The following is a 57,671-nucleotide window of genomic DNA, read 5'->3' on the forward strand; positions in this document are numbered from 1 at the left end:
CAATGTGAATTATTAGCTAGAAGTGCAGCATAAAAAAGTTTGACTTTTTGTGTCCAAAATATTGACATAAGACCAGTATTAGAAACTAAAAATAATGGTAATGCAACTGGAAATGTATACTTTTGTCCAAATAAATCTTGTAAAAAGATAAAGCCTTTAAAGGCTAATATATTACATGATTCATTCTTTAAATTATTAGCTATTGATATTACTGGATTAATTAATTCTAATAAAAATAAATATAATGAGTTATTTGATAATTATGTTAATCTTTTTAATGCCAAAAATAAATCTATAAAAACAGAAATTGATATAATAAATAACTCTCTTAATGAAAAAAATTTATTATATAACCAAGGTATTGAAAAATTAAACTATTTTAATGCTCAAAATCTCCAAATCAAAACAAAAAATGCTTTTTTAATTACAGCTATTAACAATAGACTTGTGTCTCTTAAATCTGATATAGAAATCCTAAAAGCTGAATTAGACGTAAAGCAAAAAAATGCTGATAGTGTACTTATTGATAAAACTTCTTTTGCTAATAAACTTTTATCATTTAATAATTTAATATTAGACCTTGATGATAGTCTACAATCTAGAAGATTATTCAGAATATTACTTCTAGATACATTTGATTCTCTTTACATTAATGAGAATTTAGAAATAACAATAGTTTTAAAATAATTTGCTATTTTTTGCTTCCCTACTGCATATACTTTATTGATAGTATTTGTATTCTGGGGGGAAACATGGCAAATCAATATCCAAAAGTAAATCTTTTTATCGAAAACACAGATAACTATGATGAAGATATTTTATCGAAATTTCTTACTTTATCTGTTGCTAATCAAATAATAACAACACTTCCTAATGATAAAGAATTACTAAATTATTTTATTGAGGAGGTGAAGAAAGAGTTATAACTGTGGGGGGGATACTCTTGTGAGTAAGGCTGCAATTTATGCTAGAAAATCTAAAGCTACTGAAAAAGGGGCTTCAGTTGAAAACCAAATTAATAAATGTAAAGCCCATCTAAATAACCTCGATATAACTGATGTTTTAATTTATAAAGATGATGGCTTTTCTGGTAAAGATACTGATAGACCTGCATTTATTCAAATGATGAAAGATGCCAAAAATAAAAAATTTACAACATTAATTTGTTATAAATTTGACCGTGTAAGTAGAAATGTATCAGATTTCTCAAATCTAGTTGATGAACTTACTGAGCTCGGTATTTCATTTATTTCATTAAGTGAGCAATTTGATACCTCTACTCCAATAGGTAAAGCTATGATGAACATTTGCAGCGTATTTAGTCAGCTCGAACGAGAAACTACTTGCTTAAGAGTTACTGATAATATGTATGCATTAGCTGAAAGTGGATATTGGCTAGGAGGTGAATGCCCAACTGGATATAAAAGCAAGAGAGTCTTCTATACAGATTCATCAGGAAAACAAAAAAGTTATTCAGTACTTGAACCAATATCTGAGGAAGTTAAATTAGTTAAATTAATTTTTGAAAAGTATTTATTCTTTGGAAGCTTAAGCAAACTTGAAAAACATATGTTATCAAATAATATTAAGACCAAAAGGAATAAAGATTTTAGTAAAACATCATTAAGCTCTATCTTAAGAAATCCTGCTTATGTTAAAGCTGATAAAAATGTATTTAAATACTTTAAATCCTTAAAAATAAATACCTTTGGCAATCCTGATGACTTACATGGAGTTCTTATCTATAAAAAACATAAAGGTAAAAAAGGTAAAACTCATGATATATCTGAATGGATATACTCAATCTCATCACACGAAGGAATAATAGCTGCTGAAGATTGGCTTAATGTTCAAAAGATGCTTGATTCAAATAAATCTAGAGCTCCTGCTCTAGGATGTAGTAACACAGCTTTACTATCTGGCTTAGTTACTTGTGCTAAATGCAATAAACCTATGAGAGTTGCTTATGGTACTAAAATTCCTAATTCAAATAATAAGAGATTTTATTATATGTGTACCTTAAAGCATAACTCTGGCAAAACTAGATGTGATTCTAGAAATGTTAATGGAATAGATTTAGATACCATTGTAATAAATAAAATAAAAGAATTATCTACAAATAAGAAAATTCTTTTAAATGAATTACTAGCCCATAGTAAATCTATAGATTCATCTTTTGAAAACTCATATTATGATTCTATCAATAAGGAAATAGAATCAAATAATGTAAGCATAAATAACTTATTAAGTAATATATCTTTAACAACTGATGAGGATATAGTAAAAATATTTTTAGAGAAAATATCTGCACTTAAAGAAAAAAATAAGGAGCTCAATGCTAAACTTACTGAACTAAATGGTGAAATTGCTTCACATAAAAAACTTTTAAATAATAGCACTAAATTAATTGAGCGTTTAAAAAACATTTCCAAATATATAGACACAGCTACTAATGAAGAAAAGAAAAAACTTATTTCTAGTGTTATTGAAAGAGTCTATGTAAATGGAGATACAGGTGCAGTTAATATAAAATTTAAGCAACCTGATAATTAAATCAGATTGCTAATACAAAATACATAGGAGGCTAAAAATGTATACCAATGATAACAATTTAGAAATTTTAGCATCGCAATATAGTAGCGAGAGCATCTGCCCTAAAAACAAACATACCTGAATTCCATAAATAAGTTCCCTTTAACACGAAGTCTTTAGCTACTTCAATATTAGGTTTTTCAGTAAACCTTGCAATTTTATATGCTTGTGATGCAGAGGCTATCCTATCTCCCATTTCAATATAACCATAACCAGTTTCTGCTCTTGTTGGAGTAATTCCTATTGTAACTATTCCTCTACGTCTATTAGCTATTTCAATAGCTTCTGATAGTGTATCTAAATAATCCTTTTGACCTTCAATATGATGATCAGAAGGTAAAACCACCATTACCGCATCATTATCTTTTTTTAATAACTTAATAGCTGATAGCCCTATACAAGTAGCAGTTTCTTTATTTGCTGGTTCAGTAAATATATTTTCAGAATTAACGTCTGATAACTCACCTCTTATTTTTTCTAAATAATCCTTGTTAGTTACCACATAAATATTATCCTTCTTAATTAAAGGAGTAATTCTTTCAACTGTATTTACTAAAAAGCTTTTATTATTAATAACCTTTAAAAATTGTTTAGGTTGATTTGCCCTTGATAAAGGATATAGCCTTGTACCTTTTCCTCCAGCTAAAATTAGCGCGTATATCACAAAATTCCACTCCACGTAGTACTATGATTTATTATATGTGTGCTTTTTGCCAATTGTGAAATCATAATATTATTTCATTATCTTCTTTAAAATATTTATTTTTTCTTTATAAGGTGCAAATCTTATATTAAATTCTACAAATGTCCCTCTTTTCATTACTGACCTTTTATGGGTAAAAGTATCAAAACTCGCTTTACCATGATAATTTCCAACACCACTATTTCCTACTCCACCAAATGGTAGATTTCCATTAGCAACATGAATTATAGTATCATTTATAGTTACTCCTCCAGAAGTGGTAGCCCTTAAAATATAATTAATATTTTTCTTACTTTCTGAAAAATAATATAAAGCTAATGGCTTTTCTCTTCTATTAATAAAATCTATTATATTTTCTATATTATCAAATTCTATAACTGGTAATATAGGCCCAAATATTTCTTCAGTCATTACAGCTGAATTAACATCAGTATTAACTAATATTGTAGGTTCCATATATAACTCTAAATCATCAAAACTACCGCCATAATATACTTCACCATCTTTAATATAATTACTTAATCTAGTTAATGAATTGTTATTAACTATACGTGGGTAGTCTGGACTAGTTTTAATTTCTTCCCCAAATTGCTTATGTATTTCACTAATAATTAACTTTAATAATTTTTCTTTAATATTTTTATGAACACATAAATAATCAGGTGCAACACAAGTCTGGCCTGCATTTAAAAACTTTCCCCAAACTATTCTTTTAGCTGCAAGTTCAAGTTTTGCATCACTATCTACTATGCATGGACTTTTCCCACCTAGTTCAAGTGTTATAGGCGTTAGGTTTTTAGCTGCTTTTTCCATAATTATTTTTCCAACTCTAACACTACCAGTAAAGAATATATAATCAAATGGGAATTCTAACAAATACGAAACTGCTTCTTTTCCTTCTAAAGGACTGACTACTTTTAAGTACTCTTCTTCAAAATTCTCATTAATAATTTCTTCTAATAATATTGATATATTTTTTGTATTTTCTGATGGCTTTATTATAGCTGTATTACCAGCAGAAATAGCCCCAATTAATGGAGCTATTACTAATTGGAAAGGATAATTAAAAGGCCCTATAATTAGGGTTACACCATAAGGCTCCTTATATACATAACTTTTAGAAGGATAATATATTATTGATGATTTCTTTCTTTCTCTCCTTGCCCACTTTTTAATATTTTTTATATGAACATTAATCTCATCATATACAATTCCAATTTCAGTTGCATAACTTTCAAAATTAGATTTTCCTAAATCCTTATTTAACGCTTCTAAAATTTTATTTTCATTTACCTTAATTACTTCTTTTAATTTTCTTAAATTATCTATTCTAAAATTAATATCATTAGTTTTTCCTAAATAAAAAAATTCCTTTTGCTTATTAAATACTGATTTTATGTCATTCATATCCTAAACCTCTTATTTTGAAAATTTATATTATATTTTACCATAATTAAAATTTCCTTCAAGAAGCTTATTAGAAATAATAAACTCTGATATACCTGATGCATATGGTGCTATTTCATATAATCCAAAATAAACTACAAGAGTACCATTTTTTATATAGAAATTTTGATTATCATTTATTCCATTAAATCCATCCTTACCAGTAAAATATCTATCCGGATCCTTACTTATCTGTCTACTTATTTCATTGTTAATTACATCTTTATAATTGAAATTTTCCTTAAAAATATCTTTTATCTGCAATTCTTTACCACTTAATTTTTCTATATTATAAGAAATTCTATTGGTTATACCATGAGCTCCTCCTGAAAACTGATAGTAATCTATATAAAAGCTAATTATATCTGAATTATTAGTAACCTTATATCTAGCATATAATTGATATGATATTAATGGTGCAGAGGTATCTTTAAAGTATTCATCTGCAATTTCTTTAACTTCATTAATCCAATTTTCTGTCCACTTTACAATCTTATTATTAATTACCTCTTGTTGATTTTCATTTTCCATACCCTTTATTTGTGGAATGACTACATTAATATCTAAATAGTTATTTTTAGATTTATATACTTTATCCACAATTTGAACATTAGTTTTATCTTTATTTAATTCACTAGTTTTCAACATAGCCTGTGGATAACTTAAATTACTTATCAACAATACTAATACTACTAAAAACCACATTTTTAGCCACTTCATAAAATATCCCTCCTCTATATTCGCTAAAATTTACATTTATTTTATTATTATCTACAATAAAGGTAATAATTATTAACTTACCTATCAACATTTTTTTAACAAGTTATCCACAGGTTACTGTGGATTATGTGTGTAACCTCTATTTTTTGTTAATTTTATAAATATATTTCATATTTATATTTTATTTCATATCGATTTTATCCACAGCCTATATATAGTATTAATAAAATCCCTATAATCTAAACCCTAAATATAAAAATAAACCATAATACAATAATAAATTTATTTTTATCACTGTATTATGGTTTCAATTAAATATTTATTCAATTATTCTTCTTCATCAACCTCTTTTGTTTTTCCTGATGTTGATATTAGGTTATTTAATCCTTTTAACTCTTTATAAGTTAAATCTCTCCATTCACCCATTCTTAATTCACCTAGATTTATATTCATAATTCTAATTCTTTTTAGCTTTACAACTTCATATCCTAATGCTTCACACATTCTTCTTATCTGTCTATTTAAACCTTGTGTTAATATTATTCTAAAGGTATTATTACCTTCTTTTTTAACATAACACTTCTTAGTAACTTGCCCTAATATTTTAATTCCATTACTCATCCTTCTTACGAATTCTTCATTTATAGGCTTATTTACAGTTACTATATATTCTTTTTCATGATTGTTTCCAGCTCTTAATATCTTATTAACTATATCTCCATCATTAGTCATTAATATTAACCCTTGAGAGTCTTTATCAAGCCTTCCTATTGGAAATATTCTTTTTTTATGATTTACAAAATCAACTATATTTCCTTTAACCTTATGCTCTGTTGTACAAGTAATTCCTACTGGTTTGTTTAATACTATATAAACTAAATCTTCTTCTTTAGAAATTAACTTACCATTTACTTTAACTATTTGACCTTTTGATACTTTAGTTCCCATAGTAGCTTTAATGCCATCAATAGTTACTACTCCACTTTCTATTAACTTATCTGCCTCTCTTCTTGAACAAAAGCCCGATTCACTTATATACTTATTTAATCTAACCGTATCTCCTCTATCGTTATGAACAATTACATTTTTATTTTTTATCGACTTTTGTTTCATATTTACCTTCCTTTGTTTCGTTTAACTTTTAATTTAATTATTGATTTACTACTCTTACTTAATTTAATTTATGTTCAGATCCTGAATTATTAAATCTCACTTTTAAATCTTTTTTATAAATAAAATCTGCTGTTTCATCAAGACTATTATGTTTTAAAGCTTTCCCAGTAATTGTTACAACTATTCCTGAACTCTTTATCATTTCATTTTCATTAGCATACTCTATAATTTTACATATAGCTTTATCAACATTATTATCTAAAACACTAGTTTCTTCAATTAATACTTTTCCCTTTTCAGTAGATGAGCTAATATTTAAAACCCTATTAAATCCGTTTATTTCTAATCTAATCTGTGAAGTAGTTTCTACTACTACAGTACTAACAACATTATTATATTTATATATTACAGATAAAATAAAAATTAATGTAAAAACAGATATAATAGATATATATAATTTATAATCTTTTAAACTCTTTTTTTCTATTGCTTTTATTTCTTCACCGTTAGAATAATACTCTTTTATTTTTAACTTCTTAAACTCACCAAGAGAAGTCATAACAATAGCATTTTTTTTATTGCTTTCTAAAACAACTCCACTAACTCCTATTTTTTCTTCATATTCAATTATATCTTTTCCTAAATCTTCATCAGTATTTTCAACTATTTGAATATAATCTTGTAAATTTTTATAATTTGGATTTCCAAATATTAATATATATGCAATTATATATTCCCTATACTTTTGAATATATTTTTTATCAACTCTAGTTAATATATGTAAAGCATCAACTGGAATATCTTCTTTATTTATAAAATCATCATATAATTCAATATTACTAGTTAGAAACATAGCTATATTTAATAACTCATTTCTAGTTGAATAACTTACATTATCTTTAACTAAATCTCTTATTAAAACTTTATATTTCAATAATTCTGAAGCAAGTGTTGTTATTTGTTGATTTCTTGATTCTATTATTTCATCACTGATTAATATTAATGGTTTTATTGAAGAAAATCTGTATTTATTATTATGAAACTTGTCCATTTAATCCTCCAACCCTTACAAGTCTTCTTTTCCTATTAATTTTCCTGTTACTATTACTCTTCTTTTAGATCCTATAGTACATGTTACTAAAGTCATTTTTTCATAATCTGCCTCTTCTAAAACTTCAACTTGGTCTGGGTCTACTATAAAGCTATTATCTACTTCATATGTGTACCTTCCATCTTTAGTAGTAACGATTACTTCATCACCAACCTTAACCTTATATAAATTTATAAAAGCATCTGTATAGTCTGAAACTCTATGTCCTGCTACTGCAAAATTACCTACTTGTCCTGGCATTGCTGACTCTGGAAATCTACCTAAAAAATATTTAATTACATCTTCTGTAATTCCATCAACTACTGGTTGTTTTAATTTAATTGATGGTATTTCCATAATAGCTACTGGCGTATAACCGTTTATTGGCTCTAAGCTTACTGGTTCACTACTATCTGAATTTTTCGCTTCTGCAAGTTGACTTTCAAACACTTCTAGCAATTCATTTTGCTTATTAGATGTAACTATCTTTTTATAAGCTACATTACCTATTATTCCTACTCCTATAAGTATTAATATAACTCCAACTACTCTTCTGAATTTTCCCACTGAATCCACCCCTAATTAATATTATTTTTTTAAATTTGTACATATATATTTTTTTATACATATATTATAACATAAAGCATTAAAAAAACATTAATACATTTTAATGTAAATTATATGGGGGAGTTTATGAAATATAATAAAGATAATGTGATTTACATCGATTTCATATTCAAAAGAAAAAAAATTACTTCTAAACCATTTTTATTTTTCTATAAACTTTACTCAAGGTTTATAACAATATTACCAACTGGACTAACACTATCCAGAAAAAAGAAGACAACTTCATATAACAATAGAAAGACTTCTAACTATTAATTATAAATATCCCATTTTTGTTATATTCATTTTTCATCTTTATGTTAAAATATATTTAAAAAAATTAATGAGGTGATTTAATGAGAATAGGAATGGGATATGATGTACATAAATTAGTTGAAAATAGAGATTTAATTCTTGGAGGGGTTAAGATACCTTATGAACTCGGCTTATTGGGACATTCTGATGCTGATGTTTTGCTACATGCAATAATGGACTCTTTACTTGGTGCTTCTGCATTAGGTGATATTGGTAAACACTTTCCTGACACTGATCCTAAATATAAAGGTATATCTAGTATAGAGTTGTTAAAACATGTTGGAAACTTATTAAATGAACATAACTATAAAATTGGAAATATAGATGCAACAATAATTGCTCAAAAGCCTAAAATGGCTCCTCATATACCTACAATGAGAGAAAATATTGCATCTTCACTAAATATATCAATAGATCAGATAAATGTTAAAGCAACAACGGAAGAAGGACTTGGTTTTACAGGAGAAGGCTTAGGTATATCTTCTCAAGCTATATGCTTACTTAATAATAATTAAGAAGTTAAGTTTTGAACATCGCTTCGCTAGTTCAAAAAAAGTAAGAGTTGCCTGCGGCAACATTAAGAGCCTTACGGCTAGTTAAATAAAATAATTTCTCAAATTATTTTATCAAAGTTTGCTTCAGCAAACTCTTAACTTATTAATGTTGCAAATGGCAACTCTTAACTAAGTTTAATTAGCATCAGCTACATTAAACTTCTTAACTGCTAAACTATTTTCTTTTTTTATCAAGAACATTGTTGTTCTTTTTTCTATTATACCAAACTATCGCTATGATAGCTGAAACTCCCATTAAATATGGATAAAACAGATATTTCATTATTGCAAATGGTGAAAGTGCTGCAAGTCCTGCTGCTGATATAAGCTGTGCCCCATAAGGTATAACCCCTTGGAATGCACATGAAAACATATCCATAATACCTGCAACTCTCTTAGGTTCAAGTCCTACTTCATCAGATATATCTTTAGCTATAGGGCCTACTGTAACTATAGCAACAGTATTATTAGCTGTACAAATATCAACTAAACTTACTAAAGCCGCAATTCCAAATTCAGCTCCCATTTTACTCTTAAACCCTCTTAATCCTTTATTTATTATAAAATCAATTCCACCATTATATTTTATAATCTCTATAGTACCTGCAATTAAAAGTGATATTATTATAAGTTCACTCATTCCACCAATACCATCAGCTATTGATCCAAAGAATCCCAATAAATCAAAACTTCCACTAACAAAACCTATAACTCCTGCTATTACCATTCCACCTAATAAAACAACAATAACATTTAATCCTACTAATGCTCCTATTATAACTGCAATATAAGGTACTATCTTAATTAAACTATAATCTAACGCTTCAACAGTAGTTATTGACGCATCTTTTGTTATTAATACAAATATAAGTGCTGTAATAATTGCCGCTGGTAATACTATTTTGAAGTTCATCTTAAACTTGTCCTTCATTTCACACCCTTGAGTTCTAGTTGCTGCAATTGTTGTATCTGAAATCATAGATAAATTATCACCAAACATTGCTCCACACACTACTGACGCAACTGCAACTGCTGTAATTATTCCTGTTTTTTCTGCAACGCCAACTGCAATTGGTACTAATGCAACTATTGTTCCCATAGATGTTCCAACTGATAACGATATAAAACAAGCAATTATAAATATTCCTGCAATCATTATATTACTTGGAAGTATTGATAAACCTAAATTTACAGTTGAGTCAACTGCCCCCATTGACTTTGCAACTTGTGCAAATGCTCCTGCAAGTATAAAAATTAATACCATTAAAATAATATTACTATTTCCTGCACCCTTACAGAATATTTCTACCTTATCTTCAAATTTTACTTTTCTATTCATAAGTAATGCAACTAATGTTGCTGCTAAAAATGGTACTATTACTGAAACTGCATAAAAATCCTTCGCTAATAAAGCTGATGCTACATAAACAATTATAAATACAAGTAACGGTAATAATGCCCATCCATTCCCTCTTTTGTTCATTATTAATTCCTCCTAAATTATTTTTTTCAATAAAAAAAGCCCCTGAGAAACTCAGAAGCATAAAACTCTAAACTACATATATTTCTCTCATCTATCAGGATTTAGCACCACATTAATACAGCTATCAATTAGTAATTTTTAGTTAGTAGTTCATAGATGAAATTCCAAAAAATTTCTTTCAATTTAACTACTCACTATTAACTTCTAACTAGTAACTATTAATAGGTTGCCGGGCTTCATAGGGCCAGTCCCTCCACCACTCTTGATAAGTATTCTTTTAAGTGAAACTCCAAATTTTCAATTTGGTTAGTTGAACTTACATCTCCCATTTTAAAGAAGATGATTATATATTAATATTAACAAATTAATAATTTTATGTCAATAAAAAAGTTCTTTCAATAATATTTTATCAACATTTTTTATCTTTTATTAATTATATATATATATATATCTTTAATATTTATTTGCAAAAAAATAAAAGGAAGTAAAATTAATTACTTCCTTTTATGGTGCGCCATCACGGGTTCGAACCGGGGACACCCTGATTAAGAGTCAGGTGCTCTACCAACTGAGCTAATAGCGCATAAAATTAAATAAATGGAGCGGGTAGTGGGAATCGAACCCACCTTTCCAGCTTGGAAGGCTGGAGTATTACCGATATACGATACCCGCATGTTCTTAACAGTATTAATTATAATAAATAGTAATAATACTGTCAAGACATTTTATATTACTTCCGTAAGACTTTTCTGTAATATTTTCCTAAAAACCTCACCAGCTTTTTTATTAATTGTTGCATCCTTGCATATCTCTAACCAGGTTTCTATATCTTCATTAGTTTTCTTCTTAAACTCATCTTCGCTACTTGACATATAGTTTGATTCAATTACAAACTTCCCCAATTCTTCAGGTTTTTCAAATATCTTTAAATATAAGAATTCACTACTATCTCCATACCAAGTTCTATTAAATTCTCTTACAAATTTTTTTATTTCTCTAATTAATTTATTCTTAGGTAAATCCCAACATTTTTTAATCATATTAACATGTTTTCTCATATTTTCAGCTTCTTCTTTAGTAATTTTTTTATTTCTTTCACCATCACTTATTATTTGCTCTACTGATTTTATAGGAATTGATTGAATTGATCCTTCTTTAGAATTAATCCATATATAAAAAGCTTCTGGTAAAAAAGAATATTGAATATAACCTATTAGAGCTCTAACATCAGGTAAATATCCCCAAATATTACTTAATCCATTTTCCCTGCAAAAAATTAATGTGTGAATATAAAGGCTTTTATCTGTTGGCATTTTATTCATAAGCATATGCCCTCTAATAGTTCTATTTTCACTAATTAGTTCTTTCCAATAATCAAGAGAATTATAATTTTGCCTCACATTATCACCTTTCTTCATAATTTTTAATATAATATACTATATATTAATACTAACACTTTATAGCAAAACTAATCAATAGTAAGGGCTTAAAGTTATGTAAGTTTGATATTTCACACAATTTAGATTATAATATAATAAAAGGATTAAAGGGGGCAATCCATTGTACAATTGTGAGATATGTGGCGATAAGGCGGATATTCATCATATAGTTCATAGAAGTGAAGGCGGTTTTGACATTGAAGTAAACTACAAATATTTATGTGCTTTACATCATAGAGGTAAAAACGGTCCGCATCAGAATCAATTTGTTGATCTTCAATATAAAATCGATATGCAAACTAAATTGTACAGCATTCTGCCAAAAGAGTATTATTCTCCAAAAGAAATATCACAAATTTTAGGTATCCATAATAACTCTCTAAAGAGATTATTAAAAAACCTAAAAAGATATAAAGAAGGATATAAAAAAGAGGATATAATTTTTACTTTAATGGGTTGTGTCAGATATACTGTAGATACTTTAGAAGAACTTGCTCTAGATTTGTTAATAGATGTTCTTTAAGATTAAAATTTTGAAACTATAGTAGTATGTAATAAGTTATCTTATTCTACTACTTTTTTTTGTAATTAAATAAATTAATATACAAAAAAAGCTGTGTAATACACAGCTTTAACATGGAGCGGGTAGTGGGAATCGAACCCACCTTTCCAGCTTGGAAGGCTGGAGTATTACCGATATACGATACCCGCAAGTACATTTTTATTATAAAATCAATTTTTAATATTGTCAATATATTCTTTAAAAAAATTTATAAGCGAAAGACGGGACTCGAACCCGCAACATCCACCTTGGTAAGGTGACGCTCTACCATTGAGCCACTTTCGCAAAATAAAAATGGTGCAGGTAAAGGGAGTCGAACCCTTACGCCATTGGCGCTAGATCCTAAGTCTAGTGCGTCTGCCAATTCCGCCATATCTGCAAATTTATCTGGATAAGCTGTTAAATATCCTTGAATCTTATAATCTTCTATTAAAACTACATTAGGTAACCCTTCATATGATCCTGAAGATAAACTTGTATTTAATTTAGCTACAATATCATCTTGTGCCATTGTAACTACTTCCACTTCTACATCTGGGTTGGCTTCTTTATATATTTCCTTAGCTTGATTAGCTGCTACTATATTAAATGATTCATCCCAAGCCCAAATTGTTATTTTATCACTATTACTTGAACTATTTCCTACACTAGTTGATGTATCACTATTGCCACAAGACACTAGACCAAAAGTTAGTACTGATGCTAATAAAATTGATGTTAATTTTTTAATTCTCATTTATACCCCTCCATAATTCAACTCTGTAATGCTTTACAGAGATTATGTTTATATATTATCATATGGAACCTACTTCCTCTTAGAAATTTATTGGGATTAATTTTAAAATTCTTTAGATTATTTTTTTATCTTTAAATCAATTTGTATTTTTTTATAAATTTGGACTTTCTTTAGTTTTTAATTTAAATTTTCTAATATAGTTTGTATTCCATGAGGCTTTTTGAATTCATATGAATATCCATTATTTTTATCGCAAATAATAAATATTTCATAATTTCCTAGTATCATAAATCTATTAAAAAATATATCACTATTCTTTTTCCAATATCTAAACACCCAATGATTAGAATGTGATGAAAAAAACTCTAGCCAATCATAAATTGTCATTTCATTCTCAAAAACTCTTTCCATAATACATTCCTCCTACAATTAAGTTACATAATATACATTGATTATATTCAAAGTAATAATCAATTATTACTATTGATATAATAATTTAATTAGAATTATTTTTATTTATCTCTACACTTATTGACATTAATAAATTAGATAATTATAATTATTGTTAAGTAAAATTCTAATTATTTTAATTCGATGACGAGACGAGTAAATTAAACCTTCATTTTCAGAGAGAAAATACAGTAGCTGAAAGTATTTTTAAATGAAATTAATTGAAAACTACCTCTGAGAGACTCTAATCCAGTCCGTTGCATCACGTTACGATGTTTACTTAAGTGGTCTATTTTAGACAATTAAGGGTGGAACCGCGGGAATATAATGCTCTCGTCCCTTTTCTATACTATTTTGTATAAGGAAAGCGACGAAGGGCTTTTTTTATACAGTAAATTATTATACTTTTAATTTTAAGACTAATTGTTTGAGTTAAAAATAGCTACACAACACTTTAACTCTTATTGATTAATTCTTAATTATAAACGAAGGGAGATATAAATTATGATAAAAATCACTTTAAAAGATGGCTCAATTAAAGAAGTTGAAAATGGCTCATCAGTTTTAGATGTTGCAAAAGCAATAAGCGAAGGGTTAGCAAGAGTTGCTCAATGTGGAATAGTTAATGGAGATGTTGTTGATTTAAGAACAGCATTAAATGAAGATTGTGAATTAGAAATTTGTACTTTTGATTCTCAAGAAGGAAAAAATGCTGTAAGACACAGTGTATCTCACGTTCTTGCTGCTGCAGTTAAAAGATTATATCCAGAAGCTAAAATTGCTATAGGACCATCTATTGAAAATGGATTCTACTATGATTTTGACGTAGAAAAAGCATTTGCTTCTGAAGACTTAGATAAAATTGAAGCTGAAATGAAAAAAATAATAAAGGAAAATCCTCAAATCGAAAGATTTGAACTTCCAAGAAACGAAGCTTTAGAGCTTATGAAAGATGAACCATACAAAATAGAATTAATAAATGATTTACCTGAAGATGAAACTATTTCTTTCTACAAAATAGGTGATTTCACAGATCTTTGCTGTGGTCCTCACGTATTATCGTTAAAGAACATCAAAGCAATTAAGCTTATAAGAACTGCTGGTGCTTACTGGAAAGGTGACGAAAAAAATAAGATGCTTTCTAGAATATACGGAACTGCATTCTTAAAGAAAGCTGATTTAGATGCTTATTTAGAAGCTTTAGAAGAAGCTAAAAAAAGAGACCATAACAAATTAGGTAGAGAACTTGGAATATTTACTACTGATGAAAAAGTAGGTCAAGGTCTTCCACTATTCATGCCTAAGGGAGCTAAATTATTCCAAACTCTTCAAAGATGGATTGAAGATGAAGAAGAAAGAAGAGGTTATGTTTTAACTAAGACTCCATTTATGTCTAAAAATGACCTATTTGTTGCTTCTGGTCACTGGAGCCACTATAAAGATGGTATGTTTGTATTAGGTGATGAAGAAAAGGATACTGAAGTTATGGCATTAAGACCAATGACTTGCCCATTCCAATTCACAGTTTACAACGCAGAGCAACATAGTTATAGAGATCTTCCTATAAGATATGCTGAAACTTCTACTCTATTTAGAAAAGAATCATCAGGAGAAATGCATGGTTTAACTAGAGTTAGACAATTTACTTTATCAGAAGGTCATATTATCTGTACTCCTGAACAATTAGAAGAAGAATTTAAGAGTGTTGTTGATTTAATAAATTACGTTATGGAAACTTTAGGAATATCTGAAGATATTTCTTACAGATTCTCTAAATGGGATCCAACAAATACTGAAAAATATATCAATAATCCAGAAGCTTGGGAAGCTACTCAAAATCAAATGAGAACTATATTAGATCATTTAAATATAGATTATGTTGAAGCTGAAGGTGAAGCAGCATTCTATGGACCAAAATTAGATATCCAATCTAAGAACGTTCACGGAAAAGAAGATACAATAATCACTGTTCAAATTGACTTTGCTTTAGGTGAAAGACTTGGTATGACTTATATCGATAAAGATGGAGAAAAGAAAATACCATTCGTTATTCATAGATCATCAATTGGATGTTATGAAAGAACTATAGCTACTTTAATTGAAAAATATGCTGGTGCATTCCCAACTTGGATGTCTCCAGTTCAAGCTAAAGTTCTTCCACTTTCTGATAAGTATGCTGACTATGCTGATGAAGTAGTTAGAACTTTAAGAAAAAATGGTGTAAGAGTTGAAGTTGACCACAGAACTGAAAAAATTGGTTACAAAATTAGAGAAGCTAGACTTGAAAGAGTTCCTTATATCCTAGTTGTTGGAGAAAAGGAAGCAGCAAACAACGAAGTTTCTGTAAGAAGTAGAAAAAATGATGATGAAGGTGCAATGGCTTTAGATGCTTTTGTTTCTAGAATCACTACTGAAATAGCTAACAAAGAAAGATAATTCTATATAAACATGGCAAACAAATTAGTTTGTCATGTTTTTTTATTTTTAGGCAACATAAAAAAGGTAAAATATAGGTATATTAATATATAGTCTTATCTAATATACTTTGAAAGGAATTGAGATTATTGAGTATTAATGAAAATAATTATATAGAATTAACTAAAGAAGAAATCGAAGGTTGTAGACATAAATCAGAGAAAAAATGGTATGGAATATTATTATTTATTAATTTTTCTATAATAATTGCAGTTATAATTTTTTGTATAATTAATATACCACGTTATAACACGTTACCTAATACCTTAAAAGAATCATTTTCAGACCCTTCTTCATATGCAAATGTAATAATATCTCCTAGCTCTGCTTTAAATAGCTTTCCAACCGAACTACAACTTTTATTAACAGGAATTGTTGCAATAATTGCTTTTCCTTTTGGAGTAAATCTTTATTATGCTAAATATAGATCAAGAGCAATAAAAATTACCGAAAACAATTTTCCAGAAGTTTATAATAATATAGCTAAATTTTCTCATAAAATGGGTTTGAAAAAGGTTCCTGAAGCACTTTTAATTCAACAAAATGGCGTAATGAATGCATTCTCAGCATTTATAATCCGTAAACAATATATTGAAATTGATAGTGATTTATTTGAAATTGCTTATAGAGAATATAATGATTTAGATTCTATTAACTTTATAATCGCCCATGAATTAGCTCATATTAAATATAAACATGCTACTTTCTATTACAATTTATTTATCATATTTTCTACTATAATTCCTATAATAGGTACTACTGCTTCTAGAGCTAGGGAATATAGCTGTGATAGATTAGCTCAAAAGGTTACAGGAAATACTGGTGTTGAGGCTATCTTTTCTTTATTTGCAGGAAAACACCTTTATAAAAGAATTGATGTTTATGATTATATTAATAATAGCAATGATATACGTGGATTTTTTGTATGGTGTACTAATTTAATGAGTTCTCATCCTATATTACCAAAAAGAATTAGAGCTTTAATACAAATGAAAGGTAGTGGAGATCTATACTAGTTTCAAGTGACAAGTGACAAGTTGTAAGGGGCAATAAACTTTAGTTTCTAAAATTATAGAAGAAAAAAAGGTTAATGTAATCTGCACATTACATTAACCTCTTTTCTTTTCACACAACTATTTAAATTCAACAGTGGCTTATAAATAATACAAGATATAATTTTTTGAGAAATTTTATTCCTTAAAGGAAAGATGATTTTACTTAGTTTTTAGAGTAATACTCTACAACTAGAACTTCGTTAATTTCTATTGGAACTTCAGTTCTTTGAGGAAGTCTTTCTAAAACTCCTGAGAAATTATCTTCATTTTTACTTAAGTATGGTAATACATTAAGTATGTTTGCTTCAAAGTTTTCTTTGAACATAACATTCTTTTGAGATTTCTCTCTTAATTTTATTTCATCTCCAACAGAAACGTTGAATGATGGAATATCAACTTTTTTACCATTAACTAAAATATGCCCATGAACAACCATTTGTCTTGCTTGTCTTATAGAATTTGCAAATCCTAATCTATAAACTATATTATCTAATCTGCACTCTAATAAATTAATTAAGGCATGCCCTGTTAATTCCTTTGATTTAGATGCTTTTACAAAGTAATTAGCAAATTGCTTTTCCATTACTCCATAATAAGCTCTTAATCTTTGCTTTTCTAGTAATTGAGTACCATAGTCAGAAAGTTTTTTATCATTTCTTGCTGTACCTTTGGCTGCTCTTTTCATTGCCTTTGGATGACCACAAACATTTAAGCCTAATCTTCTACACTGCTTAAATCTCGGGCCCATCATCTTTGCCATACAATCATCTCCTTAAATTATTCTTAAGCCTAAACATAATATATCATATAAATTTAATTTTGTAAATGATATTGATTATCATTATTGTTTTTTACATATATGCCATTACTGTACAAAATAAAACAAGGTAATAAACAATAAAATATTAATACTTTATTGTTTATTACCTTATTTAAACCTTATTTAAGCAACAATTAGCTTCTTAGCATTTTTATAATAATTCTCATTTTGCAATTCTTCAATAAACTTTTCTACATAAGCTTCAGAAGTACATTCAATATAAATAGCCACTTCTCCATCTATAGTCTTATCTATAATTTTTATATTATTAAAAGTCTCTCTACATCTATTTATAACTTCTTCCCTATCTAAAGTCTTTATTCTTAAAATACAATTACATGTCTTACTAGCAAATTTAATTACATTTGCCTCTTCTTTATTAAAACTATCAACATCAGTAAATCTACTATTAATAATATCATTTAAATCACTATAAACAGCACTTCCTGTCGGTAATTTCCCTGCACCCTTACCTACAAATAATAATTCTCCTATTTCATCCCCATTTAAAATAACTGCATTAACTTCATTATTTATTTTAGCTAATATACTTTCTTCATCTACCAATATAGGTTTTACTGAAGTATATATTCCACTTTTACATTTAAAAGCCTCTGCAACAAGTTTAATTTTACACTTTAACTTATTTGCATATTTAAAATCAGCCTCATCAATATCAGTAATTCCCTCTATTGATATATCATTCCATTCAAATTTTTTATCAAAAGCTAAACTTGATAATATTGCAAGCTTTCTAGCAGCATCATATCCCATAACATCTGATTCTGGATTAGCTTCTGCAAACCCAAGCTCTTGTGCCTCTTTTAGTGCTTCTTCATAAGATAAACTTTCTCCATCCATCTTAGTCAATATAAAATTTGTTGTTCCATTTAATATTGCTTTTATACTGTTTATACCATTTCCATAAAGGCTTTCAGTTAATGGTTTTATTATAGGAATTCCACCAGCCACTGCAGCTTCAAATTTTAATGAAACATTATTCTCTTTAGCTAATTGAAATAATTCATGCCCAAATGTAGCTATTAAATCCTTATTTGCTGTAATTACATGTTTCTTTAATGATAATGCTTTTTTTACATAATCATAAGCTGGATGAAGTCCGCCCATTACTTCTATTACAACATCATTTTCTATTGAAAAAAACTCTTCTACATTAGTCGTAATAACCTCACTATGACTTGAACTAATATGCTTTTCTTTATCTCTGACTAAGATACTTGTAATAATTATTTCATTTTTACCATTGTTTTCCCTATTTTTATCTATTAATTCAATAAGCCCACTACCTACTACTCCATATCCCATAATAGCTACTTTAGTCATTATTATTTCCTCCACTCAATTATTATATTGCTTTTAATGCATGATTAATGTCGTTAATTAAATCTTTTGTATCCTCTATTCCAACGGAAAGTCTAAGCATATCAGGAGTAACTCCACTTGCCCTTTGTTCATCCTCTCCTAATTGACTATGAGTAGTAGTAGCTGGATGTAAAAGACAACTCCTTGCATCTCCTAAAGTTACAGCTAAGGCTATTAAATTTAATGCCCTACTAAACTTTTTAGCTTCTTCAATTCCACCCTTAACTCCAAATGTTAAAAGTCCACTTGCTCCATTTTTAAGATATTTTTTAGCTAAGTCATAAGATTTACTTCCTTCAAGCAATGGATAATTAACCCATGATACCTTTTCTTGTGTTGTTAACCACTGTGCAATTTCTAAAGCATTTTTAGAGTGTCTCTCCATTCTTAAATGTAAAGTTTCTAATCCTAAATTAGTTAAGTATGCATTAAATGGACTCATGCATGCTCCTAAATCCCTAAGTAATGTTACTCTTAACTTAACTATATATGCAGCATCACCAAATGTTTCAACATACTTTACTCCATGGTAACTTGGATCTGGTAAAACTAAATCATCAAATTTACCATTTGTCCAATCAAAGTTTCCTCCATCTACAACTATTCCACCAATAGTCTGAGCATGCCCCTCTGAGTATTTTGTTGTTGAATGTACAACAACATTAACTCCATGCTCAAATGGATTGCAATGATATGGTGTAGCAACCGTATTATCGACTATAAATGGTACTCGAAGCTTTTTAGCCACTGATGAAAACTTATTAAAATCTAAAACATTTAAACCCGGGTTACCTATTGTTTCTCCATAAACAACCTTAGTATTTTCTTTAGCTTTAGATAAAATTTCTTCTTCTGATGCATCTGGATCTACAAAAGTAACTTCTATTCCTAAATTTTTAAGATGTACGGTAAATAAATTAACTGTTCCACCATATAAAGATGATACTGAAATTACATGATCTCCTTCTTTACAAACATTTAAAATTGCATATAAAATTGCTGATTGTCCCGAAGCAGTTGCTACAGCTCCAACTCCACCTTCTAGCTTTGCATATTTCTCTTCCAACGCCCCAACTGTTGGATTAGAAATTCTGCTATATAAATGACCTTCAGCCTTTAAATCAAATAAAGCTGCTAATGTATCTGGATCATCATACTTATAAGTTGCACTTTGATAAATTGGTAAAACCCTTGGATCCCCTGATTTTGGTTGATATCCTCCATGAATTCCTACTGTTCCTTTACCTAAATTAATTGCCATAAATAAATCCCCCTTTTTAATAGCTAGGAGTTAGCAGTTTTTAGTTAACTTAAAACTTACTCCTACTGTCCTTTAAATTTTATTTTTAATACTTATTGCTCTTTTATTAATTTATAATGGAAAAAATATTAGCCTTTATTCTAAATGTTTTAATTTTGTGTACAAAAAAAGCTATTTCTTATTATCCTTTATAGATAATGAGAAATAGCTAAATAAGCTTATTTATTAATATATACTCTCATTTCTCAGGTTAAACCTGCAGGATTTAGCACCAGCATTAATAATTTTTAGTTTTAGTTATTGATTACTAGTTATTGATCAAATTCTACCGAATTTCTAAAATATAAAAATTAAAATAATTTTTATACTAACTACTAACTTCTAACTGTTAACTTGTAACTATCAACAGGTTGCTAGGTTTCTCAGGGCCAGTCCCTCCACCGTTCTTAATAAAAGATTTTTTATTTAATTGTTATCTTTATTATACACATTTGGAATATTTTTTCAAGTATTTTATTTTTTATTTTTTATTAATCATTATAAATTCATCATTAGTTATTATTCCATTAACTTTAATATCATGACTTTCACTTTCAATACTTTTCACTAATTGAAAATCATATGCTAATGATATTCTATTACTTATGTCCTTAATTTGTGAAACATATTTATCATAATAACCTCCACCATAACCTATCCTATTACCAAATCTATCAAATGCTACACCAGGCATTATTATTAAATCAAACTCTCTACCTATTTTATTTTTTTCCACACTTTTAGGTTCAAGTATACCCCAGTTATCCACACTCATGTTATTTAAACTGTTAATATTTATTGCTACCATTTCTTTATTAACTTTATCAGTTTTTGGAACATAAATTTCCTTATTATCATTTAAAGCATATTTTATAAACTTTTTAGTATCTACTTCAGATCCAAAACTTACATAAGTAAATATTTTCTTTGCCTTATTATAAATATCGCTATTTATTAACTGTTTAAATATTAATTCATCATAGTTTTTTTTTACTTCTAAAGATAAGTAATTTCTCTTTTTTATTACTTCTTCTCTGATCTTAATCTTTTCCATAGTTAATTCCCCTTAAATATAGCATATTATTTGAAATTTAAAATCTAACTGGCTATTTCTTTTTCTCCTTCTAAAGTATATAAACTATAAAATTTCCCTTTCTTATCTATAAGTTCATCAAACGTCCCTGTCTCAACAATATTCCCTTCATCCATAACTATAATCTCATCATATCTATTTAAAACACTATCTATTAACTTATGAGTTACAGTAATTACTGTTAAATTATCTATTTTTAATAATGTATCTTCAATCTCAAAAGCTGTTTTACTGTCAAGCGCTGACGTACCTTCATCAAGTAAAAGTATTGGTGTATTTTGGATTAATGATCTTGCTATAGCTACTCTTTGTTTTTGACCACCTGATAAATTATTACCATTTTCACCTATTTCAGAATTCATTCCTTTAGGTAAAATCTCTAGAAACTCACTAACACCGCTATTTTCTATAGCTTTTTCTAAATCATCTTCACTAAAATCTTTTCCTAGAATAATGTTTTCTTTTAAGGTTTTATCAAACATATATACATTTTGATGAATAATAGACATCTGATTATTAATTGAATTTTTATCTAAATTATTATACTCGTAACCATCAAAAGCTATTTCACCCTTAAAATCTTCATAATAACCTAATAATAATTTTAGTAAAGTTGATTTACCACTACCACTACGCCCAACAATGACATATTTTTTATCTTTTTCGAACTTTACAGACAATCCATCTAATACATTTCTATCTTCATTATAAGCAAAAGTAATATCTTTTAATTCAATATCTTTATTAAAGCTTTCAAGTTTTATATTATCTTTACTATCTTTATATTCATTAATTATATCTAAAAGTTTTGTATTTACATCTTTCATTCCTTTTACTAAAGTAACTTTACTTACTATCCAAGTTATTGGCCAGCAAATTCCATTAGCTAATTGAACTACAGCAAATAAGGTACCTACTGTTAATTGTCCTTTAATTAAAAAATATCCACCTAAAGCTATAGTTGAAACTTGAGACATTATTCCTAAAAACATTGATAAAGCTTGTGATATTCCTTGTATATGATTAGATTTAAACTTTAAGTTTTCTACTGTGCTATTTGCATCTAGAAACTCTTCTGTCATATTATCAACAATATTATATGATTTAATTACCTCATAACCTGAAAATATATCCTTAATTCTAGTAGTAAATATACTATTTTGCTTACTAACATTATCTTGCCTTTTAGCCGTTGGTGCTCCTAATATTGCTGGAACTAAAAATAATAATGCTGAAGTAGCGCATACAACTAATGTTATCCATGGATTAATCCATAAAAGAAGTGCTGTAGTACCAACAAAAATTACTATATCTCCAATCATCTCAAGATATGGAACTAAATATTTAGTTTCCACCATATTAATATCATTAGTTAATTGTGATATATATTCTGCTGTATTTTCACTATTAAAATCTTTATAATTTTTTCTTAATATTCCTCTAAAAATATCCTCTTTAAAATCAGTTAAAGTTTTCTTAATATAAATAAATTGAGTTGTTTTATTCAAATAATCATTTATACCTTCAACAATAAAAAATATAACTGAAAATATTAATATATTAATAAACCCACTTACATCCTTATTCATAGCACTATCTACTATCTGCTGAATTAAAAGTGCAATTAGTACCTGCATAACTGCTCCGAAAGTTCTAAAAAGCACTGTTGTTGCAAGCCATCCCTTATACTTTAAAATATACTCTCTCATAAATTTTCTACCCCTTATCATATAATTAAATATTTTTTTCTTATATTGCCATTATATCAGCTTAGATTTTTTTATAAACCCAATTACTGTAAAAGGTTAATATAAGATTATAAGAGGTCAATATTCTTTATTAAGATGAAAATAGAACTACAAAAAAGTTTACTGCATTTAATTATAAACTTTTAATTAATACTATATCTCTTAATATTGATGCAGCTGCATTTCTTGTGCCAGAAGCTCCTCCAATGATGCTTACATCACCTAATGTATCCGTTTTAAAATAAATCCCCTTATTCTTATAATCAACAAAATAAAGAGGATGATTTTCATCAATTTCAATTAACTTTACATAAGCATTTATTTCATCATCTAAACTATCAACTTTCCCAATTAATTTAAGCTTTTTATTTTTCTTTTTAAGCTCTCTTAAATACTCTAGTTTTACTTCTGCAATTCCTTCAATTTCTATATCATTTAAATTTATATCAGTTCCCTTAAGCACGTTAGATAATATTATTACCTTACACGCAGTATCATATCCTAATACATCTAAGCTTGGATTTGCCTCTGCAATTCCACACTCCTGTGCATCCTTTAAAGCTTCTTCATAAGTAATATCATCATTTATCATTTTACTTAATATATAATTTGTTGTTCCATTTAGTATACCTTCAATAGATTGAATTTCACTTCCTGCAATATCATATATTCCTCCATTAATTGAAGGTAATGCTCCGCCTGTCGTGCAACCAACTTTAAGCTCTACTGAATTTTTATGAGCAATTTCTTTTAATTCATTATACTTTAATATGATAGGTCCTTTATTTCCTGTAACTACATTCATTTTATTTTCTAAAGCTCTTTTTATATGAGTTAATCCTGGTTCTCCTGTTTCTATATTTGTTGATGTTAATTCTATTAAAGTATCTATATCATTATTGTTAATAATATCTTTAATGTTTAAATCGGACTTCCATGATAAATGCTCTTTAATATTTCTATTATTTTCAATAAACTCAATTACTTCATCTAAATTAATTCCTTTTTTATCGTATAATCCACCATCACTTTTTAATATGTATTTTATTTTTATATCTAAATGATACTTTTCTAAAATATAATCTTTTTTATCTGTAAATAGTTTTATTAATGCTTGTCCTACTCCACCAAATCCTATTAATCCTATATTCATAATTCACCCCAAAATTTTATAATAAAAGCACTTACCCCTTAAGGTAAATGCTCGTTACTTAAACTTAACATTATATATAATTATACCAATTTCTATTGATTATATCCATTTATATCACTATTTAAAATATATCTCTTAGCTTGTTTGCATCTTTCCTTAAGGTTAAAAATCCTAAAACAAGTAATCATCATTATTATTCCTATCAATGGAAGCGAAATAAATAATATGTTTGTCCATATTTCAGTTGTTGGATAATAAACAAAATTAACTAAAAGATTATTAGCAAAATGCATTATCATACATATATAAATTGATCTAGTATAATAAAATACAGTTCCTATTATTAAACCTAACAAAAATGCATTAATACCTTGAGGCATATTTAAATGTACTATTCCAAAGATTAAGGCTGAATAAACAATAGCTTTTTTACTATTATATTTATTTATTAATCCTTTTAATAATATCCCTCTATATAATGTCTCCTCAAAAATAGGTGCTATTACACAACTTTCTATTAAAAGAATTGACATTGGTAATGAATCAAAATATTCCATTGCTGACTCAAACATTTCCCCAGTAGGAATTGAAAATAATATATAATCGAACCATCCATACGTTATTAATATATATGAAACAATTAGCAATGATCCAATTAAGTAATCTAATTTTCTTATTTTAAAATTATTAGTAATTTCATTTTGTAAAACAAATTTGTTATTTATAAATACAATAATCACTAAAATAGCTCCAAATTGATAAATACAAGATAATAAAGTTGATATAGTATACCAAAAATCACTATAAGTATTAATTCCAAAATTGCTTAATACCATATAGAATGCATCTGTTGGAGTATTTAAAAACATAACTACTATATCAAATAAAAATGATAAACCTAATGCTTGCCAAAAATTAATTGCTTTTACTTCGATTCTCTCTTTATTCAGATACTTAAAATAATTTATACTCATAAAATCCTTTTCCTTTTACATTAATACCTTTATTTTATTTTATTCCCTATTTAATGTAAACATTATTATAAAAATTAAAAAGCTAGATTAACTAGCTTTTTAACTTTATCTATCTATCCTTGATTCAAAAGTACCACATTCAGTTTGTATTTCTGACAAAGCATATGAACCTTCTATACTTATATTATTAGCTTCACATTTTTGATTATTATTGTATATACAATTTTCAGCTTCACATACTATATTTAATGAATTTTGAGGTATTTGTGTATTGTTAGTAAGTCCTCCTTCTTTTCTTCTAAAGTTTTCACAGCTTGTAAAATTGGCAGTAATAGTATTTTTACCTGCAACTCTAATAGATTCTCTACAACATAAGTTATTCTGATTATGAGTACATGTATTAACGCTACATATTAAATTATTCATTTTCTAATCCTCCAATAAAATAATATTTCAGCTAATATTATTTTATTAATATTCATTTTTTATACTTTGCATAAAGTTAAACTGATTTATAAATGATATATTTAGTGCTTTATATTTAGTAATTAGTTAACTTTTTCTCTAACCCACTTTATTTTTTACTTATATTAGATTAAAATTATTATTAATAGTCAAAATATATGTTATAAATGTTATATGTTTAGGAAATAATTATTTGTTATAGAATAATTTTAAATTCTTATGTAAATATTTTTAACTTAAATTAAGCGTTAATAGGAGAGGTAAGATATGTCAACTGAAATTAATTCTTCTAATTTTATAAGAAATATAATAGTAGATGATTTAGAAAACGGAAAACACAAAGAAATAATAACACGTTTCCCACCAGAACCAAATGGATACCTTCATATAGGTCATGCCAAATCAATTCTTTTAAACTTTGGTTTAGCTGAGGAATTCCACGGTAAAACTCATCTTAGATTTGATGATACTAATCCAGTAAAGGAAGATACTGAATATGTTGAATCAATTAAAGAGGATGTTAAATGGCTTGGCGGAAATTGGGATGAACTTTACTTTGCATCAGATTATTTTGATACAATGTATAACAAAGCAGTTCTTTTAATAAAGAAAGGATTAGCTTATGTTTGTGATTTAACTCCAGAAGAAGCTAAAGAGTATAGAGGAACTTTAACTCAACCTGGTAAAGAAAGTCCTTATAGAAGTAGAACTGTAGAAGAAAATTTAGATCTATTTGAAAGAATGAAAAATGGTGAATTTAAAGATGGTGAGAAGGTTTTAAGAGCTAAAATTGATATGACTTCTCCTAATATGAATATGAGAGATCCTATTATCTATAGAATTGCTCATGCAACTCATCACAACACAGGAGATAAGTGGTGCATTTATCCTATGTATGACTTTGCTCATCCATTAGAAGATGCTATAGAAAATGTAACTCACTCTATTTGTACTTTAGAATTCGAAGATCACAGACCTTTATATGATTGGGTTGTTAAAGAATGTGAAATGGAAGCTCAACCTAGACAAATTGAATTTGCTAGATTAAATATGACTAATACAGTTATGAGTAAGAGAAAACTTAAGCAATTAGTTGATGAAGGCATTGTTGATGGATGGGATGATCCAAGAATGCCTACTATCTCTGGCTTAAGAAGAAGAGGATGTACTCCTGAAAGTTTAAAGAATTTCTGTGCTGCTATAGGTGTTGCTAAAGCTAACTCTACTGTAGATTCTCAAATGCTTGATTACTTCATAAGAGAAGATTTACAAACAAAAGCTCCTAATGCAATGGCAGTTTTAAGACCATTAAAATTAGTTATCACCAACTATCCAGAAGGTCAAACTGAAATGCTTGAAGTTAGTAATAATGCAAAGGATGAATCTTTTGGTAAGAGACTTGTTCCATTCTCAAGAGAATTATATGTTGAGCAAGAAGACTTTATGGAAGTTCCAGTAAAAAAATACTTTAGATTATTCCCTGGAAATGAAGTTAGATTAATGGGAGCTTACTTTGTTAAATGTAATGAAGTAATTAAAGATGAAAATGGCAATGTAACTGAAATCCACTGTACTTACGATCCAGAAACTAAGAGTGGTTCAGGATTTACAGGAAGAAAAGTTAAAGGAACAATTCACTGGGTAGATGCAAACAACTGTGTACCTGCTGAATTCAGATTATATGAACCATTAATTTTAGATGATGCACCTGAAAATGAAGGTAAGCATTTCTTAGAACAAATAAATCCAAACTCTATGGAAGTTTTACAAGGATTTATTGAGCCAACAGCTATAGAAAATGCTAAGCCTCAAGATAAATTCCAAATGGTTAGAAATGGATTCTTTAATGTAGATACTAAATATACTACACCTGAAAAATTAGTATTTAATAGAATAGTTTCTTTAAAATCTTCATTTAAATTAAAATAAGAGAAAGGCATTTTGCCTTTCTCTTATTTTAATTAGGTATAGTGAGTGTCTTTGAGGTTTCATACACAGTAATTTTATAATCAGGTACACACAAGTCGCTACTTATATAATTATTTTTTTATGGTTCCTCTATCTTCGTGGAATCCATAATCACCAGTTAAATCATTTAATAAATTACAATCACAATCTACATCCCAATATTCTGGAGTTAAATAATTATTTTGAATTTTATAGGTATAAGAATATTTTTTATTATCATTTATCCCATTGGTCTGCCCTCCTAACACTCTTATCAATATTAGTTTGCACTATATTAATAATTTAATACTAGAAGTTATTTGTAAGAATTCATCGTTTTTTATTAACATTGATGATTTTTAATTACTTTCCTTTATTTTCACATTTACATTTATCAGTAACAGTTGATGTTGCACTTGCAGGTGATGCCCATTGATTGTTTCCTGCAGATTTTACTGCTCCACTACATTCACAACTGCAACTTGAAGTACATTTTCCACTACCGTCCTTATGACATCCACATTCTGAATGTTTATTCATTGCATTTCCCTCCAGTGTCCTATTGAATTTAGTCCTGATACAGCCAAGTCTAAACTTAGTTCTACCACCACTACAATAATAGTTTGTACATTTCTCTTCCTTTGATACTATGTATTAATTGTTCTCCTTAGCAGAGTAATCTCAATTTTTCCTATAATCTAAATTAATTTATTTTTTATCCAATATAAATTAAATTTAGTATATATCTTAATATTTTTACAAAATTAAAACTCTCTATAAAAATAGGGAGTTTTAATTTAAAATATATTTTATTGCATAGAATTCTGATTTGAATTTTGTTGAGCTTTTTTGTATGCATCAATATTAGAATCAATTTGAGCACTACTCATTCCATTTTGTATAGCATTTTGGTTATTATAGCTGCTTTGCATACTATTTTGTTGTTGTTGTTGTGCATTACTATTCATACTTTGTGCACTACTATTCATGCTTTGTTGAGCATTACTATTCATAGCTGAATTACTTTGATTTTGTTTATTCATATTGTTCATAATATTGCCTCCAATTATATTTTTCGGTATTATTTTATGAATTTTTCCTTATATAATACATGGCAATAATTTCTTTAAATAAAAAAGATAAGCTTTCGCTTATCTTTTTCATTATATTTCTAAAAATCTATTAAATCTTTCTCTAACCTTTTCTTCACCAATAATTTGCATTATAGTATAAAGATCAGGAGTATTTGCTCTATGTGATAATGCAGCTCTAACAGCTCCAGCAACGTCAGAAATCATTCCCTTGTACGCATCTGGATTAGCTTTGTATTCTTTTCTATTTGCACAATATCCAAGTTCTGCTCCAATTACCTTTAATTCTTCAAACCAGTTTTCTTGGCTTCCTATGTTGAAAGTAAACTTCTTAGCATATTCTTCAATTACAGCTTTAGCATTTTCTAATGATAAAGTTTTTGGTAATTCAACATTTTCTGCTGTTTCATTATAGAATAATTCATCAAAGAAGTAGAATATCTTATCTTTAACTTCATCCCATTTAGCAAAGTCTTTTCTTGGCTTTGGACCTTCTTTATCTATGTTAAATACTTCTCTAGCCATTTTTTCATTTGAAGTTACTAGGTTATACATTTCTTCATCATATTTCTTTGCCCATGTAGTATATTGTTCATATACTTTGTCTGCTGACATTCTAGCTATAACATCCTTAGAAACGTCATTTAACTTAACTAAATCAAATAATGCTCCACTCTTACTCATTTTTTCTAAAGCAACATGGAATTCATGATAATCAGCTGTTGGATGTTCTGCTCTCCACTCTTCATAGCTTGAGTTTACTATATTTAATAAATATTCTATAACACATACTACTGGATATCCAACTTCGTTGTAGTAAGAAACTGCTGCTTCAGCATCTTTTCTCTTAGAAAGCTTTCTCTTAGATCCACCTTCTTGTTTCATTATAGTTGGAATATGAGCATAGTTTGGTCTTTCAAATCCTAATACGTCAAATAATTGAACGTGTATTGGAAGTGATGATAACCATTCTTCTCCTCTTATTACATCTGTAGTTCTCATTAGGTAATCATCAATTGCATGTGCAAAGTGATATGTAGGAAGTCCATCACCTTTTATTAAAACTACATCTTGATTATTTTCTGGGAATGATATATCTCCCTTTATTAAATCATGGAATTCTACTCTATTTTCTATATTTCCAGGTGATTTTAATCTTAAAATATAAGTTTCACCATTGTTTATTCTTTCTATAGCTTCTTCTTCAGTAATATTTCTGTATTTAGCATATTCTCCATAGTATCCTGGAGTGATTTTATTAGCTATTTGCTCTTCTCTTAAAGCTGCTAATTCTTCTGGAGTACAGAAATCTGGATATGCTAAACCTTTTAATAATAAATCCTTAGCAAAAGTTCTATAAATTTCAGCTCTTTCACTTTGTCTGTATGGGCCATATTCACCTTTTGAAGTTTCTTGACCTGTCATACCTTCACTGAAGTCCATCCCAAAGTTGTGCATAGTTGCAATTGTATCTTCTATTGCTCCTTCAACTTCTCTCTTTTGGTCTGTATCTTCTATTCTTAAATAGAAAATCCCTTCACTTTGGCTTGCTAATCTTTCATTGATTAATGCAGCGAAAACTCCACCAATATGTTGAAACCCTGTTGGTGATGGTGCATATCTAGTTACTCTAGCACCTTCTTTTAAATTTCTCTTTGGATATTTTGCTATATAATATTCTCTGTCATGTTCAACATTAGGGAATATTATCTCAGCTAACTTTTCAAATGCCATACTTTTCTCTCCTTTATATATAATGTAAATAAATAATTTCGCCTCTGGGACGCATATATTTATCTCCAATAAAAAAAGCCTTTCACCCAATTAAATTAGGACGAAAGACTATATTTCCGCGTTACCACCTAAATTGACTAATATAAACTAGCCCACTCAAATTATATATTAATTTTTATTGCTCCAAGGTTTCCTTCAATAGTTTTAAGTTTTAGGCTCACACCACTCCTAAATCGCTTTAAAATAAAAATCTATTTACTGCTCCTCTTCAACACAACTATTATAACTATTATTTACAAATTACAGATTAATTATACAGATTCAAATTATTATTGTAAAGTGTTTTACTAAATACTTACCTAATTAAAATAATATAAATAAGTATCCTTTAAGTTTATTTTTTTATCATTAATATTAAATCAAAAAAGCAAATCAAAGTGTAATTAACTCTAATGATAATACCACCTTAATTTGCTTAAAGTATTTATATAATAAACTCTATCTTATTGCAAAATATATTACAAATAACCCTGCTAAAACGTACATAACCGGATGAACCTTTTTAGCTTTTCCTTTAAAGGCCATAAGAACTACATATGATAAGAATCCACATGCTATTCCTTCACCAATACTATAAGTTAAAGGCATTAATATTATAGTTAAAAATGCTGATATTGAAACTTCTGGCTTGTCCCATTCAATTTCTTTTAGTGCACTACACATTAATGAACCAACTATAATAAGAGCCGGTGCAGTAACTGCTGAAGTTATTACTGTTAGTAATGGTGAGAAGAATAATGAAACTAAGAATAAAATTCCTACTACTACACTTGAAAATCCTGTTTTAGCCCCTACTGCTACTCCTGATAATGACTCAACATAAGAAGTAGTATTAGTAGTTCCAAATATTGATCCTATACAAGTTGCAACTGAATCTGCAAGTAATGCCTTTGAACCGCCTTCAACTGAACCATCTTTTTTAAGTAATCCAACCTTTGAACCAACTGCAACTAATGTACCAGCTGTATCAAAGAAATCCATAAATAAGAAAGTAAATATAACTAATATCATTTGTGGATTAAATATATTCCCTATATTTTTAAGTGCAACTCCAAATGTAGGTGCCATTGATGGTGGCATTGATATTATTGAAGTTGGAAGATCAATTAATCCAAATACCATTCCAACAACTACTGTTGCTGCCATTCCTATGAATATAGCTATGTTAGAACCTCTAACCATTAATATTGCCATTACTATAAGTCCAAATATTGAAAGTAATACTGTTGGATTTGTTAAATCTCCAAGTCCTACAAAAGTTGCTTGATTTGCTACAACTATTCCTGCATTTTTTAATCCAATAAAAGCTATAAATAATCCAATTCCTGCACTTACAGCAAACTTTAAGTTTGTTGGTATTGCTTTAATAACCAATTCTCTTAAACCTGTTGCTGATACTATTAAAAATATAATTCCAGATGCAAGTACACCTGATAATGCTGTTTGCCATGGAATATTCATTCCTATACAAACACTATATGTAAAGAAAGCATTTAATCCAACTCCAGGAGCTAGTCCCATTGGAAATTTTGCGAATATACCCATTATTAATGTTCCAACTGCTGCTGCTACAGCTGTTGCAACAAACACACTTTTTTCTGGCATTCCAGCATCAGCTAAAACGCTAGGAATTAAAAATAATGCATATGCCATTGTTAAAAATGTTGTTATTCCTGCTATTGTTTCTGTTTTTAAATTCGTATTTTTTTCTTGAAAATTAAAATATTTAGATATTAAACTTGTCATTTGCTTACTCCTCCATGCACTTTTTATGTAATCGCAATATTTATCGCATGTTGAGTATAAATTTTGATATGTAAATTAGTTCATTTTTTATTATTCTTATATGTTTAATATATAAATAAGACTTATTATATAAAACATATCGTAGTCAAATCATTTATGGTGATTTGGTAGAAACTGTTGGACCTTATTTCCAACTTTATACGATAAACACGATTACTTTGTATAATTATAAGAATAATATAATATAAAGTTCGTGTTTTGTCCATACATTTCCCCCAAATTCCATGATTTGCTTTGCCGCTTTCTATATAATGTTCGTGTTTTTTAGAAAAAGAATGTATTTTATTTTGGTAAAATACATTCTTTTTTAAATGCTTATATTAATATTTTTTATACTTTTATAATTAAATTAGATATTTAAGTTTAATTTACATAAATAATATAGATATCATAGAAAACAAACAAATAGCTACATATAATATCATTCCTAAATTGATCCAAACTATATTAAATACAGTTCCTTTTTCTAGTTTAATTTCACCATCTAATAATGCTACACTTTTTCTATTTTTTATTAATAATACTAATCCTATAATTACTATAATCAATAGTACAATTGTAACAGCTCCTAAAACAACTATATTAGAACTATCTCCAATTAAAGCTGGTAAAATAACACTTCCCATAATATTTACAACTATATGAAGTATTATTGGATATTTTATTGTTCCTGTTTTTAATGTTACATAGGCAAATATTATTCCTAATGCTACTGCGTAGAAAAACTGTGAAAAGTTTGCATGAAAGAATCCAAATAAAACTGCAGTTGTTATTATTGCAATTTTATCTCCATATCCTCTTAGCTTATTAAGCATTACTCCTCTAAACATTATTTCTTCAATTATAGGTGACAATATTCCTACAAAAATTAATGACCAAAACCAATTGCTTCCCTCAAGAACACCTACTAAAGGATTTACTATTTCACTACCTTTAATTACTGCTATTAACATCATAATAAGATTAGTTAAAAGATTAACTATATATACCACACTGTACGACATTAAAAATAATTTTATAATTTTAGCAATTCCTAATGTATTACTTTCTCTTTTTTCAACTTCTGGCAATTTTTTAACCATAAAATAAAATACAGGAAATCCAATTAAATAAAAACTTATTGCAATTCCTACATAACTTATCCAAGGAGCCGTTAATAACTCTTGATTAACTACCCCAATAATTCCAAAGAATACTCCTTGTATAATATTAACTAATAACATTGATGTAAAAACAGCAAGTCCTATTTTGCTAAATACCTTTTTATGATTTACCTTAGTTTGTAATTCCATATATCCCTCTCCTTTATATTTTATATTCCTAATTATATATTCTTCATTTTATCATTTATGTATTACTTTATAAACATTTTTAACCATTTTTGTAATATAATACAAAAGAATCACATTCCTTATTAAAATGTGATTCCTTTATTATATACTTAATTAATCTAATTTCTTAGTATCAATCCAAGACATCATTTCTCTTAATTCTTTACCAACTTTTTCAATTGGATGTTCTGCTTCCATTCTTCTTACTGCATTAAATTGTGGTCTACCAACTTGGTTTTCCATTAACCAATTTCTAGCGAAAGTACCATCTTGAATTTCAGTTAATACTTTCTTCATTTCCTTCTTAGTTTCATCAGTAACAATTCTGTTACCAATCATGTAGTCACCATATTCAGCAGTATCAGAAATTGAATATCTCATAGCAGCCATACCACCTTGATACATTAAATCAACTATAAGCTTCATTTCATGTAAACATTCAAAGTAAGCATTTTCTGGAGCATATCCTGCTTCAACTAAAGTCTCAAATCCAGCCTTAATAAGTGCTGTACAACCACCACAAAGAACTGCTTGTTCTCCAAATAAGTCTGTTTCAGTTTCATCTTTGAATGTAGTTTCTAACACACCAGCTCTTGCTCCACCAATTCCATTTGAATAAGCTAAAGCTAAATCTTTTGCATTTCCTGTATAGTCTTGTTGTACTGCTATTAAACAAGGAACTCCTGATCCTTCAGTATAAGTTCTTCTTACCATATGTCCAGGCCCCTTTGGAGCAACCATAAATACATCAATATTTGAAGGAGGAACTATTTGTCCATAATGAATATTGAATCCATGAGCAAATGCTAAAGCATTTCCTTCCTCTAAATTTGCAGCTATTTCATCTTTATAAACCTTAGCTGCTTTTTCATCTGGTAGTAATACCATAACAACATCAGCCATTTTTGTAGCTTCAGCAACAGTAGCAACTTCTAAACCTGCTTCTCTAGCTCTATCAGCTGATTTGCTTCCTTCATATAATCCTACTACTACATCTATTCCACTTTCATGAAGATTTAATGCATGTGCATGTCCTTGGCTACCATAACCAATTACTGCAACTCTTTTTCCTTTTAATAAATCTAAATTTGTGTCCTTTTCATAAAACATTTTTGCCATCTTTATACCCCCGATTTATTTATTATTTTTATTTATTAAAAATTGCTACCATTATGCTTATGATAGAAATTTAGACTAACATTTTAAGTCTTCTTCATTTATTATTTGATGAATTGGAGCCCCTGGAGCAACCATAGGAAATACCTTCTTATCACTATCTATTCTATAATCAATTATTACAGGCTTATTAACTGCTAAAGCCTCTTTTAATACATCGTCTAATTCTTCCCTTTTTTCAACTCTAAATCCAACACCACCAAAGGCCTCTGCTAATTTTACAAAATCAGTTGCCCTATCTAAAGTTGTTTGTGAATATCTGGCTTCATAAAATAAGCTCTGCCATTGTCTAACCATTCCTAAGGCATTATTATTCATTACAATAACTTTAATAGGAATATTATATTTAACTGCAGTAGCAAACTCATTGCAATTCATACCAAAGCTACCATCTCCAGCAATATTAAATACAGTTTTATCTGGATTAGCAACTTTAACCCCTATTGAAGCACCTAAACCAAACCCCATTGTTCCAAGTCCCCCTGATGATATTAAAGTTCTAGGAGTTTTAAAATTGAAATACTGAGCTGTCCACATTTGATGTTGTCCAACTTCTGTTGTTATAATAAAATCTCCTTTATCCATATCACTAAGCTTTTCAAATAAAAATCTTGGTGTTAATTCTTCTCCATCATCACTATTATTCTTCGTTACTGCTAACAGTTTTAATTCTTCTACAGTATTTAACCATTCTTTATTTTTCTTTTCATTTAATAAAGGTATTAGCTTTTGTAATGCAACTTTTATGTCTCCAATAATAAATGAATCAACTTTTACATTTTTATTTACTTCAGCAGGATCAACATCTATTTGTATCACCTTAGCATTATTAATAAACTCTCTATCACTTATTACTCTGTCACTAAACCTTGCACCTAAAGCAATTATCAAATCACATTTTGTCGCTAAAATATTAGATGCATTACTTCCATGCATACCTATCATACCTGTATTTAATCTATGCTCAGATGGAATTGCTCCTCTACACATTAATGTTGTTGCCACTGGTGCATTTAATTTTTCAGCAAAATTTATTAACTCTTCTGTAGAATCAGAATTAATAACTCCTCCTCCTGCATAAATAAGAGGTTTTGATGATTCATTTATATATTTTGCAACTTCATTTAAAGCACTTTCTGTTATATGTTTAGTTTTAGGATTAACTTCCAATGGTTTTAAATCCTTATACTCAGTTTTATTAACTGTTATATCTTTTGGTATATCAATTAAAACAGGTCCCGGTCTTCCTTCTCTTGCAATAAAAAATGCTTTTCTAATTGTCTCTTGTAAATTATTAATATCCTTAACTATGAAATTATGCTTTGTTATTGGCATTGTTATACCTGTTATATCAACCTCTTGAAAGCTATCCTTTCCAAGCAAATCCTTTGGAACATTACCCGTTATAGCAATTAATGGAACTGAATCCATATATGCTGTTGCTATTCCTGTAACAAGATTTGTTGCACCGGGTCCTGATGTAGCTATGCAAACACCAACTCTTCCAGTTGATCTTGCATATCCATCTGCAGCATGTGCTGCACTTTGCTCATGACAGGATAAATAATGTTTTATTTTATCTTTATATTTATATAAATAATCATAAATATTTAATACAGATCCTCCAGGGTATCCAAAAATAGTGTCAACACCCTCGTCTAGTAAAGACTTAACAAGAATTTCTGCCCCTGTTAATAACATTAAAAGCCCCCCTTTATTCAGTTAGTTCTAACTATTTATAAACTGCTCCTGTACTTGCTGAACTTACTAACTTAGCATATCTTGATAAATAACCTTCTTTAACCTTTGGTTCTACTGGTTTTAAAACTTCCCTACGCTTAGTTAATTCTTCATCACTTACAAGTAAGTCTAAATTTCCATTTAATATATCTATAGAAATAACATCTCCATCTTGAACTAATGCAATATTTCCACCTTCAGCTGCTTCTGGTGATACATGTCCTATTGCTGCTCCTTTTGTTGCCCCACTGAATCTACCATCTGTAATAAGTGCTACTGATTTATCTAGACCCATTCCACAAATTGCTGATGTTGGTGATAACATTTCTCTCATTCCAGGACCACCCTTTGGCCCCTCATATCTTATTACTACAACATCACCTTCAACTATTTTTTTACCTAATATAGCTTCTATTGCTTCCTCTTCAGAGTTAAAAACTTTTGCTGGTCCTTGATGTTTTAACATCTCTTTAAGTACTGCTGATCTTTTAACTACAGCACCATCTAAAGCTAAATTTCCTTTCAAAACTGCAATTCCACCAGTTTCACTATATGGTTCTTCAATATGTTTTATTACTGAATAATCTAATACCTTAGCATTTTCTATATTTTCCCCAACAGTTTTTCCTGTTGCTGTAATACACTTTAAATTTAATAAATTCTTTTTATTTAATTCACTCATTACAGCTCTTATTCCACCTGCTGCATATAAATCTTCTATATGAGTGTCAGATGCCGGTGCTAATTTACAAAGATTAGGGACTTTAGCTGACATTGCATTTATAATATCTAAATTTATAGGTAATTTTGCTTCATTTGAAATAGCAGTTAAATGTAAAACACTATTTGTTGAACATCCAAGTGCCATATCTACTGTTAATGCATTCTTTATAGCATTTTCAGTAACTATATCTCTTGGCTTTATATCCTTTTCCAAAAGATTCATTACAGCCATACCAGCATATTTTGCTAATCTTATTCTTTCTGAATAAACAGCTGGTATAGTTCCATTACCAGGCAGTGCTAATCCTAAAACTTCACATAAACAATTCATAGAATTTGCAGTAAACATACCTGAACATGATCCACATGTAGGACATGCTTTTTCTTCTAATTCTTCTAAATCATCTTCTAACATTAATCCACTTTCTACAGATCCTACAGCTTCAAACATTGTAGATAGTGAAACTTCTTTATCTTTAAATTTACCTGCTAACATTGGTCCACCACTGACAACTACTGATGGTATATTTAATCTTAAAGAAGCCATAACCATTCCTGGAACTATCTTGTCGCAATTTGGTATAAATACTAATGCATCAAAGGCATGAGCTTTTGCCATACATTCAATAGAGTCGGCTATAAGCTCTCTTGTAGCTAAAGAATATTTCATTCCTTCATGCCCCATTGCAATACCATCACATACTCCTATAGTAGGAAATACTAATGGCGTTCCTCCAGACATTAAAACTCCTTTTCTTACACCCTCAACTATTTTATCTAAGTTCACATGACCCGGAATTATATCATTTTGAGATGTAACAATCCCTATTAAGGGCTTATTTATTTCTTCATCAGTTAATCCTGATGCTTTAAATAAAGATCTATGTGGAGCTTTTGTTACTCCCTTTTTTACTACATCACTTCTCATTTACATCACCCCTAAAATTAGTTTCAAGCTTCAAGCTTGTCACTATCTAACTACTAACTATATTAAATTTTCTCTAAAACAAGTGCTCCCATTTCCTTAGTTCCAACAAGCTTAGTACCTTCACTATTAATATCTCCAGTTCTATAACCCTCTTCTAAAACTTTAACTACTGCATCTTCTATATCATTTGCTTCATTCTCTAAATTGAAGCTATATCTTAACATCATAGCTGTAGAAAGAATTGTTGCTAATGGATTTGCAATTTCCTTCCCTGCAATATCAGGTGCAGAACCATGTATTGGCTCATACATTCCTAAAGTTCCTTCTCCTAAAGATGCTGAAGGTAACATCCCTATTGATCCTGTAATCATAGATGCTTCATCTGATAATATATCTCCAAACATATTTGAAGTAACAATAACATCGAATTGTTTAGGATCCTTAACTAACTGCATAGAAGCATTATCAATATATAAATGATTAACCTCTACTTCTGGATAATCTTTAGACATTTGCTCTACTACACCTCTCCATAATCTAGAACTTTCTAATATATTAGCCTTATCAACACTTGTTAATTTTTTATTTCTCTTCATTGCTGTATCAAAGCCTATTCTTACTATTCTTTCAATCTCTTCAATGTTATATCTTTCAGTATCATATGCTGAAACTATACCATCAACAACTTCTCTACCTCTCTCACCAAAGTAAATTCCTCCAGTAAGTTCTCTTACAACACAAATATCTATTCCATCACCTATTATGCTATCTTTTAGTGGAGATGCTTCTTTTAATGCTTTATATAAAAGTGCCGGTCTTAAATTACAATATAAATTTAATCCCCCTCTTAACCCTAACAATGCTTGTTCTGGTCTTACTTTTGAATTAGGATCATCCCATTTTGGTCCTCCAACAGCTCCTAAAAGTACTGCATCACTTTTTTTACATACTTCCAAAGTTTTATCTGGCAATGGTGTCCCTAAAGTATCTATTGCACATCCACCTGCTTGTAAAAATTCAAATTCAAAAGTATGATTATATTTTTCCCCAATCTTATTTAATACCTTTATTGACTCATCTATAACTTCTGGTCCTATTCCGTCTCCTGGTATAACTGCTATATTAAAATTCATAGTTGCTCCCCCTTAATTCCATTTTGAGTTAAGTAAACATAATAATATTGCACTTAACTTTTATTTATTGCTTAATATAGTATTTCAATTAGTATTTCTTATATTTACTTAGAGTCTTTAATATATCCTATAAGCCCATTACTATTTATTATTTTTTGCATAAACTCTGGGAATGCTTCACCTTGATATTCTTCATTTTTAGTTATATTTTTAATAACTCCAGTATCAAAATTAACTTCTAATTCATCTCCAGCTTCTATACTTTTAACTGCTTGATCGCACTCTAGTATCGGTAATCCTATATTAATAGCATTTCTATAAAAAATTCTTGCAAAAGTTGATGCTATAACACAGCTAACTCCACTTTCCTTTATTGCTATAGGTGCATGTTCTCTAGATGAACCACACCCAAAATTTTTGTTTGCAACTATTATATCTCCTTGTTGTACGTTTTTAGCAAAATCTAAATCTATATCTTCCATGCAATGTGCTGCTAATTCCTTTGGATCTGATGTATTTAAGTACCTTGCTGGTATAATTACATCTGTATCTACATTATCCCCATATTTAAAAACTCTTCCTGTTGCTTTCATATTTATTTACCCCCTTAAAGTGTTTCTGGATTAGTTATTTTTCCTGTTATTGCTGAAGCCGCTGCAACTGCCGGACTTGATAAGTAAACTTCTGATTCAACATGTCCCATTCTACCTACAAAATTTCTATTAGTAGTTGAAATTGCTCTTTCACCTTTAGCTAGTATACCCATATGACCTCCTAGACATGGACCACATGTTGGTGTTGAAACCACCGCTCCTGCTTCTACTAAATCCTTTATTATACCTTCTTCTAAGGCTTGTAAATAAATTTTTTGAGTTCCAGGGAAAACTATACATCTAACTCTTTTATTTACCTTTTTACCTTTTAATATATCTCTTGCAACTCTTAAATCTGAAATTCTTCCATTTGTACAAGAACCTATTACTGCTTGATCAATTTCTACATTACCAACTTCATCAATAGTCCTCGTATTATCAGGTAAATGTGGGAAAGAAACTGTTGGTCTTAAAGTAGTTAAATCTATTTCATAGACTTCATCATATTCAGCATCTTCATCTGCTTCATATACTGTCCATTCTTTCTTTCCATGTTCCTTTAAATATTCAACTGTCTTTTCATCTACTGGAAATATTCCATTTTTTCCACCAGCTTCAATAGCCATATTTGCCATTGTAAATCTATCATCCATTGATAAATGCTCTAATCCATCACCAAAAAACTCCATTGATTTATATAATGCTCCATCAACACCTATCATTCCAATTATATGAAGAATTACATCTTTACCACTAACCCATTTTGATGGTTTTCCTTTTAAAACAAACTTTAATGCTGAAGGAACCTTAAACCAACATTTTCCTGTAGCCATTCCAGCAGCCATATCAGTTGAACCAATTCCAGTTGAAAAAGCTCCTAAAGCTCCATAGGTACAAGTATGAGAATCTGCCCCAATAACTACATCTCCTGCAACTACTAATCCCTTTTCTGGTAATAAACAATGTTCTATTCCCATTTCCCCTATTTCAAAGAAATTAGTTATACCTTTTTCTCTTGAAAATTCTCTTATAAATTTACATTGTTCTGCAGCTTTTATATCTTTATTAGGAGTAAAATGATCTGGAACTATTGCTATTTTTTCTTTATCAAATACTTTTTTTACTCCAAACTTTTCAAATTCCTTTACTGCAACTGGTGAAGTAATATCATTTCCTAATACTAAATCTAAATTTGCTTCTATTAATTGTCCTGCTTTTACACTTTCTAATCCTGCATGTGCTGCTAATATTTTTTGTGTCATTGTCATTGCCATAAGTGTTTCCCCCTTTAAAAATATGCTTTTGCTTTTCTTTCAATATCTTTTATTAGCTTATACTCTATTGAATCAACTAATGCAATCCAACTTGCTTGAATTACATCTTTAGATACCCCAACTGTACTCCAGCTTTCATTGCTATCTGTACTTTCTATTAATACTCTAACCTTTGCACCTGTAGTGCTTTCAGAATCTAAAACTCTAACTTTATAATCAACTAATTTTACTTCTTTTAATTCTGGATAGAATACTTCTAACGCTTTTCTAAGAGCCTTATCTAAAGCATTTACGGGACCATCACCTTCTGCTGCTGTCATTTCTGTTTTTCCATCAACAGTTATATTAATTAATGCAGTTGAACTAAATTCACCATTATTCCAAGGATTTTCTCCCATAGTTTTAAAGTGATTTAATTTAAAAAACGGCTTGTACTTTCCTATAGTTTTTCTTATTAATAACTCAACTGTCCCTTCAGCACCTTCAAATTGATATCCTTCATATTCTAATTCCTTTAATCTCTTAGTTACATTTTTAACTTCTTCACCATCTTTTTTTACATTTGGGAAAATTTTGTGTATTTCTTGTAAAACTGTACTTTTACCACTTACTTCTGATAATAAAAATCTTCTTTTATTTCCAACTTCCTCTGGTTTTATATGCTCATAAGATTGTGATGTCTTACAAATAGCATCTATATGCATTCCACCCTTATGAGCAAATGCCGCTTTTCCTATGTATGGAGTAGAATCTTCTAACTGAATATTAGATATTTCAGAAATATATCTAGCCTTTGCCGTTAAATCCTGTAAATATTTTTTTGATCTTATTCCATAATTCATTTTTAAAGCTATTGTTGGAATTACTGTACTTAAATTAGTATTTCCACAACGCTCACCTACTCCAACAAAAGTTCCTTGAATATGTGATACTCCCGACTCTATTGATATTATTGAATTGGCAACTGCCATTCCAATATCATTATGACAGTGTATTCCTATCATGTTTCCAAATAAACCTTCAACCTGAGCTGTTATATCTCTTATTTCATTTGGTAAAGTTCCACCATTAGTATCACATAAGACTAATGTCCTTGCTCCAGCCTCTTTTGCTACTTTTAATGTTGAAAGTGCATATTTACTATTTTCCTTATATCCATCAAAAAAATGTTCTGCATCAAATATCACTTCTTTATTATTTTCTTTGAAGTATTTTATAGTGTCCTCTATCATTTTTAGATTTTCTTCCAAAGATGTTTTTAATATATCTGTAACCTGAAAAGCTGCCGATTTTCCAAATATTGATACAAATTCTGTTTTTGCCTTTATTAAGCCTTTTATATTTAAATCATCTTCAATCTTTATATCCGGCTTACGTGTTGAACCGAAAGCTACCAATTTAGAATTATTTAATTTTATATCTTTAACTACATTAAAAAACTCCATATCTTTTGGATTTGACCCTGGATTTCCAGCTTCAATATAATCAATTCCTATCTCATCTAAGGCCTTAACTATTTTTAACTTATCTTCTAGTGAGAATGATATGCCTTGTCCTTGTGCACCATCTCGCAAGGTAGAATCAAAAATTTCTATATTTCTATCCAAACTTTAATGCCTCCCCCATATATTAGTGACAAGTTTCAAGTGATAAGCTAGTTTAAGAAATATTAATCTAATCTTCTCATCACCATATCTCGTCGCTATTTACTTGCTTATTACCTAACTACTTTTATCTTCTAAACTAATTGAATATTTCACAGTAATCTGTTATATCATTAGCGCCCCTTTCTAATGCACAAACTCCTGTCCTTACTAATTCCTTTATTTCATACTCTTCTAAAAGTTTTATAAGAGCACTTATTTTACTTTCATCTCCTGTTAATTCGATAGTTAATGTTTCTGGAGAAACATCTATTATTTTACTTCTAAATATTTTTACTACCTCATTTACTGCTGCTCTTTGTTCAGCATCAGCCTTAACCTTGATAAGTACCAGTTCTCTATATACTGAATTATCAGATTTTAATTTTAATACTCTTAAAACATCTTCTAATTTATTTAGTTGTTTAGTAAACTGTTCTAAAACATCTTCATTACCATTTAAAGTAATAGTCATTCTTGAAATTTCCGGATTTTCAGTTCTCCCAACAGTTAAACTATCAATATTAAACCCTCTTCTTGCAAATAGTCCCGAAACTCTTGTTAGTACTCCTGAAGAATTCCTAACTAAGACAGATAGTACATGTCTTTCCATTTTAATACCCCCAATGAAATAATTTGTAATTATTGAACAAAATGGTTATAAATTAGGTTAAAAAAATCCCACCCTTAATGATAAAATCATAACGGTGGGATAAAATTCCTCATCATTAATATCACTAGGCTCAAACAAACCCTTGCATTTAACGGTGCTTACCGGTACCCCCTTACTTACTATAAAATAGTGTTCAGGATACAGCTCAAGAGTGATCATTATTTAGTTAAAGTATCCATTCACAGCAACCATGGACTCTCTGAAACTTTTCCTCCAAATAAATATCTCTATCACAGCTTTTATTTCTCAAAAGAACTTCCAAAATATTCTATTGTTAATATATTACTCTTTCTTTTAATACTCTGTCAATACAGTCTTTTTATTTTTAGCAAATTCATTATATTTTTTAACTTTTATTAATTATTTTTGATATTAAGTTAATATTCTACTGTTTTTATTATCATATTAATATTTCTTTTTAACAATTGCTGATTTATTAATAATATTTTTGCTTATAACATATTAATTAAGAAATCACTGATTTATTTACAATTTATAAAAAAAAAATAATGCCCATAAGAGCATTATTTTTTTATTATATTTTGCTTAATATTAATTCTACTAAGCTATTTGCCATTTCATTTATTTCTTCTTGATTTTCACCTTCAAGCATAACTCTTACTAGAGGTTCTGTTCCTGATGGTCTTATAAGAACTCTACCAACACCGTTAAGCTTAGCTTCAACTTTATTTATAGCATCAATTATTTCTTGATCTTCTAAATAAATATTTTTCTTTTCATTTGGAACCTTAGCATTAACCAATACTTGTGGTAACTCTTTCATAACTCCAGCTAATTCACTGAAAGTCTTTCCACTTTCTTTTAATATAGCCGCAATTTGAAGTGCTGTAACTAATCCATCTCCAGTAGTATTATGATCTAAGAATATTATATGACCTGATTGTTCTCCACCTAAGATATAATTATCTTTAAGCATTTCTTCAAGTACATATCTGTCTCCAACCTTAGTTTTAACTAGGTTAATACCTTCTCTTTTAGCTGCAATGTCTAATCCTAAATTACTCATTACTGTTACTACTAAAGTATCGTCATTTAATTTTCCTGCTTCTTTTAAAGCTTTTGCACATATTGTTAATAAGAAATCTCCATTTATCATATTTCCTTTTTCATCAACAGCTAAACATCTATCTGCATCTCCATCAAAGGCAAATCCAATATCACAATTCTTTCTTACAACATAATCCATTAACTCTTCCATATGAGTTGAACCACAATTTTCATTTATGTTATTTCCATCTGGATTATCATTTATAACATATACTCTAGCACCTAAAGCTCTAAACGCTTTAACTGCAGCCTTGTAAGCAGCACCATTTGCGCAATCTAACGCAACTCTAAGACCTTTTAAATCTGTTGTAATTGTGCTCATTGCATAATCTATATACTCTCTTAATGCAGTTTCTTCAGTATATGATCTTCCAACTGCTCCTCCAACAGGACTTGGAACACCTTCAAAATTACCTTCTATTACTGCTTGTATTTGATCTTCTAATTCATCTGATAATTTATATCCTCTTCCATCAAAGAATTTAATACCATTATATTCAACTGGATTATGAGATGCTGAAATCATAACTCCTGCATCTGCATTATATTTTCTTGTTAAATGAGCTACTGCTGGTGTTGGAACTACGCCTAAAATTACTGCTTCTGCCCCAACTGAAAGAATACCTGCTACTAAAGCTGCTTCTAACATATCTCCTGATATTCTAGTATCTTTAGCAACGAGAATCTTTGGTTTATGTGTTCCTTCTGTTAAAACAAATGCACCTGCTCTACCTAAACTGTAAGCTAATTCTGCTGTTAACTCTGTATTAGCTACTCCCCTAACACCATCTGTCCCGAACATTCTACTCATATATAATACCTCGCTTATTTATTTCAATTTAACTCTTATAGTATATCCTTTATTCCGATTTTTTACAATAGCATACAAGCTAGTACTTCTCTTGCTTTACACTTATTTATTCTTAGTATTTATTCTTAGTATTAATTCTATCTAATACTATATTATATCCACCCTGACCATAATTAAGACACTTATTGACCCTACTTATAGTTGCTGTACTAGCACCTGTTGCTTCTGCTATCTCTGTATAAACCTTTTTCTCCTTAAGCATATTAGCTACTTGAATTCTTTGAGATATAGCTTTCAATTCTGTAATTGTAGCAATATCCTCAAAAAACTTGTAACATTCATCTATATTTTTTAATTCTAAAACTGCCTTAAATAACATCTCTAAGTCATCATTAAAATCTAAACCTTTTAGACCCATATTATCACTCCTATTTTGTGTACATCCTTATTTTAACACTTTAGCATACTAAATTTAAACTGTAATCTATATTTTTCTTAGGTTATTCATAATCTTCTTCTAAACAACAATTTATTTTACCATATTTATCATATGTACTTCTAGTTGGTAATAACCATACTTCGCCAATCCCATTATACACTGTATTATATTCTTCTATAATCTCATCTTGTATTAATCTCTCATATTTTTCTACTGATATCTTTACATTATTACTTTTTAATATAACTAAATCATCATTTACTACTAATTTATCATTAAATAATTTGCATCTAATTATTTCATTTTCTGGAACTGGTAATTTTATTGCAACTACTCCACTTCCACTTAATTTTATTTCTTTATAATTATCATTATTAGAAAGAAGTAAAATATTAATTTCCTCATCACAAGCATAAAATATATCATCATTAATTATTATTTCTTCATCAACTAGTTCTATCAATGTAAAATCTTTAAAGCTAGGCTTTAATAAAATTTCTCCATTACCTTTAAATAGTGCTTTTATATTGGAATCCCTTAAATATTTACCTTCAAATAATATTTTTTTAATTCCTTTATATTCATGAATTATATCACTTCTTTCAATATACCCTTTCATATAACTTAATACATCATCTTGCAATTTAACTCCACTATCATTAAGTAATATTCTTATTTGTTTTAGCCTTTGTCCACTAGCTTCTATTGACTTTATAGCTAGCGTCTCTCTTAAACTAGTTCCTCCATTAAGTGAATCATACTTTAATATTTGAAATTTACTTTCCTCTCCCATTTGAGATACTAACTTTAATTTATTTTTCACATCTATACTAGTTCTCATAATCTCTTTTCCCCTTAACTTTTAGATTCGAATTATCTTTAATTCTATCCATGTTAACCTTCTATTAATCATATTACTTCTATAATTAACTATGAAAATTAATTAGCTATTTCAAAGTAAATTTTTATAGTTTAAATAAAAAAATATGCTCTAATTCATTTACTTCCAAGTATTGAATTAAAGCATACATTATTACTTATAATTTATTAAATTATAAACCCTATTGAAATACTACTATTTCTTCACCACTATCCCCTGGAGTTGGCAACCCATTATTTAAAACACGAACTGATGTTATTGTAACCTTTTCTAACATTCCTTCTAATCCTTGTATTTCAACACTAATATTATCATTCATTCCTCTTGTAATTTTAGATAAAGGTGGTAAACTTTGAACATATTGTCCCTTATCTGTATCTACAATAACCTTTGCAGGTTCTACCCATCCCAAAGAAAAATCGTATTCACTTTTATTATTAACTAAAAATCCTACACTCATAATTGTTACAATTAAAGTTATTAATAATTTACTAAATACTTTTTCCATTTTATTCTCCCCCATTTTATTTATTTCTATATTAATTTGAGCCTAAAGTCGTAAATATATCAATGCTTTGAACTTCGTTACTTACTCCATTTTCTCTAATACAGTACTTTGATAAGATGCTAATTATTTCTTCTTTTGTTTTAATTGAAATCTTACTATTATTATTTTCATATGAAGATATGTATTTTAATATCTCATTTTCTCCCTCTTCTCTAATTGAAAATACCGGAATTTTATTTGATTGTAGTTCAACTTCACATTGATAATTTGTAAAGAATACAGCACCTTGAACCCATATATTAATATTACTTTTCTTTAATAATTCTGAAACCCCATAAACTTGAGTTCCAACTTGTTTTATTGGATTATATATTGATTTTGCTTTATTTTCACCAGTTAAACCTGATTTTAAAGCATTAACTCTTGAAATATTAGTCTGTGCTATTAATCCTGTTATACCAAACCCTAGCAGAAAAACAAATTCAATTTGACTAGATGATTCAAAATTTACTTGATTTGAAAATATACACATTCCAAATCCACAGAATAATAATAAAGACAAGCTTAACCATTTAAAAATTCTTTTGCTGTTTCTACATTTATTATTAAAAATTCATCATCTGTATTATAACTAGCTACTAATTCAAAATTACTACTTATATCGTTAATAAAATCCTGATTATTTATAAATATATTTATCATTTGTTTAACTTCATCAATACCTTGCTTTTCTTCTTCTGTAAAATTATTAATCTTATTTATCTCTTCTATTAATATAGTTTTATCTATATTTTCTTCGTCACTATAACTAACTTCTTCATTGCTATTATCTTCATCATTAACACTTTCTGATACTCCCGTTTGAATTGAAGTATCTATATTGTCTGATTCATTATTATTATTTAAATAAGATATTGCCATAACTCCCCAGCTACTGTTGCTACAGTTAAAAGTGCAATACCACTCTTTATCATTTTTCCTGCTAATAATGATTTACCTATAGCTTTATTAGTTATATAATCGTAACTTTTAACGTTACTTTTATTTAATGAATCATTATTTACATCTAAACTACCTTCACCATTATCTATAGAAGATGAGTTATCATTATTATTTTCACTATTAAAATTATCTATTTCAGTATCACTATTAAAATCATAATCAAATCCTCTACCTTCTATAATAACTCTAGAGTTATTTAAAAATGAAACAGTTTTACCTATACTTTTATCTCCTAACTTAGTAATATTTTTATCTTTAGATATATTATTTGTAAAATCAATTGAACTTATAGACCATTTATAATTTGCTATTGCTTCTTTATTGTTATTTAAATATTTTTCTATAGAGTAACTTTTTACTCCAACTAATATTATTAATATAACAATTACTATATTAAGTATTAATGATATTCCCTTATCTATTAAATAAAATCCATATGCTATTTTTTCTATATTTATTTTATCAATTAATTTTTTCATTATTATTTCCTCCTATTTTTTAATGTTTTATTAATATTTATATCTTATAGATACATAAGATTTCAGTTTGGTTTTATATTTTTAAAAATTTTTAACAAAAAAACAAGCATAATGACAATACACTTAAAAACTTATTTTTTAAGTGTATTATCATTTGCCTGTTTCTTATTTTTATATTTTAATTGACCTAGAAGGCAATTTTTTAATATATTTTAGCTTCTTCTTCTCCACTAAGAACTCTAATTGCTCCTTGAGCTAATGCTAATAATTCATCTTCACCTGGATAAACTGTTACATTACCAATCCATTCAACTCTTTCTTTAATATCAGCAACAACTATAGGTGAATAAGCTATTCCACCAGTTAAAATAATAGAGTCTACTTTTCCTTTAAGAACTGTAGCCATTTCCCCTATAGATTTTGATACTTGATATATAAATGCATTATATATTAATTCAGCAAATTCATTTCCTTCTTGCTTTTCTCTTAATACATCTCTAGCATCATTAGTGTTAAGATATGCAACATATCCCCCCTTACCAACAATTTTGCTATATACTTCAGCTTGAGTATATTCACCACTAAAGCACATTTTAATTAAATCTCCAACTGGAACTGAGCCAGCTCTTTCTGGTGAAAATGCGCCATCACCATCTAATGCATTATTAACATCAATAACTCTACCATTTTGATGAGCTCCTACTGAAACTCCTCCACCCATATGAACTACTATAAGATTTAAGTTTTCATAACCTCTTTTGCTTTCTTTTCCAAATCTCTTAGCAACAGCTTTTTGATTTAAAGCATGGAATTTACTCTTTCTTGGTAATTCTGGGACTCCTGAAATTCTTGCTACTGCTTCTAATTCATCAACAACAACTGGATCAACTATAAATGCTTTTCCTCCAACTTCTTTTGCAATTTCATTTGCTAAAATTCCACCTAAGTTAGAAGCATGTTGCCCTTGAACTCCAATTTTTAAGTCATTCAATAACTCATCATTTACCTCATAAGTTCCTCCAGCCATTGGTTTAAGCATTCCACCTCTACCTACAACTGCATCTAATGTAGTAACATCAAAATTATTATCTTTTAATACATTCATTATTACTTCTTTTCTAAAACCTTTTTGTTCAAAAATACTATCATACTTAGCTATTTCTTCTGATGAATGTCTTAAAGTTTCAACAAAGACTTCTTTTTCGTCTTCATAAACACCTATTTTAGTAGATGTAGATCCTGGATTAATTATTAATAATTTATATGCCATATTTCTCAATCCCCCCTAATATTATTTTCTACCCTCTGAAACTAATGCTGCTAATGCAATAGAGTTTACCTTTGTTTCAAAACTATCAGCTCTTGAAGTTAAAATAACTGGAGCTGATGTTCCAACTAATATACCACCATTTTTAGTTTGTGCTGTATAAGTTAATGATTTATACATAACATTTGCAACATCTATATTAGGAAGTAATAATACATCCGCTTTTCCTGCCACTGGTCCTGTAACGCCTTTATGATGTGCTGCCTCTTCTGACAATGCATTATCTAATGCTAAAGGTCCATCTACTATACAACCTTTAATTTGTCCTCTATCACTCATCTTAGATAATAATGCTGCATCTACTGTTGCTTGCATATCTGGATTTACTACCTCAACTGCACAAACTGGTGCAACCTTTGGATTCTGTATTCCACAAGCTTTTGCAACCATTACTGAATTGTTAATTATTTGAACTTTTTGTTTTAAGTCTGGATAAGTATTAAAAGCTGCATCTGTTAATAATATTAATCTATCTATCCCTTCAATTTCAAATACAGATACGTGTGACATTAAGTTCCCTGTTCTAAGTCCAACTTCTTTATTTAATACACTTCTTAAAAATGTAGCTGTATCTACTAATCCTTTCATAACCATATCTGCTGCACCACTAGAAACTAATTGTATAGCTTTTAATGTTGCCTTTTTAATATCTGCTTCATGAATTATTTCAAAATCACTTAAATCCATATCAATTTTTGCTGCTACTTCTTCAATCTTTGCCTTATCTCCAACTAAAACAGCCTCTGCTATTCCTCTATCTTTTGCAGCTTTAACAGCTTCTAAAACTGGCTCATCTTGTGCAACTGCTACTGCCAACTTTTTTGTTGTTGCTACTTTTAATTTTGTTAATAAATCATCAAAATTCTTACTCATAATACACCTCTCCTATTATAACCCTTCATTTAGTAACCATATTAATTAAATATTTGAATATATTTTTATATAATGAAATATTTACCTATATATATTTTATCAAAGTTTTCAACAAAAACCTAAATTTTCAGAAAATTCACGTTAAATTTTTAACTATTATAAAAAAAAGAAAATCAGTAGTTAATATTACTGATTTTCTTTCATTTAATTATAGTTGTTTATATCTTTCTATAATTCTTTCTGCAACTTTAATTCCATCAACTGCTGCTGATACAATTCCACCTGCAAACCCAGCACCTTCTCCACATGGGTATAATCCACCTAATGAAATACTTTCTAATCTCTCATTTCTTGTTATTTTCACTGGAGCTGAAGTTCTTGTTTCTATACCTGTTAAAACGGCATCTTCTCTTCCGTATCCCTTAATTTTTCTATCAAAGTTATTAACTCCATCTTTTATTCCATTTACAACATATGAAGGTAAACATTCTCTCATATCTGCAAATTCAAATCCTGGTTCATAGCTTGGAGTAACCGCACCAAGCTTAGTTGATTTTCTATCATTAACAAAGTCACCTAATAATTGAACTGGTGCATTATAATTTCCGCCACCTACTTTATATGCTAGTGCTTCATAATGTCTTTGGAATTCCATACCTCTTAGAACTGAACTTCCTTCAAAATCTTCTGGACCAACAGTTACAACTAAAGCTGAATTTGAATTTTCCTTATCTCTTGCATGATAACTCATTCCATTAGAAACTAGTCTCTTTTCTTCAGATGCTGCTGCAACAACAACACCACCAGGACACATACAGAATGAATATACTCCTCTTCCTAAAGCTCTACTTTGATATGTTAAATTATAACTAGCTGCTTGTAATCTTGGATGACTAGCCATTTTCCCATATTGTCCTATATTTATCATCTCTTGAGGATGCTCTATTCTAACTCCAATTGCAAATGCCTTTGGTTCCATGAATATTCCAATATTATTTAACATTTCATATGTATCTCTTGAACTATGTCCTAAAGCTAAAACTAAAGCTTCACAAGGAATTTCATCTCCATTTACAACTATACTTTTTACTTTTCCATCATTACTTTTTATGTACTCAAGCTTAGAAGAGAAACGAACTTCTCCTCCTAAAGCAATAATTTGCTTTCTTATGTTTTTAACTACATCTTTTAATATGTCAGTTCCTACATGTGGCTTTGCCTCATATTTAATTTCTTTTGGTGCTCCTGCTTTAACTAATTCTGCTAAAACATAATCACACTTTTTATCCTTAATTCTAGTAGTTAATTTACCATCTGAAAATGATCCTGCTCCGCCTTCTCCAAACTGTACATTAGATTCTAAATTCAACTGTCCGGTTTTCCAGAACTTATCCACAGTTTCGGTTCTTTTATCAACATCTTCTCCACGTTCTATCACCAATGGTTTATAACCTTTTTGAGCTAGCATTAATGCTGAAAATAATCCTGCTGGCCCTAATCCAACAACAACTGGTCTATGATTTAATATTTCTTCACCTGGCGCAACATCTGGATCATATTTTGAATTATCTATTCTTACATCATTATCATGAACTCTATTTACTAACTTTTCTTCATCCTTATGCTCAAGTTCAATTGCATATGTAAATTTAATGTTATCCTTATTCCTAGCATCTATACTTTCTCTAACTATTTTAAAATTTTTAATTTCATCTGAAGAAATTCTTAATTTCTTACTAGCTTTCTTTTTTAATAATTTTATATCATCATCTAACCCAAGACTTAGGTTGTTAATTCTTATAGTCATATAAATCACCCTTAATAATATTATTTCTAGTTTTTAATATTGTAACACAAGAGATTGATAGTTAACAGTTATAAGTTATAAGTGGTAATTTATAACTTAAGCTTTTAAATTAACTCTTAATTTATTTCTTATAAACATAAAAAGAAAGTTGACATATGTCAACTTCCCCTTAACTACTGTTGTGGTACCTCTTCCTCTACGACATCGCCATTAGTTGGCACGTCCTTTGTTACTGTCAATTTTATATCACTTACAGTATCTATTGTTACATTATCTACTCCAACTAGATTTACAGTTGGCTTCTTAGTAAATTCACCGTCTTCAGCATATTCGGATACATCTAATTCAGCAGTAAAGTTTGCCTCTGTTAAACTATTTAATACATCCTCAAATCCAGAAACAGTTATAGTAACCTTAGTATTATCTGGAACAACAGTTATTCCTTCTTGCTGTCCAATCATTGAATAGTCAATTGTAAACTCTCTTGTTTGTAATTTTTCAATAACTATATTAACAGTTATAGAATTTTCACCATTATGAATAAGTATTCCATCTGGTATTCCTAATGCAACTTCAATATTAGTACTATCTTTTATTTCAGAAAGATTTATAACTTCTGTTCCAATTTCATTAATAGAATTTAAATTATCTTCTGGTCCTGTTATTCCTATTTCTGTAGTAGATGAGCTTATTGATTTTAATTTTAACCCATTTGCTAATGTTCCTGTTGTATTTATTTTAATTGGAACTGTCTTTCCTTCATTTATTTCAATAGTTGCTTCTGCCCACTTTTGCGATAACTGAACCCCTGTAACCTCTTTATCATTTTCATCTACTGGTGTAACAATATAATTCTTAACTATTGTCTTTACAGCATTACTTTCTTCACCTTCTGCAATAACTTTTGTTACAGTATTTACTAAAGATTCTGGTCCTGATACTACTATAGTCTCTGGACTAAATATAGGTGTTGCTACATAATAACTTGATTTTGAAATAACATCAATTTTAGATTTTACTGGAACTTCTTTTGTAGAATATCCTTCAGTATTTATTGTTATTGTCAAACCATTACTATTTTTTATTTTAACTGTACTTGGAGCATTTTCTATATTTACTGCAATCTTATTTTCCCCTTTTTTAAGTACAAATTCACTTAAGTCTACAGTTATAGTAAAATCACTTTTATCTACACTAAATAAATCTTGACTATTTCCTTCTATTTTTAAATTTACATAAAACTCTTGATTTGGCGATAATGCCAATCCTGCCTCCTTTAAACTATCAGTATTTTTTATTTCTACTGGCACTCTACTTAACTCATAAGACTTTATTGGATTTTCTATATTAGTTACATAAATCCATAATCCCAGCGATAGTAAAAGACACACTAATTGAACAATTATTTTCTGTTTATTTTTCCAGTTATCCACGTTTTCACCTTCTTGCCAGCAGATTTAACATTTTTCTCTTCTCTATGTTCCATTATCTTAAGTAATATTGTTCTTAATCTATCTTTATCATAGTTTCTAGTTAAACGTCCATTTATAGCTAAAGAAATAATTCCTGTTTCTTCGGATACTATTATAACAAGTGCATCAGATATTTCTGATAACCCTATTGCTGCTCTATGTCTAGTTCCTAATTTTTTATTAATTTCTTTATTATTAGTTAAAGGTAAAACACATCCTGATGCTAATATCTTATCTCTTCCTATTATTGTTGCACCATCATGAAGGGGTGTGTTTACAACGAATATATTTTCTAATAAATTTGAAGTTATTTTTGCTTCTAGTATAGTTCCTGAAGATATTATTTCTCCAAGACCTGTTCCTTGTTCAATTGCAATTAATGCACCTGTTTTTGTTTCTGCTAAGTTGGAAACTGCATTTACAATTTCACTAACATATATATTCCTCTGTTCTCTATCTTCAAAGCCATGTTTGTCTTCAAAGGCACTTCTTCCTAAATGTTCTAAAGCTCTTCTTATCTCTGGCTGAAATATTATAACAACTGATATTATTCCAATAGTTAAAGTCTTGCTTAATATAAAATATAACATACTTAAATTAAGTATAGAACTAATTGGAATTAGTATTATTATAAACGCTATTCCTTTTAATAGCTGTTCTGCCCTTGTTTCTTTAATAAGCATATACCCTTTATAAAATATAAATGCTACTACTAAAATATCAATAACAGCAGTAACCGACATGCTCTTTAGTGAATTCATTATCATTGAAATAAAATTTTGCATTTAATCCACCACCATAAAATTTCTAATTAAATTATACACTATTCTCATAATTGTTAAAATATTATAATTCTATTTTTATTTATCCAAATTATTTCATATTTATTATTATAAGGCTTACATACTCTTTATTTTCAACATCAAATTTAAAATTATTTAAGTATATTTTAATTTTCATAATAATATAAATTATAGAAAAAGTTTTTTTCATAATATTTAATACTGTAAATTAACTTAAAGGATGTGATATATATGGAAAACATAAAAAAATCATTTTCTGAAAATAAAACCTTTGTTATAACATTATTAATTTGTGTATTTTTAACTTCCTCTATGATGTTATTATTACATAAACCTAATAATTCTATTTCCTCTACTACTAATAACAAAGATATTATTATCAATGATTCTGCTCTAAAAGATTTTGAACCTTATGTTACAGAGTTATCTAAAATAAATTTATCATTAAAAAAATGTATTAATGGTGTAACTATAAATAGTAAATCTGCTTATAGCATACTAAATGATGATTTAAAACAATTAAAGGAATTAAGAGAAAAGGTTTCTGCAGTGGTAATAGCTAATAATAATACTCCTGACATTATTCCTAAGCTAATCTCATGTATAGAAAATACAGAATCATTATATAGTTATTGTGTTGATGTCTTATCTTATACAAGTAATGTATCTACAGCAGAAATTACATCTCAAATCCTTCTTTTAAAGGAAGGTTGTGAAAAAAGTTATGAAGAATTATCTCCTTATGGTTTTTCTTTAATATTACCTGAAGAAAGTGAAACATTTTTAGATAATTTAATTGGATATTTAAATACCTTAGAAAAGCTAAATAAAGAAGAAGCAATAAAAACTACTCAATACAACTCATATATTGAAAGGCTAACTAAGTGTACAAATGAATTTTCTGGAATATTAGAAGACTTAGAACCTGCTATAAATCTAATAAGAAAGGAAAATAGATCTCTTGATGTAATTCTTAATGATATTAACGAAAAAGAAAATACTCTTGAGACTATAAAAAAAGATTTTAACTATTCTTCAATACCAGAGGGATGTATCTCTTATTATAACTGCTTAAATAATACTTTTACGTTATATTCAACTTATTTAAACTCATTAAAAATTGCTGTTATATATGAAAAATCTTCTTCTAGCTATGAGGAAAATAAAGATAATATAAATAAGAATTATGATAATGCTTATTCTAAATATAAGGATGTAAAAACTTCCTTTGAATCATTATTAAACTCTTTTTGATAATGTTTTGTATTATTTTAAATTTTCTGGGTAAAATATATTTCGATTGGGTTATTCCAAAAGGAGGTTTTTTATGAAACTTGGAAAATTCTTATTTTGTATTATTCTAACCCTGTCTCTTTCAGCACTTGACTTAAACTTATCAAATTTATATACTGCCAAGGTAAGCGCAAGTACAAGAATAGAAAATACTTTATTAAATTTAGAAAACAATAAAAATAACTATATAAATATATCTGATGAAGAATATGTAGAAGTTTTTAAAGAGAATAATCAATTGCTTTATTTAACACAATCAGATATTTATTTAATGTCTCAAGTAGTATATGCTGAAAGTAAGGGTGAGCCCTATGAGGGTAAAGTTGCTGTTGCATCAGTAATATTAAACAGAGCTCTTAATACTGGATTTCCTAATACAGTTGAAGGTGTTATATTTCAACCTAGAGCTTTTTCTTGCATTGTTGATGGCAAAATTAATGTTGAACCAACTCAAGAATGTTTTGATGCTGTATATGATGCATTAAGCGGTAATGATCCTACAGGAGATGCTGTATTTTTTTACAATCCTGATATAGCTACTTGCACTTGGATGCAAAGTGTTGAGAAGCATAATATAATAACAATAGGACAACATTTATTTTTTACATTATGACGAAAATTAGGGCTACCTTTATGGTAGCCCTTAAATATTATTCAAAAGTCGGTTTAATAATTGCCTTCCCCTCTTCAACAACAACCTTTCCCTTAGCAATAACAGTATGAATATCTAAATTTTCTTCATTAACTATAACAAAATCGGCATCTCTACCGCTTTCTATTCT

The 57,671-nt window shown here is 28.5% G+C and carries 53 protein-coding genes, 5 tRNA genes, 2 pseudogenes, 3 riboswitches and 1 other annotated feature (1 of these 64 running past the window's edge); of the genes and pseudogenes, 10 read left to right on the top strand and 50 right to left on the bottom strand.

The window, feature by feature from the left end; all coding sequences use genetic code 11:
* Positions 1-39 precede the first annotated feature (39 nt).
* The 3 genes from HCG76_RS06495 (at position 40) to HCG76_RS19370 (ending at position 2,553) form a co-directional block, all read left to right on the top strand.
* Positions 40-687 carry a hypothetical protein gene (locus HCG76_RS06495; RefSeq protein ID WP_221699539.1) on the top strand — a complete coding sequence of 216 codons (648 nt, stop codon included), beginning with the start codon at positions 40-42 and terminating at the stop codon, positions 685-687.
* Between the two features lie 65 nt (positions 688-752).
* Complete coding sequence (locus HCG76_RS06500) at positions 753-926, top strand: hypothetical protein (protein WP_005211047.1); 174 nt, start codon at positions 753-755, stop codon at positions 924-926.
* A 19-nt stretch (positions 927-945) separates the two neighbouring features.
* Positions 946-2,553, top strand: coding sequence for a recombinase family protein (locus HCG76_RS19370; RefSeq protein ID WP_221699538.1), 1,608 nt, complete (start codon positions 946-948; stop codon positions 2,551-2,553).
* A gap of 88 nt (positions 2,554-2,641) precedes the next feature.
* Here the strand turns inward: HCG76_RS19370 and HCG76_RS06510 are convergent.
* The 6 genes and pseudogenes from HCG76_RS06510 to HCG76_RS19375 all read right to left on the bottom strand — a co-directional run.
* Positions 2,642-3,256: pseudogene (locus tag HCG76_RS06510) on the bottom strand (mannose-1-phosphate guanylyltransferase); the annotation flags it as partial.
* Between the two features lie 69 nt (positions 3,257-3,325).
* Positions 3,326-4,702: an aldehyde dehydrogenase family protein gene (locus tag HCG76_RS06515; RefSeq protein ID WP_221699536.1), complete on the bottom strand. Its 1,377-nt coding sequence runs from the start codon at positions 4,700-4,702 to the stop codon at positions 3,326-3,328.
* A 30-nt stretch (positions 4,703-4,732) separates the two neighbouring features.
* Positions 4,733-5,461, bottom strand: coding sequence for a DUF3298 and DUF4163 domain-containing protein (locus HCG76_RS06520; RefSeq protein WP_221699535.1), 729 nt, complete (start codon positions 5,459-5,461; stop codon positions 4,733-4,735).
* A 327-nt stretch (positions 5,462-5,788) separates the two neighbouring features.
* Entirely contained in the window at positions 5,789-6,574 is a 786-nt protein-coding gene (gene rluF / locus HCG76_RS06525; RefSeq protein WP_221699534.1) for a 23S rRNA pseudouridine(2604) synthase RluF, read from the bottom strand.
* A 58-nt stretch (positions 6,575-6,632) separates the two neighbouring features.
* Positions 6,633-7,625 (bottom strand): anti-sigma factor domain-containing protein, encoded by a 993-nt coding sequence (locus HCG76_RS06530; protein ID WP_221699533.1) that lies wholly within the window; start codon positions 7,623-7,625, stop codon positions 6,633-6,635.
* 15 nt (positions 7,626-7,640) lie between these two features.
* The gene (locus HCG76_RS19375) at positions 7,641-8,231 is read right to left on the bottom strand and encodes a class D sortase (RefSeq protein ID WP_221699532.1); all 591 of its coding nucleotides are present in this window, start codon (positions 8,229-8,231) and stop codon (positions 7,641-7,643) included.
* 395 nt (positions 8,232-8,626) lie between these two features.
* Between HCG76_RS19375 and ispF the strand changes: the two genes are divergently transcribed.
* Entirely contained in the window at positions 8,627-9,100 is a 474-nt protein-coding gene (gene ispF / locus HCG76_RS06540; RefSeq protein ID WP_221699531.1) for a 2-C-methyl-D-erythritol 2,4-cyclodiphosphate synthase, read from the top strand.
* A gap of 214 nt (positions 9,101-9,314) precedes the next feature.
* Here ispF and HCG76_RS06545 read toward each other — a convergent pair whose 3' ends face one another.
* The 4 genes from HCG76_RS06545 to HCG76_RS06560 form a co-directional block, all read right to left on the bottom strand.
* A complete protein-coding gene (locus HCG76_RS06545) occupies positions 9,315-10,622 on the bottom strand; it encodes a Na+/H+ antiporter NhaC family protein (RefSeq protein ID WP_221699530.1) in 1,308 nt (435 codons plus the stop codon).
* 84 nt (positions 10,623-10,706) lie between these two features.
* A riboswitch (SAM riboswitch) is annotated at positions 10,707-10,894 on the bottom strand.
* Positions 10,895-11,129: 235 nt separating this feature from the next.
* Positions 11,130-11,205: transfer RNA gene (locus HCG76_RS06550), tRNA-Lys, on the bottom strand.
* A gap of 15 nt (positions 11,206-11,220) precedes the next feature.
* Positions 11,221-11,294, bottom strand: a tRNA-Gly gene (locus HCG76_RS06555).
* Positions 11,295-11,347: 53 nt separating this feature from the next.
* The gene (locus tag HCG76_RS06560; RefSeq protein ID WP_221699529.1) at positions 11,348-12,022 is read right to left on the bottom strand and encodes a hypothetical protein; all 675 of its coding nucleotides are present in this window, start codon (positions 12,020-12,022) and stop codon (positions 11,348-11,350) included.
* Between the two features lie 160 nt (positions 12,023-12,182).
* Here HCG76_RS06560 and HCG76_RS06565 point away from each other — a divergent pair, with 160 nt between their 5' ends.
* Complete coding sequence (locus tag HCG76_RS06565) at positions 12,183-12,584, top strand: HNH endonuclease signature motif containing protein (RefSeq protein WP_221699528.1); 402 nt, start codon at positions 12,183-12,185, stop codon at positions 12,582-12,584.
* A 114-nt stretch (positions 12,585-12,698) separates the two neighbouring features.
* Here HCG76_RS06565 and HCG76_RS06570 read toward each other — a convergent pair.
* The 5 genes and pseudogenes from HCG76_RS06570 to HCG76_RS06590 all read right to left on the bottom strand — a co-directional run bounded on the left by HCG76_RS06570 (position 12,699) and on the right by HCG76_RS06590 (position 13,770).
* A tRNA-Gly gene (locus HCG76_RS06570) sits at positions 12,699-12,772 on the bottom strand.
* Between the two features lie 64 nt (positions 12,773-12,836).
* Positions 12,837-12,908: transfer RNA gene (locus HCG76_RS06575), tRNA-Gly, on the bottom strand.
* Between the two features lie 10 nt (positions 12,909-12,918).
* Positions 12,919-13,002: transfer RNA gene (locus HCG76_RS06580), tRNA-Leu, on the bottom strand.
* Positions 12,982-13,359 (bottom strand): annotated as a pseudogene (locus HCG76_RS19500) (ABC transporter substrate-binding protein); the annotation flags it as partial. The gene HCG76_RS06580 and the pseudogene HCG76_RS19500, both read right to left, overlap by 21 nt.
* A 177-nt stretch (positions 13,360-13,536) precedes the next feature.
* Complete coding sequence (locus tag HCG76_RS06590) at positions 13,537-13,770, bottom strand: hypothetical protein (protein WP_221699527.1); 234 nt, start codon at positions 13,768-13,770, stop codon at positions 13,537-13,539.
* Between the two features lie 174 nt (positions 13,771-13,944).
* Positions 13,945-14,153: a binding site (T-box leader), on the top strand.
* A gap of 160 nt (positions 14,154-14,313) precedes the next feature.
* Between HCG76_RS06590 and thrS the strand changes: the two genes are divergently transcribed.
* The gene (gene thrS, locus HCG76_RS06595; RefSeq protein ID WP_221699526.1) at positions 14,314-16,245 is read left to right on the top strand and encodes a threonine--tRNA ligase; all 1,932 of its coding nucleotides are present in this window, start codon (positions 14,314-14,316) and stop codon (positions 16,243-16,245) included.
* Positions 16,246-16,373: 128 nt separating this feature from the next.
* Entirely contained in the window at positions 16,374-17,300 is a 927-nt protein-coding gene (locus tag HCG76_RS06600; RefSeq protein ID WP_221699525.1) for a M48 family metallopeptidase, read from the top strand.
* 202 nt (positions 17,301-17,502) lie between these two features.
* Here the strand turns inward: HCG76_RS06600 and rpsD are convergent, their stop codons facing one another.
* The 8 genes from rpsD to HCG76_RS06640 all read right to left on the bottom strand — a co-directional run bounded on the left by rpsD (position 17,503) and on the right by HCG76_RS06640 (position 26,236).
* Positions 17,503-18,099 (bottom strand): 30S ribosomal protein S4, encoded by a 597-nt coding sequence (rpsD, locus tag HCG76_RS06605; RefSeq protein ID WP_221699524.1) that lies wholly within the window; start codon positions 18,097-18,099, stop codon positions 17,503-17,505.
* Between the two features lie 183 nt (positions 18,100-18,282).
* On the bottom strand, positions 18,283-19,503 hold the full coding sequence (locus tag HCG76_RS06610; protein ID WP_221699523.1) for a homoserine dehydrogenase: 1,221 nt from the start codon (positions 19,501-19,503) through the stop codon (positions 18,283-18,285).
* Positions 19,504-19,525: 22 nt separating this feature from the next.
* Positions 19,526-20,803: an O-acetylhomoserine aminocarboxypropyltransferase/cysteine synthase family protein gene (locus HCG76_RS06615; RefSeq protein WP_221699522.1), complete on the bottom strand. Its 1,278-nt coding sequence runs from the start codon at positions 20,801-20,803 to the stop codon at positions 19,526-19,528.
* 235 nt (positions 20,804-21,038) lie between these two features.
* Positions 21,039-21,259, bottom strand: a riboswitch (SAM riboswitch).
* Positions 21,260-21,323: 64 nt separating this feature from the next.
* A complete protein-coding gene (locus tag HCG76_RS06620) occupies positions 21,324-21,896 on the bottom strand; it encodes a 5-formyltetrahydrofolate cyclo-ligase (RefSeq protein WP_221699521.1) in 573 nt (190 codons plus the stop codon).
* 44 nt (positions 21,897-21,940) lie between these two features.
* Positions 21,941-23,644, bottom strand: a complete 1,704-nt coding sequence (locus HCG76_RS06625) for an ABC transporter ATP-binding protein (protein ID WP_221699520.1) — start codon at positions 23,642-23,644, stop codon at positions 21,941-21,943.
* 172 nt (positions 23,645-23,816) lie between these two features.
* On the bottom strand, positions 23,817-24,836 hold the full coding sequence (locus tag HCG76_RS06630) for a homoserine dehydrogenase (RefSeq protein ID WP_221699519.1): 1,020 nt from the start codon (positions 24,834-24,836) through the stop codon (positions 23,817-23,819).
* A gap of 92 nt (positions 24,837-24,928) precedes the next feature.
* Positions 24,929-25,810, bottom strand: coding sequence for a CPBP family intramembrane glutamic endopeptidase (locus tag HCG76_RS06635; protein ID WP_221699518.1), 882 nt, complete (start codon positions 25,808-25,810; stop codon positions 24,929-24,931).
* A gap of 105 nt (positions 25,811-25,915) precedes the next feature.
* Positions 25,916-26,236 carry a DUF1540 domain-containing protein gene (locus HCG76_RS06640; RefSeq protein ID WP_221699517.1) on the bottom strand — a complete coding sequence of 107 codons (321 nt, stop codon included), beginning with the start codon at positions 26,234-26,236 and terminating at the stop codon, positions 25,916-25,918.
* A gap of 306 nt (positions 26,237-26,542) precedes the next feature.
* Between HCG76_RS06640 and HCG76_RS06645 the strand changes: the two genes are divergently transcribed.
* Positions 26,543-28,204: a glutamine--tRNA ligase/YqeY domain fusion protein gene (locus HCG76_RS06645; protein ID WP_221699516.1), complete on the top strand. Its 1,662-nt coding sequence runs from the start codon at positions 26,543-26,545 to the stop codon at positions 28,202-28,204.
* A gap of 110 nt (positions 28,205-28,314) precedes the next feature.
* Here the strand turns inward: HCG76_RS06645 and HCG76_RS06650 are convergent, their stop codons facing one another.
* The 26 genes from HCG76_RS06650 to cdaA form a co-directional block, all read right to left on the bottom strand.
* Entirely contained in the window at positions 28,315-28,500 is a 186-nt protein-coding gene (locus HCG76_RS06650; protein ID WP_221699515.1) for a hypothetical protein, read from the bottom strand.
* A gap of 85 nt (positions 28,501-28,585) precedes the next feature.
* Positions 28,586-28,762 carry a hypothetical protein gene (locus HCG76_RS06655; protein WP_221699514.1) on the bottom strand — a complete coding sequence of 59 codons (177 nt, stop codon included), beginning with the start codon at positions 28,760-28,762 and terminating at the stop codon, positions 28,586-28,588.
* Positions 28,763-29,031: 269 nt separating this feature from the next.
* Positions 29,032-29,274 (bottom strand): hypothetical protein, encoded by a 243-nt coding sequence (locus tag HCG76_RS06660; RefSeq protein WP_221699513.1) that lies wholly within the window; start codon positions 29,272-29,274, stop codon positions 29,032-29,034.
* A 111-nt stretch (positions 29,275-29,385) separates the two neighbouring features.
* A complete protein-coding gene (gltX, locus tag HCG76_RS06665) occupies positions 29,386-31,047 on the bottom strand; it encodes a glutamate--tRNA ligase (protein WP_221699512.1) in 1,662 nt (553 codons plus the stop codon).
* A gap of 498 nt (positions 31,048-31,545) precedes the next feature.
* The gene (locus HCG76_RS06670) at positions 31,546-32,853 is read right to left on the bottom strand and encodes an NCS2 family permease (RefSeq protein WP_260458053.1); all 1,308 of its coding nucleotides are present in this window, start codon (positions 32,851-32,853) and stop codon (positions 31,546-31,548) included.
* 122 nt (positions 32,854-32,975) lie between these two features.
* Positions 32,976-33,077, bottom strand: a riboswitch (purine riboswitch).
* A gap of 204 nt (positions 33,078-33,281) precedes the next feature.
* A complete protein-coding gene (locus HCG76_RS06675) occupies positions 33,282-34,205 on the bottom strand; it encodes a CPBP family intramembrane glutamic endopeptidase (RefSeq protein ID WP_221699511.1) in 924 nt (307 codons plus the stop codon).
* 153 nt (positions 34,206-34,358) lie between these two features.
* Complete coding sequence (gene ilvC, locus HCG76_RS06680; protein ID WP_221699510.1) at positions 34,359-35,363, bottom strand: ketol-acid reductoisomerase; 1,005 nt, start codon at positions 35,361-35,363, stop codon at positions 34,359-34,361.
* 75 nt (positions 35,364-35,438) lie between these two features.
* On the bottom strand, positions 35,439-37,121 hold the full coding sequence (gene ilvB, locus HCG76_RS06685; protein ID WP_221699509.1) for a biosynthetic-type acetolactate synthase large subunit: 1,683 nt from the start codon (positions 37,119-37,121) through the stop codon (positions 35,439-35,441).
* 31 nt (positions 37,122-37,152) lie between these two features.
* Positions 37,153-38,811 (bottom strand): dihydroxy-acid dehydratase, encoded by a 1,659-nt coding sequence (gene ilvD, locus HCG76_RS06690; protein ID WP_221699508.1) that lies wholly within the window; start codon positions 38,809-38,811, stop codon positions 37,153-37,155.
* A 62-nt stretch (positions 38,812-38,873) separates the two neighbouring features.
* Positions 38,874-39,944, bottom strand: coding sequence for a 3-isopropylmalate dehydrogenase (gene leuB, locus HCG76_RS06695; RefSeq protein ID WP_221699507.1), 1,071 nt, complete (start codon positions 39,942-39,944; stop codon positions 38,874-38,876).
* Positions 39,945-40,048: 104 nt separating this feature from the next.
* The gene (gene leuD, locus HCG76_RS06700) at positions 40,049-40,537 is read right to left on the bottom strand and encodes a 3-isopropylmalate dehydratase small subunit (RefSeq protein WP_221699506.1); all 489 of its coding nucleotides are present in this window, start codon (positions 40,535-40,537) and stop codon (positions 40,049-40,051) included.
* A 14-nt stretch (positions 40,538-40,551) separates the two neighbouring features.
* Positions 40,552-41,811: a 3-isopropylmalate dehydratase large subunit gene (gene leuC / locus HCG76_RS06705; RefSeq protein ID WP_221699505.1), complete on the bottom strand. Its 1,260-nt coding sequence runs from the start codon at positions 41,809-41,811 to the stop codon at positions 40,552-40,554.
* A 14-nt stretch (positions 41,812-41,825) separates the two neighbouring features.
* The gene (gene cimA / locus HCG76_RS06710; protein ID WP_221699504.1) at positions 41,826-43,418 is read right to left on the bottom strand and encodes a citramalate synthase; all 1,593 of its coding nucleotides are present in this window, start codon (positions 43,416-43,418) and stop codon (positions 41,826-41,828) included.
* A 136-nt stretch (positions 43,419-43,554) separates the two neighbouring features.
* A complete protein-coding gene (ilvN, locus tag HCG76_RS06715; protein ID WP_221699503.1) occupies positions 43,555-44,067 on the bottom strand; it encodes an acetolactate synthase small subunit in 513 nt (170 codons plus the stop codon).
* A gap of 595 nt (positions 44,068-44,662) precedes the next feature.
* Positions 44,663-46,006 (bottom strand): phosphoglucosamine mutase, encoded by a 1,344-nt coding sequence (glmM, locus tag HCG76_RS06720; protein ID WP_221699502.1) that lies wholly within the window; start codon positions 46,004-46,006, stop codon positions 44,663-44,665.
* A gap of 112 nt (positions 46,007-46,118) precedes the next feature.
* A complete protein-coding gene (locus HCG76_RS06725) occupies positions 46,119-46,424 on the bottom strand; it encodes a YerC/YecD family TrpR-related protein (RefSeq protein WP_221699501.1) in 306 nt (101 codons plus the stop codon).
* Positions 46,425-46,506: 82 nt separating this feature from the next.
* Positions 46,507-47,286: an AIM24 family protein gene (locus tag HCG76_RS06730; RefSeq protein WP_221699500.1), complete on the bottom strand. Its 780-nt coding sequence runs from the start codon at positions 47,284-47,286 to the stop codon at positions 46,507-46,509.
* A gap of 220 nt (positions 47,287-47,506) precedes the next feature.
* Positions 47,507-47,833: a hypothetical protein gene (locus tag HCG76_RS06735; protein WP_221699499.1), complete on the bottom strand. Its 327-nt coding sequence runs from the start codon at positions 47,831-47,833 to the stop codon at positions 47,507-47,509.
* Between the two features lie 31 nt (positions 47,834-47,864).
* Positions 47,865-48,365, bottom strand: coding sequence for a hypothetical protein (locus HCG76_RS06740; RefSeq protein WP_221699498.1), 501 nt, complete (start codon positions 48,363-48,365; stop codon positions 47,865-47,867).
* Between the two features lie 32 nt (positions 48,366-48,397).
* On the bottom strand, positions 48,398-48,754 hold the full coding sequence (locus HCG76_RS06745; RefSeq protein ID WP_221699497.1) for a hypothetical protein: 357 nt from the start codon (positions 48,752-48,754) through the stop codon (positions 48,398-48,400).
* Entirely contained in the window at positions 48,736-49,314 is a 579-nt protein-coding gene (locus tag HCG76_RS06750; RefSeq protein ID WP_221699496.1) for a hypothetical protein, read from the bottom strand. The genes HCG76_RS06745 and HCG76_RS06750 overlap by 19 nt, the downstream gene beginning before the upstream one ends.
* Positions 49,315-49,516: 202 nt before the next feature.
* Positions 49,517-50,584: a butyrate kinase gene (gene buk, locus HCG76_RS06755; RefSeq protein WP_221699495.1), complete on the bottom strand. Its 1,068-nt coding sequence runs from the start codon at positions 50,582-50,584 to the stop codon at positions 49,517-49,519.
* A 21-nt stretch (positions 50,585-50,605) separates the two neighbouring features.
* Positions 50,606-51,514: a phosphate butyryltransferase gene (ptb, locus tag HCG76_RS06760; protein ID WP_221699494.1), complete on the bottom strand. Its 909-nt coding sequence runs from the start codon at positions 51,512-51,514 to the stop codon at positions 50,606-50,608.
* Positions 51,515-51,722: 208 nt separating this feature from the next.
* Entirely contained in the window at positions 51,723-53,321 is a 1,599-nt protein-coding gene (locus tag HCG76_RS06765) for an NAD(P)/FAD-dependent oxidoreductase (protein WP_221699493.1), read from the bottom strand.
* A gap of 173 nt (positions 53,322-53,494) precedes the next feature.
* A complete protein-coding gene (locus tag HCG76_RS06770; RefSeq protein WP_221699492.1) occupies positions 53,495-54,754 on the bottom strand; it encodes a CdaR family protein in 1,260 nt (419 codons plus the stop codon).
* Positions 54,724-55,578 carry a diadenylate cyclase CdaA gene (gene cdaA / locus HCG76_RS06775; protein ID WP_195986960.1) on the bottom strand — a complete coding sequence of 285 codons (855 nt, stop codon included), beginning with the start codon at positions 55,576-55,578 and terminating at the stop codon, positions 54,724-54,726. Before cdaA ends, HCG76_RS06770 begins: the two co-directional genes overlap by 31 nt.
* 249 nt (positions 55,579-55,827) lie before the next feature.
* Here cdaA and HCG76_RS06780 point away from each other — a divergent pair, with 249 nt between their 5' ends.
* On the top strand, positions 55,828-56,850 hold the full coding sequence (locus HCG76_RS06780; protein ID WP_221699491.1) for a hypothetical protein: 1,023 nt from the start codon (positions 55,828-55,830) through the stop codon (positions 56,848-56,850).
* A 73-nt stretch (positions 56,851-56,923) separates the two neighbouring features.
* Positions 56,924-57,502, top strand: a complete 579-nt coding sequence (locus HCG76_RS06785; RefSeq protein WP_221699490.1) for a cell wall hydrolase — start codon at positions 56,924-56,926, stop codon at positions 57,500-57,502.
* Positions 57,503-57,539: 37 nt separating this feature from the next.
* On the opposite strand, the gene iadA is transcribed toward HCG76_RS06785, so the two are convergent.
* Positions 57,540-57,671, bottom strand: partial view of a beta-aspartyl-peptidase gene (gene iadA / locus HCG76_RS06790; protein WP_221699489.1) — the 3' end only. 1,041 nt of this gene lie beyond the right edge of the window; the window shows 132 of its 1,173 coding nt (coding positions 1,042-1,173); its start codon lies beyond the right edge, outside the window; its stop codon occupies positions 57,540-57,542.

The organism is Clostridium sp. K13 (assembly GCF_019734195.1).
In the GTDB taxonomy this organism is placed as follows: Bacteria; Bacillota; Clostridia; order Clostridiales; family Clostridiaceae; genus Clostridium.

Bases quoted from the DNA above. Each gene is read 5' to 3' on its own strand.
- thrS (WP_221699526.1), top strand. From the start codon at position 14,314: ATGATAAAAATCACTTTAAAAGATGGCTCAATTAAAGAAGTTGAAAAT.
- HCG76_RS06735 (WP_221699499.1), bottom strand. From the start codon at position 47,833: ATGGAAAAAGTATTTAGTAAATTATTAATAACTTTAATTGTAACAATT.
- ilvD (WP_221699508.1), bottom strand. From the start codon at position 38,811: ATGAGAAGTGATGTAGTAAAAAAGGGAGTAACAAAAGCTCCACATAGA.
- leuD (WP_221699506.1), bottom strand. From the start codon at position 40,537: ATGAAAGCAACAGGAAGAGTTTTTAAATATGGGGATAATGTAGATACA.
- HCG76_RS06675 (WP_221699511.1), bottom strand. From the start codon at position 34,205: ATGGAATTACAAACTAAGGTAAATCATAAAAAGGTATTTAGCAAAATA.
- leuB (WP_221699507.1), bottom strand. From the start codon at position 39,944: ATGAATTTTAATATAGCAGTTATACCAGGAGACGGAATAGGACCAGAA.
- HCG76_RS06670 (WP_260458053.1), bottom strand. From the start codon at position 32,853: ATGACAAGTTTAATATCTAAATATTTTAATTTTCAAGAAAAAAATACG.
- ptb (WP_221699494.1), bottom strand. From the start codon at position 51,514: ATGAGTAAGAATTTTGATGATTTATTAACAAAATTAAAAGTAGCAACA.
- ispF (WP_221699531.1), top strand. From the start codon at position 8,627: ATGAGAATAGGAATGGGATATGATGTACATAAATTAGTTGAAAATAGA.
- rpsD (WP_221699524.1), bottom strand. From the start codon at position 18,099: ATGGCAAAGATGATGGGCCCGAGATTTAAGCAGTGTAGAAGATTAGGC.
- HCG76_RS06660 (WP_221699513.1), bottom strand. From the start codon at position 29,274: ATGAACAATATGAATAAACAAAATCAAAGTAATTCAGCTATGAATAGT.
- HCG76_RS06610 (WP_221699523.1), bottom strand. From the start codon at position 19,503: ATGACTAAAGTAGCTATTATGGGATATGGAGTAGTAGGTAGTGGGCTT.
- HCG76_RS06740 (WP_221699498.1), bottom strand. From the start codon at position 48,365: ATGTGTATATTTTCAAATCAAGTAAATTTTGAATCATCTAGTCAAATT.
- rluF (WP_221699534.1), bottom strand. From the start codon at position 6,574: ATGAAACAAAAGTCGATAAAAAATAAAAATGTAATTGTTCATAACGAT.
- HCG76_RS06765 (WP_221699493.1), bottom strand. From the start codon at position 53,321: ATGACTATAAGAATTAACAACCTAAGTCTTGGGTTAGATGATGATATA.
- HCG76_RS06725 (WP_221699501.1), bottom strand. From the start codon at position 46,424: ATGGGTCTAAAAGGTTTAGATTTTAATGATGACTTAGAGATGTTATTT.
- HCG76_RS06655 (WP_221699514.1), bottom strand. From the start codon at position 28,762: ATGAATAAACATTCAGAATGTGGATGTCATAAGGACGGTAGTGGAAAA.
- HCG76_RS06530 (WP_221699533.1), bottom strand. From the start codon at position 7,625: ATGGACAAGTTTCATAATAATAAATACAGATTTTCTTCAATAAAACCA.
- HCG76_RS06645 (WP_221699516.1), top strand. From the start codon at position 26,543: ATGTCAACTGAAATTAATTCTTCTAATTTTATAAGAAATATAATAGTA.
- cdaA (WP_195986960.1), bottom strand. From the start codon at position 55,578: ATGCAAAATTTTATTTCAATGATAATGAATTCACTAAAGAGCATGTCG.
- HCG76_RS06615 (WP_221699522.1), bottom strand. From the start codon at position 20,803: ATGGCAATTAATTTAGGTAAAGGAACAGTAGGAATTCATGGAGGATAT.
- HCG76_RS06620 (WP_221699521.1), bottom strand. From the start codon at position 21,896: ATGGAAAAGATTAAGATCAGAGAAGAAGTAATAAAAAAGAGAAATTAC.
- HCG76_RS06750 (WP_221699496.1), bottom strand. From the start codon at position 49,314: ATGAAAAAATTAATTGATAAAATAAATATAGAAAAAATAGCATATGGA.
- HCG76_RS06745 (WP_221699497.1), bottom strand. From the start codon at position 48,754: ATGGCAATATCTTATTTAAATAATAATAATGAATCAGACAATATAGAT.
- leuC (WP_221699505.1), bottom strand. From the start codon at position 41,811: ATGGCAATGACAATGACACAAAAAATATTAGCAGCACATGCAGGATTA.
- HCG76_RS06640 (WP_221699517.1), bottom strand. From the start codon at position 26,236: ATGAATAATTTAATATGTAGCGTTAATACATGTACTCATAATCAGAAT.
- HCG76_RS06630 (WP_221699519.1), bottom strand. From the start codon at position 24,836: ATGAATATAGGATTAATAGGATTTGGTGGAGTAGGACAAGCATTAATA.
- HCG76_RS06500 (WP_005211047.1), top strand. From the start codon at position 753: ATGGCAAATCAATATCCAAAAGTAAATCTTTTTATCGAAAACACAGAT.
- ilvC (WP_221699510.1), bottom strand. From the start codon at position 35,363: ATGGCAAAAATGTTTTATGAAAAGGACACAAATTTAGATTTATTAAAA.
- HCG76_RS06545 (WP_221699530.1), bottom strand. From the start codon at position 10,622: ATGAACAAAAGAGGGAATGGATGGGCATTATTACCGTTACTTGTATTT.
- HCG76_RS06590 (WP_221699527.1), bottom strand. From the start codon at position 13,770: ATGGAAAGAGTTTTTGAGAATGAAATGACAATTTATGATTGGCTAGAG.
- HCG76_RS06515 (WP_221699536.1), bottom strand. From the start codon at position 4,702: ATGAATGACATAAAATCAGTATTTAATAAGCAAAAGGAATTTTTTTAT.
- HCG76_RS06625 (WP_221699520.1), bottom strand. From the start codon at position 23,644: ATGAGAGAGTATATTTTAAAGTATAAGGGATGGCTTGCAACAACAGTG.
- HCG76_RS06520 (WP_221699535.1), bottom strand. From the start codon at position 5,461: ATGAAGTGGCTAAAAATGTGGTTTTTAGTAGTATTAGTATTGTTGATA.
- HCG76_RS06635 (WP_221699518.1), bottom strand. From the start codon at position 25,810: ATGAGTATAAATTATTTTAAGTATCTGAATAAAGAGAGAATCGAAGTA.
- glmM (WP_221699502.1), bottom strand. From the start codon at position 46,006: ATGAGTAGAATGTTCGGGACAGATGGTGTTAGGGGAGTAGCTAATACA.
- buk (WP_221699495.1), bottom strand. From the start codon at position 50,584: ATGGCATATAAATTATTAATAATTAATCCAGGATCTACATCTACTAAA.
- HCG76_RS06780 (WP_221699491.1), top strand. From the start codon at position 55,828: ATGGAAAACATAAAAAAATCATTTTCTGAAAATAAAACCTTTGTTATA.
- HCG76_RS06785 (WP_221699490.1), top strand. From the start codon at position 56,924: ATGAAACTTGGAAAATTCTTATTTTGTATTATTCTAACCCTGTCTCTT.
- gltX (WP_221699512.1), bottom strand. From the start codon at position 31,047: ATGGCATTTGAAAAGTTAGCTGAGATAATATTCCCTAATGTTGAACAT.
- ilvB (WP_221699509.1), bottom strand. From the start codon at position 37,121: ATGTTATTAACAGGGGCAGAAATTCTTGTTAAGTCTTTACTAGACGAG.
- HCG76_RS06730 (WP_221699500.1), bottom strand. From the start codon at position 47,286: ATGAGAACTAGTATAGATGTGAAAAATAAATTAAAGTTAGTATCTCAA.
- ilvN (WP_221699503.1), bottom strand. From the start codon at position 44,067: ATGGAAAGACATGTACTATCTGTCTTAGTTAGGAATTCTTCAGGAGTA.